General features: G+C 70.9%; 51 protein-coding genes, 5 tRNA genes and 1 pseudogene (2 of these 57 running past the window's edge). 36 read left to right on the forward strand and 21 right to left on the reverse strand.

Annotation, left to right across the window (positions count from 1 at the left end):
* Positions 1-231, reverse strand: partial view of an alkyl hydroperoxide reductase subunit F gene (gene ahpF, locus QFW80_RS17180; protein ID WP_280603326.1) — the beginning only. 1,359 nt of this gene lie to the left of the window's left edge; 231 of the gene's 1,590 nt are visible here — the first part of the coding sequence; it begins with the start codon at positions 229-231; its stop codon lies beyond the left edge, outside the window.
* Between the two features lie 166 nt (positions 232-397).
* A complete protein-coding gene (ahpC, locus tag QFW80_RS17185; RefSeq protein ID WP_280577341.1) occupies positions 398-961 on the reverse strand; it encodes an alkyl hydroperoxide reductase subunit C in 564 nt (187 codons plus the stop codon).
* A 441-nt stretch (positions 962-1,402) separates the two neighbouring features.
* On the opposite strand from ahpC, the gene prmC reads away from it, so the two are divergent.
* Both prmC and pip read left to right on the forward strand, forming a co-directional pair.
* Entirely contained in the window at positions 1,403-2,242 is an 840-nt protein-coding gene (prmC, locus tag QFW80_RS17190; RefSeq protein WP_280603328.1) for a peptide chain release factor N(5)-glutamine methyltransferase, read from the forward strand.
* A 54-nt stretch (positions 2,243-2,296) separates the two neighbouring features.
* Positions 2,297-3,238: a prolyl aminopeptidase gene (gene pip, locus QFW80_RS17195; protein WP_280603329.1), complete on the forward strand. Its 942-nt coding sequence runs from the start codon at positions 2,297-2,299 to the stop codon at positions 3,236-3,238.
* A gap of 9 nt (positions 3,239-3,247) precedes the next feature.
* Here the strand turns inward: pip and QFW80_RS17200 are convergent, their stop codons facing one another.
* From QFW80_RS17200 to QFW80_RS17220, 5 genes are all read right to left on the reverse strand, one after another.
* Positions 3,248-4,108, reverse strand: coding sequence for a transglutaminase-like domain-containing protein (locus QFW80_RS17200; RefSeq protein WP_280603331.1), 861 nt, complete (start codon positions 4,106-4,108; stop codon positions 3,248-3,250).
* A 45-nt stretch (positions 4,109-4,153) separates the two neighbouring features.
* A complete protein-coding gene (locus tag QFW80_RS17205) occupies positions 4,154-4,945 on the reverse strand; it encodes an N-formylglutamate amidohydrolase (protein ID WP_280603332.1) in 792 nt (263 codons plus the stop codon).
* The gene (locus QFW80_RS17210; RefSeq protein WP_280603334.1) at positions 4,942-5,496 is read right to left on the reverse strand and encodes an NUDIX hydrolase; all 555 of its coding nucleotides are present in this window, start codon (positions 5,494-5,496) and stop codon (positions 4,942-4,944) included. Before QFW80_RS17210 ends, QFW80_RS17205 begins: the two co-directional genes overlap by 4 nt.
* 103 nt (positions 5,497-5,599) lie before the next feature.
* Positions 5,600-6,538, reverse strand: coding sequence for a 5'-3' exonuclease (locus QFW80_RS17215; protein ID WP_280603336.1), 939 nt, complete (start codon positions 6,536-6,538; stop codon positions 5,600-5,602).
* Positions 6,535-7,128 carry a nitroreductase family protein gene (locus QFW80_RS17220; RefSeq protein WP_280603338.1) on the reverse strand — a complete coding sequence of 198 codons (594 nt, stop codon included), beginning with the start codon at positions 7,126-7,128 and terminating at the stop codon, positions 6,535-6,537. The genes QFW80_RS17215 and QFW80_RS17220 overlap by 4 nt, the downstream gene beginning before the upstream one ends.
* A gap of 135 nt (positions 7,129-7,263) precedes the next feature.
* Here QFW80_RS17220 and QFW80_RS17225 point away from each other — a divergent pair, with 135 nt between their 5' ends.
* The 3 genes from QFW80_RS17225 (at position 7,264) to QFW80_RS17235 (ending at position 12,968) form a co-directional block, all read left to right on the forward strand.
* On the forward strand, positions 7,264-9,633 hold the full coding sequence (locus tag QFW80_RS17225) for a DUF1631 family protein (protein ID WP_280603339.1): 2,370 nt from the start codon (positions 7,264-7,266) through the stop codon (positions 9,631-9,633).
* Between the two features lie 136 nt (positions 9,634-9,769).
* On the forward strand, positions 9,770-11,809 hold the full coding sequence (locus QFW80_RS17230; protein ID WP_280603340.1) for a DUF1631 family protein: 2,040 nt from the start codon (positions 9,770-9,772) through the stop codon (positions 11,807-11,809).
* Between the two features lie 64 nt (positions 11,810-11,873).
* Positions 11,874-12,968, forward strand: coding sequence for an NAD(P) transhydrogenase subunit alpha (locus QFW80_RS17235; RefSeq protein ID WP_280603341.1), 1,095 nt, complete (start codon positions 11,874-11,876; stop codon positions 12,966-12,968).
* A gap of 188 nt (positions 12,969-13,156) precedes the next feature.
* Here QFW80_RS17235 and QFW80_RS17240 read toward each other — a convergent pair whose 3' ends face one another.
* The 3 genes from QFW80_RS17240 to QFW80_RS17250 are packed head-to-tail and all read right to left on the reverse strand — an operon-like array spanning position 13,157 to position 14,550.
* Positions 13,157-13,591, reverse strand: a complete 435-nt coding sequence (locus QFW80_RS17240) for a DUF3106 domain-containing protein (RefSeq protein ID WP_280603342.1) — start codon at positions 13,589-13,591, stop codon at positions 13,157-13,159.
* A gap of 3 nt (positions 13,592-13,594) precedes the next feature.
* The gene (locus tag QFW80_RS17245) at positions 13,595-13,969 is read right to left on the reverse strand and encodes a hypothetical protein (protein ID WP_280603343.1); all 375 of its coding nucleotides are present in this window, start codon (positions 13,967-13,969) and stop codon (positions 13,595-13,597) included.
* The gene (locus tag QFW80_RS17250) at positions 13,966-14,550 is read right to left on the reverse strand and encodes an RNA polymerase sigma factor (RefSeq protein WP_280603412.1); all 585 of its coding nucleotides are present in this window, start codon (positions 14,548-14,550) and stop codon (positions 13,966-13,968) included. Before QFW80_RS17250 ends, QFW80_RS17245 begins: the two co-directional genes overlap by 4 nt.
* Before the next feature lie 174 nt (positions 14,551-14,724).
* Here QFW80_RS17250 and QFW80_RS17255 point away from each other — a divergent pair, with 174 nt between their 5' ends.
* Positions 14,725-15,039, forward strand: a complete 315-nt coding sequence (locus tag QFW80_RS17255) for an NAD(P) transhydrogenase subunit alpha part 2 (protein WP_280603414.1) — start codon at positions 14,725-14,727, stop codon at positions 15,037-15,039.
* Positions 15,036-16,436 (forward strand): NAD(P)(+) transhydrogenase (Re/Si-specific) subunit beta, encoded by a 1,401-nt coding sequence (locus QFW80_RS17260; protein ID WP_280603345.1) that lies wholly within the window; start codon positions 15,036-15,038, stop codon positions 16,434-16,436. Before QFW80_RS17255 ends, QFW80_RS17260 begins: the two co-directional genes overlap by 4 nt.
* Positions 16,437-16,511: 75 nt before the next feature.
* Here the strand turns inward: QFW80_RS17260 and QFW80_RS17265 are convergent, their stop codons facing one another.
* A complete protein-coding gene (locus tag QFW80_RS17265) occupies positions 16,512-16,922 on the reverse strand; it encodes a hypothetical protein (RefSeq protein WP_280603347.1) in 411 nt (136 codons plus the stop codon).
* Between the two features lie 98 nt (positions 16,923-17,020).
* Here QFW80_RS17265 and sufT point away from each other — a divergent pair, with 98 nt between their 5' ends.
* The 4 genes from sufT (at position 17,021) to QFW80_RS17290 (ending at position 23,258) form a co-directional block, all read left to right on the forward strand.
* Positions 17,021-17,572 carry a putative Fe-S cluster assembly protein SufT gene (sufT, locus tag QFW80_RS17270; RefSeq protein ID WP_280603349.1) on the forward strand — a complete coding sequence of 184 codons (552 nt, stop codon included), beginning with the start codon at positions 17,021-17,023 and terminating at the stop codon, positions 17,570-17,572.
* 254 nt (positions 17,573-17,826) lie between these two features.
* Entirely contained in the window at positions 17,827-20,169 is a 2,343-nt protein-coding gene (locus QFW80_RS17275; protein ID WP_425603604.1) for a S8 family serine peptidase, read from the forward strand.
* 117 nt (positions 20,170-20,286) lie between these two features.
* Positions 20,287-22,608: a proprotein convertase P-domain-containing protein gene (locus QFW80_RS17285; protein WP_280603351.1), complete on the forward strand. Its 2,322-nt coding sequence runs from the start codon at positions 20,287-20,289 to the stop codon at positions 22,606-22,608.
* A 278-nt stretch (positions 22,609-22,886) separates the two neighbouring features.
* Positions 22,887-23,258: a hypothetical protein gene (locus QFW80_RS17290; RefSeq protein ID WP_280603353.1), complete on the forward strand. Its 372-nt coding sequence runs from the start codon at positions 22,887-22,889 to the stop codon at positions 23,256-23,258.
* Between the two features lie 36 nt (positions 23,259-23,294).
* Here QFW80_RS17290 and QFW80_RS17295 read toward each other — a convergent pair whose 3' ends face one another.
* The 3 genes from QFW80_RS17295 to wrbA form a co-directional block, all read right to left on the reverse strand.
* Positions 23,295-23,786 (reverse strand): asparaginase domain-containing protein, encoded by a 492-nt coding sequence (locus tag QFW80_RS17295; protein ID WP_280603355.1) that lies wholly within the window; start codon positions 23,784-23,786, stop codon positions 23,295-23,297.
* 79 nt (positions 23,787-23,865) lie between these two features.
* On the reverse strand, positions 23,866-24,216 hold the full coding sequence (locus tag QFW80_RS17300) for a DUF2069 domain-containing protein (RefSeq protein WP_280603357.1): 351 nt from the start codon (positions 24,214-24,216) through the stop codon (positions 23,866-23,868).
* The gene (wrbA, locus tag QFW80_RS17305; RefSeq protein ID WP_280603359.1) at positions 24,213-24,803 is read right to left on the reverse strand and encodes an NAD(P)H:quinone oxidoreductase; all 591 of its coding nucleotides are present in this window, start codon (positions 24,801-24,803) and stop codon (positions 24,213-24,215) included. Before wrbA ends, QFW80_RS17300 begins: the two co-directional genes overlap by 4 nt.
* A gap of 89 nt (positions 24,804-24,892) precedes the next feature.
* Between wrbA and QFW80_RS17310 the strand changes: the two genes are divergently transcribed.
* From QFW80_RS17310 to yccX, 3 genes and pseudogenes are all read left to right on the forward strand, one after another.
* Positions 24,893-26,167 (forward strand): YihY family inner membrane protein, encoded by a 1,275-nt coding sequence (locus QFW80_RS17310; protein WP_280603361.1) that lies wholly within the window; start codon positions 24,893-24,895, stop codon positions 26,165-26,167.
* A pseudogene (locus QFW80_RS17315) lies at positions 26,164-26,745 on the forward strand (TlpA family protein disulfide reductase); the annotation flags it as partial. The gene QFW80_RS17310 and the pseudogene QFW80_RS17315, both read left to right, overlap by 4 nt.
* Positions 26,746-26,813: 68 nt before the next feature.
* Positions 26,814-27,083 carry an acylphosphatase gene (gene yccX, locus QFW80_RS17320; RefSeq protein ID WP_280603363.1) on the forward strand — a complete coding sequence of 90 codons (270 nt, stop codon included), beginning with the start codon at positions 26,814-26,816 and terminating at the stop codon, positions 27,081-27,083.
* Between the two features lie 100 nt (positions 27,084-27,183).
* On the opposite strand, the gene QFW80_RS17325 is transcribed toward yccX, so the two are convergent.
* From QFW80_RS17325 to hemA, 7 genes are all read right to left on the reverse strand, one after another.
* The gene (locus QFW80_RS17325) at positions 27,184-27,714 is read right to left on the reverse strand and encodes a hypothetical protein (protein ID WP_280603365.1); all 531 of its coding nucleotides are present in this window, start codon (positions 27,712-27,714) and stop codon (positions 27,184-27,186) included.
* The gene (gene ppk2, locus QFW80_RS17330; protein WP_280603368.1) at positions 27,711-28,487 is read right to left on the reverse strand and encodes a polyphosphate kinase 2; all 777 of its coding nucleotides are present in this window, start codon (positions 28,485-28,487) and stop codon (positions 27,711-27,713) included. The genes QFW80_RS17325 and ppk2 overlap by 4 nt, the downstream gene beginning before the upstream one ends.
* Before the next feature lie 172 nt (positions 28,488-28,659).
* Positions 28,660-29,184 carry a molybdenum cofactor biosynthesis protein B gene (moaB, locus tag QFW80_RS17335; RefSeq protein WP_280603370.1) on the reverse strand — a complete coding sequence of 175 codons (525 nt, stop codon included), beginning with the start codon at positions 29,182-29,184 and terminating at the stop codon, positions 28,660-28,662.
* 47 nt (positions 29,185-29,231) lie between these two features.
* Positions 29,232-30,932 carry an O-linked N-acetylglucosamine transferase, SPINDLY family protein gene (locus QFW80_RS17340; protein WP_280603372.1) on the reverse strand — a complete coding sequence of 567 codons (1,701 nt, stop codon included), beginning with the start codon at positions 30,930-30,932 and terminating at the stop codon, positions 29,232-29,234.
* Between the two features lie 28 nt (positions 30,933-30,960).
* Entirely contained in the window at positions 30,961-31,407 is a 447-nt protein-coding gene (locus tag QFW80_RS17345; protein WP_280603373.1) for a GNAT family N-acetyltransferase, read from the reverse strand.
* A 4-nt stretch (positions 31,408-31,411) separates the two neighbouring features.
* Complete coding sequence (prfA, locus tag QFW80_RS17350) at positions 31,412-32,497, reverse strand: peptide chain release factor 1 (RefSeq protein ID WP_280603374.1); 1,086 nt, start codon at positions 32,495-32,497, stop codon at positions 31,412-31,414.
* Positions 32,475-33,773 (reverse strand): glutamyl-tRNA reductase, encoded by a 1,299-nt coding sequence (gene hemA / locus QFW80_RS17355; protein WP_280603375.1) that lies wholly within the window; start codon positions 33,771-33,773, stop codon positions 32,475-32,477. Before hemA ends, prfA begins: the two co-directional genes overlap by 23 nt.
* A 94-nt stretch (positions 33,774-33,867) precedes the next feature.
* Between hemA and QFW80_RS17360 the strand changes: the two genes are divergently transcribed.
* The 22 genes from QFW80_RS17360 to rpsL all read left to right on the forward strand — a co-directional run.
* On the forward strand, positions 33,868-35,556 hold the full coding sequence (locus QFW80_RS17360) for a tetratricopeptide repeat protein (RefSeq protein WP_280603376.1): 1,689 nt from the start codon (positions 33,868-33,870) through the stop codon (positions 35,554-35,556).
* On the forward strand, positions 35,553-36,563 hold the full coding sequence (lolB, locus tag QFW80_RS17625) for a lipoprotein insertase outer membrane protein LolB (protein ID WP_280603377.1): 1,011 nt from the start codon (positions 35,553-35,555) through the stop codon (positions 36,561-36,563). The genes QFW80_RS17360 and lolB overlap by 4 nt, the downstream gene beginning before the upstream one ends.
* 1 nt (position 36,564) lies before the next feature.
* A complete protein-coding gene (gene ispE, locus QFW80_RS17370) occupies positions 36,565-37,464 on the forward strand; it encodes a 4-(cytidine 5'-diphospho)-2-C-methyl-D-erythritol kinase (RefSeq protein ID WP_280603379.1) in 900 nt (299 codons plus the stop codon).
* A 65-nt stretch (positions 37,465-37,529) separates the two neighbouring features.
* Positions 37,530-37,605, forward strand: a tRNA-Gln gene (locus QFW80_RS17375).
* Positions 37,606-37,713: 108 nt separating this feature from the next.
* Positions 37,714-38,673: a ribose-phosphate diphosphokinase gene (locus QFW80_RS17380; RefSeq protein WP_280603380.1), complete on the forward strand. Its 960-nt coding sequence runs from the start codon at positions 37,714-37,716 to the stop codon at positions 38,671-38,673.
* Between the two features lie 79 nt (positions 38,674-38,752).
* A complete protein-coding gene (locus QFW80_RS17385; RefSeq protein ID WP_280603382.1) occupies positions 38,753-39,397 on the forward strand; it encodes a 50S ribosomal protein L25/general stress protein Ctc in 645 nt (214 codons plus the stop codon).
* 117 nt (positions 39,398-39,514) lie between these two features.
* Complete coding sequence (gene pth, locus QFW80_RS17390; protein ID WP_280603383.1) at positions 39,515-40,096, forward strand: aminoacyl-tRNA hydrolase; 582 nt, start codon at positions 39,515-39,517, stop codon at positions 40,094-40,096.
* A gap of 84 nt (positions 40,097-40,180) precedes the next feature.
* Positions 40,181-41,272 carry a redox-regulated ATPase YchF gene (gene ychF, locus QFW80_RS17395; protein ID WP_280603384.1) on the forward strand — a complete coding sequence of 364 codons (1,092 nt, stop codon included), beginning with the start codon at positions 40,181-40,183 and terminating at the stop codon, positions 41,270-41,272.
* A gap of 134 nt (positions 41,273-41,406) precedes the next feature.
* A tRNA-Tyr gene (locus tag QFW80_RS17400) sits at positions 41,407-41,492 on the forward strand.
* Between the two features lie 32 nt (positions 41,493-41,524).
* Positions 41,525-41,598: transfer RNA gene (locus QFW80_RS17405), tRNA-Gly, on the forward strand.
* 46 nt (positions 41,599-41,644) lie between these two features.
* A tRNA-Thr gene (locus tag QFW80_RS17410) sits at positions 41,645-41,720 on the forward strand.
* Between the two features lie 91 nt (positions 41,721-41,811).
* A complete protein-coding gene (gene tuf / locus QFW80_RS17415; RefSeq protein ID WP_280603386.1) occupies positions 41,812-43,002 on the forward strand; it encodes an elongation factor Tu in 1,191 nt (396 codons plus the stop codon).
* Positions 43,003-43,219: 217 nt separating this feature from the next.
* Positions 43,220-43,295, forward strand: a tRNA-Trp gene (locus tag QFW80_RS17420).
* A gap of 19 nt (positions 43,296-43,314) precedes the next feature.
* A complete protein-coding gene (gene secE / locus QFW80_RS17425; RefSeq protein WP_280603387.1) occupies positions 43,315-43,695 on the forward strand; it encodes a preprotein translocase subunit SecE in 381 nt (126 codons plus the stop codon).
* Positions 43,696-43,712: 17 nt separating this feature from the next.
* Entirely contained in the window at positions 43,713-44,285 is a 573-nt protein-coding gene (gene nusG / locus QFW80_RS17430) for a transcription termination/antitermination protein NusG (RefSeq protein ID WP_280603388.1), read from the forward strand.
* Between the two features lie 193 nt (positions 44,286-44,478).
* Entirely contained in the window at positions 44,479-44,907 is a 429-nt protein-coding gene (rplK, locus tag QFW80_RS17435; RefSeq protein ID WP_280603390.1) for a 50S ribosomal protein L11, read from the forward strand.
* A gap of 4 nt (positions 44,908-44,911) precedes the next feature.
* Complete coding sequence (gene rplA, locus QFW80_RS17440) at positions 44,912-45,610, forward strand: 50S ribosomal protein L1 (RefSeq protein ID WP_280603392.1); 699 nt, start codon at positions 44,912-44,914, stop codon at positions 45,608-45,610.
* Positions 45,611-46,005: 395 nt separating this feature from the next.
* Complete coding sequence (rplJ, locus tag QFW80_RS17445; RefSeq protein ID WP_280603393.1) at positions 46,006-46,530, forward strand: 50S ribosomal protein L10; 525 nt, start codon at positions 46,006-46,008, stop codon at positions 46,528-46,530.
* Positions 46,531-46,606: 76 nt separating this feature from the next.
* A complete protein-coding gene (gene rplL / locus QFW80_RS17450) occupies positions 46,607-46,981 on the forward strand; it encodes a 50S ribosomal protein L7/L12 (RefSeq protein WP_280603395.1) in 375 nt (124 codons plus the stop codon).
* 392 nt (positions 46,982-47,373) lie between these two features.
* Positions 47,374-51,549, forward strand: a complete 4,176-nt coding sequence (gene rpoB, locus QFW80_RS17455) for a DNA-directed RNA polymerase subunit beta (RefSeq protein WP_280603397.1) — start codon at positions 47,374-47,376, stop codon at positions 51,547-51,549.
* Positions 51,550-51,630: 81 nt separating this feature from the next.
* Entirely contained in the window at positions 51,631-55,884 is a 4,254-nt protein-coding gene (rpoC, locus tag QFW80_RS17460; RefSeq protein ID WP_280603399.1) for a DNA-directed RNA polymerase subunit beta', read from the forward strand.
* Between the two features lie 260 nt (positions 55,885-56,144).
* Positions 56,145-56,155, forward strand: the 5' end (the start) of a protein-coding gene (gene rpsL / locus QFW80_RS17465; RefSeq protein ID WP_149104901.1) for a 30S ribosomal protein S12. Its footprint extends 364 nt past the window's final position; the window shows 11 of its 375 coding nt (coding positions 1-11); it begins with the start codon at positions 56,145-56,147; its stop codon lies off the right edge, out of view.

Here is a 56,155-nt window from a genome sequence, read left to right on the forward strand (position 1 = left end):
ACGCAGCCGGACGTCGTGGCCGGGGGAGGTGAGCGCGAAGGAAGGCGTGCGCTCGCCGTCGTCGCGACGCACTTCGACGGTCACCTTGTCCGACTGCGCGCGGATGTCCTCGAGCAGTTCGAGCAGTTCGCGCGACTTCGCGCCGTCGTCGACGGACGCGATGATCGCGACCGGACGCTGCAGGCGTTCGAGATAGCCCTTGAGCTGGGCCTTGAGGTCGTGGTCGAGCATGGAGCGGCTCCTGGGGGAGGGGCGGCGGAAGCGGACCGGAGCCGACGCGGGCCGTCGCTGGCCGGCGGCGTGGGGAGGAAGGGCGGCCGGGTGGCTGGGCCGCGCATCGGCTCCGGTCCGCTCCCGCGCCGCACGGGGCGGCACGGGGCGGGGGCGGTACGGTGGGTCAGATCTTGCCGACCAGGTCCAGCGACGGCTTCAGGGTCTTCTCGCCCTCCTGCCACTTGGCCGGGCAGACCTCGTTCGGGTGGGCGGCGACGTACTGCGCGGCCTTGAGCTTGCGCAGGGTCTCCTTGATGTCGCGGGCGATGGCGTTGTCGTGGATCTCGACGGTCTTGATCACGCCCTCGGGGTTGATCACGAAGGTGCCGCGCAGGGCCAGGCCCTCGGCATCGATGTGCACGCCGAAGGCGCGGGTCAGCTGGTGGGTCGGGTCGCCGACCAGCGGGAACTGGGCCTTGCCCACGGCGGCCGAGGTCTCGTGCCACACCTTGTGCGAGAAGTGGGTGTCGGTGGTGACGATGTAGACCTCGGCGCCCAGCTTCTGGAACTCGGCGTAATGGTCGGCGGCGTCCTCGACCTCGGTCGGGCAGTTGAAGGTGAAGGCGGCCGGCATGAACACCAGAACCGACCACTTGCCCTTCAGGCTGGCGTCGGAGACCTCGACGAACTCGCCGTTCTGGAACGCGGTGGCCTTGAACGGCTGGACCTGGGTATTGATGAGGGACATTCGGACCTCTTTGGGGGTGGTGGAAGGGAAACGTGCTTCGATCAAGCGACTGCCGAATCGACCGGGAGATGATAGAAGGCCTCTATTAATAAGTGAAATCGAAGGATTTGATATTTATGATAGATAAGAACAATCAGTATCCGGCCGATCAGGTGGTTTTCGGCGCCCGGTTGTGCTTGCAAACGTTTTTGCGCTGCAGCATAGTCGACCCATGCGCTGCAGTCCGGTGCGACGGTCGCAAGGCCGCGGAGCCGGGGCAGGGCAGGGTTTCGGACCACGCGCCTGGCGCGGTGTCCAACCGAGTTCCGTATCCGTTTCCTCCCTCCCACACGTGGTACGGAATCTTTGAAGGCGGCTTCGGCCGCCTTCATTTTGTCCATCGGTTTCGCCGCCCCGGCCCGCGAGGGCGACAGGTCCCGGTGCGGCGCCTACGATGCGTCGATGTCCCCGCCCGAACCGATGACCGTCCGCCGCCTGCTGGCCGACGCCCGCGCCAGTGTGGACGCGGTCGACGCCGAGGCACTGCTGGCCCATGCGCTCGGCCGCGACCGTGGCTGGCTGTTCGCACATGCCGACGACCCCGTGGCGCAGGACCGTCACGATCGTTTCGCCTCGCTGCTGGCGCGCCGCGAGACCGGGGAGCCGGTCGCCTACCTGTGCGGCCGTCGCGGCTTCTGGACCCTCGACCTGGCGGTCACGCCCGAGACCCTGATCCCGCGACCCGAAACCGAGCTGCTGGTGGAACTGGCCCTGGCCCGGCTGCCCGCCGGACGCGCGCAGCGCGTGGCGGACCTGGGCACCGGCAGCGGAGCGATCGCCCTGGCGCTGGCGGCCGAACGTCCGCAGGCGCGGGTGGACGCGGTGGACGCCAGCCCCGGGGCGCTGGAGGTGGCACGGCGCAACGCTCGCGAGGCGGGGCTCCCGAACGTCGCCTTCCACCTCGGCGACTGGTTCGCGGCACTCCCCGACCTGCGGTTCGACCTGGTCGCCAGCAACCCGCCCTATATCGCTGAGGGCGATCCGCACCTGCTGCGTGGCGACCTGCGCCACGAGCCGGCGATAGCGCTGTCGTCCGGCCGCGACGGGCTCGACGCCATCCGCGCGATCGTGCGCGACGCACCGGCGCACCTGCATCCCGGCGGCTGGCTGCTGCTCGAACACGGCCACGACCAGGGCGAACCGGTGCGCGCGCTGCTGCAGGCGGCCGGCTTCGTCGAGGTCGCCACCCATCGCGACCTCGAAGGGCGCGACCGCGTCGGACTCGGCCGCCTGCCGCCCTGAGGCCGCGGCGCGCAGTCGTTAGACTGTGGCCAACTCCATCGCACAGGGCGAGCCATGCGCACGCTGTATCCCGAGATCGAGCCCTACGACAGCGGCACCCTGCAGGTCGACGACCGCCACGCGCTGTACTACGAGCAGTGCGGCAACCCGAAGGGCAAGCCGGTGGTGCTGCTGCATGGCGGCCCCGGCGGCGGCTGCAACGCGAAGATGCGACGCTTCCACGATCCGGCGAAATACCGCATCGTCCTGTTCGACCAGCGCGGCGCCGGGCGCTCCACGCCGCACGCCGACCTCGTCGACAACACCACCTGGCACCTGGTCGCCGACATCGAGCAGCTGCGCGAGCACCTGGGCATCGATCGCTGGCAGGTGTTCGGCGGCTCCTGGGGCTCGACGCTGGCGCTGGCCTACGCCCAGTCGCATCCGCTGCGCGTGACCGCGCTGGTGCTGCGCGGCATCTTCATGCTGCGGCAGTGGGAGCTGCGCTGGTTCTACCAGGAAGGCGCCTCGCGCCTGTTCCCCGAGGCGTGGGAGCACTATGTCGCCGCGATTCCGGAGGAGGAGCGCGGCGATCTCATCGCGGCGTTCCACAGCAGGCTCACCTCCGACGACGAGGCCACGCGCCTGGCCGCGGCGCGGGCGTGGAGCGTGTGGGAAGGGGCCACCTCGTTCCTGCACGTCGATCCGGACTTCGTCAGCGGGCACGAGGACGCGCGCTTCGCGCTGGCCTTCGCCCGGATCGAGAACCACTACTTCGTCAACAAGGGCTTCTTCGAGGTCGACGACCAGCTGCTGCGCGATGCCTATCGCATCGCCGGCATCCCGGGCGTGATCGTGCACGGGCGCTACGACGTGGTCTGCCCGGTGCAGAACGCGTGGGACCTGCACCAGGTCTGGCCGAAGGCCGAACTGGTGATCACCCCGGCGTCGGGGCACTCGGCGTTCGAGCAGGAGAACGTCGACGCGCTGGTGCGCGCGACCGACGGTCTCGCCTGAGGCCCGCGCTCAGACCGCGAGCGCGAGCGGTGGCGGCGGCGCCGGGCGCGGCGAGAGGGTCGGATCGTCGGTCTCGTCGCTCCAGACCTCGAAGCCCAGCAGCTGGTTCGGGCCGAAGGTGTTGCTGATCGCCACGTCCGCGGCGTCGCGGCCGCGCGCGATCAGCACCCGGCCGATGCGCGGGGTGTTGTGGCGCGCATCGAACGTGTACCAGCGCCCGCCGAGGTAGGCCTCGAACCAGGCCGAGAAGTCCATCGGCGCGTCCACCGGCGGGATGCCGATGTCGCCGAGGTAGCCGGTGCAGTAGCGCGCCGGAATGTTCATGCAGCGGCACAGGGCGACCGCGGAATGGGCGAAGTCGCGGCACACGCCGCGGCCCGCCTCCAGCGCCTGGGCCGCGGTGCGGGTGGCATCGGCATGCGGATAGCCGAACTCGATCCGCTGGTGCACGTGGTCGCAGATCGCCTGCACCCGGGCCCAGCCAGGCGGCGTGGATCCGAACAGGTCCCAGGCCATCTGCGAGAGCCGGTCGGTCTCGCAGTAGCGGCTGCCGAGCAGGAACAACAGCACCTCGTCGGGCAGGTGCTCGACCGGCACCTCGGGCGCCTCCGGCGCCACGGCGTCGGGCAGCCCGCTGTCGCGCACGACCGCATCGGCCCGGATGGTGAGCGTGCCGGCCGGCGCGACCAGGCGCGCGCAGACGTTGCCGTAGGCATCGCGATAGCGCTGGATCGGCACGTCGGGCGTGGCGCGCGAGGGCGCCGAGACCACGATATCGCTGCGACGGGACTCGTGGAGGTCGAGCGTGAGCACCATCGGCGTCGGCTGCGGCAGGCCGAAGGTGATCGCATGGCCCAGGCGGATCAGCATGGCCGGAAAGTCCTGACGCGGCGGCACAGGGTACGGGCGCCGCGCTCAAGGGGCCGTGACGAACTCCGGCTCCAGCCGTGCGAACAGGCGCGCGAGGCGCTCGGCCCAGGCCGCCTGGCCGTCCGCGTCGGCAATCAGGTCCTGGCGGATCTCGAGCTCGACGTGCACCAGGCCCCGGCGTTCGCCGTGCACCGGGATCGCGTAGTCGGTGGCATCGCTCACCGAATACGGTTCGTTGTCGCCGACCTCCAGGTCGCCCTCGGCCCGCAGCAAGGCCAGCAGCGCGTGCGCCAGGCGCGGGTCGCGCTGGTACAGCACGCCGGCATGCCACGGCCGGGCGCTGCCGCCCATCGCCGGGGTGAAGCTGTGCATCGCCACCAGGATCGTCGGTCTCGCCTGCGTGTCGCGCCGGTCCAGTTCGTCGGCGATGCGGGCGTGGTAGGGGGCGAAGATCCCGTCGACGCGCCGCGCGCGTTGCGCATCGTCGAGCCGGGCATTGCCCGGGATGGCGGTGCCGTCGCTGACCGCGGCGATGGAGCCGGGCGCCTCGAGCGGACGGTTGCAGTCGATCACCAGCCGCGAGTACGTCTGCAGGATCGCGCAGGCGTGCAGCCGGTCGGCCAGGCGCGCCGTGACCCCGGCGATGCCGATGTCCCAGCCGATGTGGCGGTCGAGTTCGGCCTGCGGCAGGCCCAGGTTGCCCAGGGCGGCGGGCACGGCCTGGCCGGCGTGGTCGGCGAGCAGCAGCCACGGCGAACGGCCCTCGGGATGCAGCACGGTGACTGCGGGCGGATCGCCGGGCGCGAGCAGCGGAGCCGCCGGGGTCGTCGGGCTCATGCGCGCGGCGAGCCGTCGGGCTCGTGGTCGATCATCCACAGCCCGGCCCAGAGCTTGAGGTCGAGCTCGTAGCCCTCGCGGTACTTCCGCATCAGCCACGCCGGCGCCTGCGCGCGCGGCACGGCGTGGACCACGATGTCCTCGTCGTCGACCCCGCCGCCGTCGCCCACCCGCCTGAGGTCGAGCGCGCGGGCGAAGGCGATGCGTTCGTTGCTCATTCCCGAGGACGTCGGCCCGACCAGCAGCACGTCCACGCGGCCGGCTTCCCAACCGGTCTCCTCGATCAGTTCGCGCCGCGCCGCGGCCTCGAGCGTATCGCTGCTGTCGTCGTCGCCGACCAGGCCGGCCGGCATCTCGATCGTGCGCGCGCCCAGCGGCACGCGGTACTGGTCGACGAACAGCACCTCGTCGTCCGGCGTCACCGCGATCACCAGCACCGCCAGGCCGTCGCGGCCATGGGTGCGCTCGCAGGACTCCCACTTGCCGCGCCTGACCAGCCGCAGCCATTCGCCTTCGTACAGCAGTGCCGCGTCTTCGGGTGGTGTGTTCATGCGCGGATGGTAACCCCGCGATGCGGCGCGCGATGCGACCGGCGCGACGGCGGCGCTGCCGCGATCGCGCCGCGCGTGCGATCGGGTCCGCCAGCGCCGGCGGCTAGCCCGCCGGTGCGTACTCCAGCCCCGCGGCCGCATACATCCGCCGCCGGGTCAGCGGGCCGAAGCGCAGCCGTTCGCACAGGTCGGCCAGCATTGCCGCGTCGACCGCTGCGCGAGCGAACGACGGTGCCGCCGCCCCGAGCGGTGCGTCGCGCGCGATCGTCGACAGCTGCCGGCACAGCAGCGCCTGCGCCCGGTGCAGGCGCAGGCGCGCCGCTGCCTGCGCCGCGCCACGGAAGCGCAGGAAGCCGACCTCGTCGACGCGGGCCAGCAGCGCGTCCAGGCTGCCGAAGTGGGCCAGCAGCACCGCGGCGGTCTTCGCGCCGATGCCCGGCACGCCGGGGATGTTGTCGATCGCGTCGCCGCACAGGGCGAGGTAGTCCGCGATCTGGTGCGCTTCGACGCCGTGCCGCGCGCGCACCCCGGCCGCGCCCCAGCGCTGGTCGCGGGCGAAGTCCCATTGCTCGTCGGGGCCGTCGAGCAGCTGCGACAGGTCCTTGTCGGCCGAGACGATCACGCCGCGGTGGCCGTGCGCACGCGCCTGGTGCAGGGCGCTGCCGATCAGGTCGTCGGCCTCGTATTCGCCGTGCGCCAGCACGTTCAGTCCCAGCGCCGCCGCCAGCGCCTTGCAGTGCACGAACTGGCGTCGCAACTCGTCCGGCGCCGGCGGCCGGTTGGCCTTGTAGGCCGGGTACAGGGCGTTGCGGAAACAGCTGTCCAGGGCTTCGTCGAACGCCACCGCGATATGCCGCGGGCGCTCGCGTTCCAGCAGTTCGAGCAGGAAGCGCGCGAAGCCGTGCACGGCGTTGGTCGGGTGGCCGTCGGCGTCGCGGAACTCGTCGGGCATCGAGTGCCAGGCCCGGAACACGTACAGGCTGGCGTCGACCAGGTACAGCGGCGCGCCCGCGGCCGGCGCCGGCGTGGGGCCGGCGCTCACAGGTCGAGGTCGGACAGCAGGGCGCGCGGATCGGGGCGTTCGCGCTCGGGGGCCTCCAGGCGCGGCGTGCCGATATGGATGAAGCCGGCCACGGTCTCGTGCGCGCCGAGGCCGAGCAACCCGTGGACGTCCCGGTCGTAGGCCGGCCAGCCGGTCAGCCAGCAGGCGCCGAATCCGAACGACTGCGCCGCCTGCAGCAGCGCGAAGCACACGCTGCCCGCGGTGAGCAGGCGTTCCTGGTCCGGAATCTGCGGGTCGTCGGGATCGAGCACCGCCACCACGGCCACCACCACGGGTGCATGGGTGAAGCGCTGGCGGTCCTTGTCGAGCGCGGCGTCGCCGGCGTCGGGGTCGCGGCGCAGGGTGATCCCGGCCAGCGCCTCGCCCAGCCGCGCGCGTGCGGACCCGGCGATGCGCACGAACCGGAACGGCACCCGCTTGCCGTGGTCGGGCACGCGCACGGCCGAACGCAGCAGCCGCAGCAGGGTGGCCTGGTCCGGACCGGGCTCGCCCAGCTGGCGGGCAGGCACCGAGCGGCGGGCGTCGAGCGGGATCGGGTTGGGGTCGGAAGTATTTGCGGATGCAGTCACAGACGCGCGGACCGGTTAAGCTGAATGATGTCGAGGCGATTCGACCTTGCGCATTGTCCCCCCAAAATGTCCCTCCGTGCCGTGCCGACAGGATTTCCGCCGGGCCGCGCAGGCTCCCTGCACGCGCCCGCACGCGTGCTTGAAGCGCTCCGCCACGAGGCGGTGACCGAACTCGGCGGCGTGCTGTCGGGGTTCTGGAGCGGGATCGAGGAGCAGGTCCGGCTGGCCGCGCTGGCCGGGCACGATTATGTCGCCGTGCAGGAGGACCGGGTCGCGGTGATGGCGCTCAGCCATCGTGCGCTGGAGCTGGCCACCCGCTTCCGCGAATCGATCGAGAAGGAATTCGCGCGCTGGGAACAGGCGTCGGATTCGCCGCAGCGCGAGCGTTCGCTGACCCTGATGTCCGAGTCCGAGCTCGAGATCCACCTCGCCGGGCAGCAGATCACGGAGCTGCTCGACCACCAGTTCCTGCACCCGCTGGCCCAGCTCGACGAGCGCCTGCGCCAGCTGTCCGAGGCCCTCGGCGTGGCCCGCAAGCGGCCGAGCCCGCTGCGCCCGGAAGTCCCGGTGAATGCGTTCGTGGCCCTGTTCGGGCCGGACGACCTGACCGTCGGCCTGCGGGCCATGGTGTTCCAGCAGTTCGACAAGCGCCTGCCCAAGGTGCTGGGCGAGCTGTACGAGAAGGCCAACGCGATCCTCGATGCCGCCTCGTTCTCCGGTTCGCCGGAACGCGAGTCCGGCCGCAATGCCCGCGGCCGTGCCCCGGCACCGCGCAGTGAGGCGGCCGAGGGCGAATGGGTCCCGGATGGAGGCACGGTCCCGCACCTGGGCGGCGCCGACGATGGCGCGGGATCGCGCCGCGCCGATGCGGACGCCGCCCGCGGCGGCCCGGGTGCGGCTGGCGGTGGCGGAGCGTCACGCGCCGATGCGGGCCCTGCGCGCGCCGGCGAAGCGGCCGCCACCGGCCGGGTGCGCGAACAGGTGCTGGCCGAGGCCCTGGCCACCGGCCGGCCGCTGCGCTACCGCGATCTGGTCCGCGACCAGCTGCGTGCCTGGCGCGCGCGCGCGCCGGACGACAGCGCCGTGGGCGCGTCCCTGGACCCCGCCCGCGACGGACTCGCCGCCGAGGATCTCGCCACCGGTGGCCACGTGCTGGACACCGCCGAACTGCTGAACCTGGCTTCCCTGCTGCAGGGGGACGACCCGGAGCCCTTCGAGAAGGTGCTGGCGGGCGAGGACGGGCGGCCGCTGGCCGACGTCATCCGCCACGCCCTGCTCAGCGGCGTGCGCCAGATCGGCTTCGATCCGGCCCACACCCACTTCAGCAGCGACGAGGAGGACGCGATCGACCTGGTCGGCATCCTGTTCCAGTCGCTGTTCGACGCCAACGACCTGGTCGGCGACGCGCGACAGCTGTACGGCAAGCTGGTCGTGCCCTACCTCAAGGTCGCGCTGACCGACGATTCGCTGTTCAACCGCCGCAGCCATCCCGCGCGCCGCCTGCTGGACGCGGTGACCGAGGCCTGCGACGGCAACGAGGGCAAGACCCCGCAGGACCAGGAAACCCTCAACCAGGCCGGCCACGCGGTGGACCGGGTGGTGGGCGAGTTCGGCGACGACCAGGCGATCTTCGAACTGGCCGCCTCCGAACTGCGCGACCATCTGGACCAGCAGCGGCGGCGCGCCGAACTGACCGAAAAGCGTGCCGCCGAGGCCATCCATGGCCGCGAACGCCTGCAGCAGGCGCGCCGCAGCGCCGCCGACCTGGTGGGCTCGCGCCTGTCGGGACGGTCGATGACCGCGGCGGTCGCGCATTTCCTCGACCGTCACTGGCGCCACTACCTCACCCAGACCTGGCTGCGCGACGGCGCCGATTCCCAGCGCCACCTCGCCGCGATCAACCTGGGCGATGCGATGGTCCAGGTCGACGCCGACGCGGCCGAGGTGCGTGGCGCCGTGGTCGCCCGGCAACTGCTGGCGCTGCAGGTGCCGCTGGGCGAGTGCTACGCCAGCTGCGGCATGGAGGCCACCGCCGCACGCGACGCGATGGCGCGCATCATCTCGGCCCTGGCCCTGCCCGACACGCCGCGGACCGTGCACCAGCCGCAGCACGACGATTTGGCCGAGGCCGGCGACGGGGCCGACGACGGCGTGCTGCGCGTTGCCGGCGGCAGCGCCCAGCTCGCGTTCGATCCGGCGATCGCCGCGCGCATGCGCCGCCTGCGCGTCGGCCAGGGCCTGCGGCTGATCGACGAGGAAGGCCATGAGAGCGCCGGCCGGATCGCCTGGATCAGCCCGCTCACCGGGCGGTTCCTGATCGTGAACCGGCGCGGTGTGCGCAAGATGGTGGTCTCGCCCGAGGAGCTGGCGGTGATGGTCGCCGAAGGCCGGGCCCAGGTGCGTTCGGTCGATGCGCCCTTCGACGAGGCGATGAAGCAGCTCTGGCAGCGGATCAACGCCACCGCCGAGGGCGGCACCGGGCCGCAGGTTCGCGCGGTCTCCTGACCTACGCCGGCCGGGTGCCGGCGCCAGTGCCTCCTGCCGCCGCGGGCGCCGCGGGGCGGGTTCGTGAACGACGCGTTTGGGAGCCGGTCGGCGCGCCGCTCTATCCTAGTGCCTCTGTCAGATCAGCGGGGGGCGGGTGAACGGACGTCAGGGCGCGGCGGGCGCACAGGCGCCGGGCGAGATCCTCGCCGGGCTGCGCGCAGGGATGGTCGCGCGGGTGGTGCCGTGGATGCGCGATGCGCTCGCGGCCGCCCTGCAGGATCTCGATGCGCGGGCGGAAGCCAATCCGCCGTCGCCGCCGCTGATCGAGGATCGCGCCGATGTCTCGCTGCTGCTGCGCGAAGTGCTGGTCTACGAGACCCGCTGGCAGCAGCAGATCGACGTCCTGCTCGAGGGCTGGCCGCGCATGAAGGCGATCGGCGGCGGCCAGCTGACGCTGATGGCGGAGGACGACCTGCGCGCGCAGCTGGTCGGTGCGCCGGTGATCGACGCGCTGGAACATCGCTTCCGCGACATCGTCGACCTGGTCGACCGGCGCCTGTACACCCTCGCCGCGCGCATGGGCGGCGAATCGCATCCCCGCAATCCCTTTGCTCCGCGCGCGCTGGCCGAGACCTTCCTGCGCGCGTTCACCGCGCTGGATTCCAGCGTGCGCGTGCACGCCCTGGTGCTGCGGCATTTCGCGAAGCTGGCGTCGGACCGACTGGCCGCGGTCTACCAGTGGAGCAACGGCTACCTGGCCGATGCGGGCTGCGAGCTGTCGACCGGGCACGAAGGCGCCTTCCTGAGCGGCCTGCCGCCGGCGGCCAATGCCGGCGCCGGCACCGGCAGTCCGGACGAGGGCGCGGCGCAGGATCGGCTGCGCAGCCGCCTCGCCGGACGCCGCAGGGCCGAGCCTCAACCCGAGTCGGTGCCCCGACGCATCCGCGACCAGGAGATGGACTCGCTGCTCTCGCTGCTGCAGTCGGAACGGGGCGTGGGACTGGACGCGGCGCCGGGAGACGCGCAGCCGACGTCGGCGCGACTGCGCGCCGGCCTCGACCGCATCGGCGTCGGGATCGGCATCGGCCTGGGCAGCGCGGTGCGCACGCCCTGGCAGGAGGCGTCGATCGAGGTGGTCGGGCGGCTGGTGGACACGCTCGCCGCGCATGCGGCGCTGTCGGACGCACAGGCGCGGGCACTGCAGCGCCTCGCGCTGCCGCTGCTGCGGTTCGCGCTGGAGGATCCGGGGCTGTTCGATCCGCCTCTGCGTCCGGTGCTGCGCGTGCTGTCGTCGATCGTGCGTGCGTGGGACGGGAACCCCGCACGCGGACCGGTCGAGCGCGCAATGCAGCGGATCGGGGACGAGGCCGCGGCGGCGTTGATGCTCGACCAGACCTCGCGCGCTGGCCAGCTCGAGGCGCTGGCGGCCCGGATCGACGCCGAGGCCGAGCCGCATCGCCGGCGTGCCGACGCGGTGGCGACCCGGCTGTGGCAGTCGATGCAGGGACGCGAGCGGCTGGAGGCGGCGCGTGCCGACGCGGACGAGGCACTCGCGCAACTGCGCACGCAGGCGCGGCTGCCTGCGACGCTTGCCGGTTTCCTGGCCCAGCACTGGCGCCAGTGGCTGGTCCAGATCTGGCTGCGCGACGGGAGCGGTTCGGCGCGCTATCGCGATGCGCTGGCGATCGGCGAGGCGCTGGTCGCGCTCGATGCCGAATCGGACGGCCACGCGATCGCCGGCCGGCTGCTGCAGCTGGAGCCGGGACTGCGCGAATGCCTGGCGATTGGCGGCCTGCACGACGATGCCGCCACCCTGGAGCTGTCCAGGCTGGTGGCCGAATTCGCCGATCCGGATGCGCCGAAGGGATCGGATCCGCCGGAACCGCTCGCGGCCGCGGCCGGGTCGTCGGCGTCGCATGCGATGGAGATCGAAGGCATCGCCGTCGGCGACCGCTTCGCGCGCACGCTCGACGACGGCACGCGGCAGGCGCTCACGCTGGCGTGGCTGAGCCCGCTCAGCGGCATCGCGCTGCTGGTCGATGCGCAGGGCGCGCGCCAGTCGGTGCTCGACGCCGCCTCGATGCAGCGGGCCATCGAGGGCGGTGAGCTGCGGCGACTGGTCGCGGGCGATCCGGTCGAGCACGCCCTGGGCGTGATCGCCGCGGCCGTGGAGGCGGGCGAACCGGGCGGTTGACCTGCGTCGCGCCCCGGTGGCCGATTCGCTAGGATGGCGTCGACAGTCGCGGGGAGCGCAATGCATGGCGGTGACCATCGGGGTGGCGTGCGAGCACGCGGCGGGCGAACGGCGCGTGGCACTGACGCCGGAGACGGCGAAGAAGCTGGTGGCGGCCGGGGCCCGCGTGCGTGTCGAGCAGGGGCTTGGGCGGTTCGCGCGCTTCACCGACCAGGCCTACGTGGAGGCCGGCGCCGAGGTGGTGCAGGGCGATGCGCTAGTCGATGCCGACGTGGTGCTGTGCGTGCAGCCGCCGCCCGCCACCTCGATCGCCGCGATGAAGGCCGGCACGGTGCTGGTGGGTGCGCTGCAGCCGCAGGCCGACGAGGCGCGCGGAGCCGCGATCCGCGAGGCCGGCGTCGTCGCCTTCCCGCTCGAACGCCTGCCGCGGACCACCCGCGCACAGGCGATGGACATCCTCAGTTCGCAGGCCGGCATGGCCGGCTACAAGGCGGTGCTGATCGCCGCGCAGCTGGCGCCGCGCTTCTTCCCGATGCTGACCACCGCGGCCGGGACCATCCGGCCGACCAAGGTGCTGATCGTCGGCGCGGGCGTGGCCGGGCTGCAGGCCGTGGCCACGGCGCGCCGCCTGGGCGCGCAGGTGGAATGTTTCGACGTGCGCCCGGAAACGCGCGAACAGATCGAATCGCTGGGCGGCAGGTTCCTCGACCTCGGCGTCAGCGCAGCGGGCGAGGGCGGCTATGCGCGCCAGCTCACCGACGAGGAGCGGGCGCTGCAGCAGCAGCGCCTGGCCGAGCATCTGAAGGGCATCGACGTGATCGTCTGCACCGCGGCCGTGCCGGGGCGACCGGCGCCGAAGATCATCAGCGCGGCAATGGTGGCGGGCATGAAGCCCGGCAGCGTGGTGGTCGACCTGGCCGCCGAGACCGGCGGCAACTGCGAGCTGACCGAACGCGGGCAGACCATCGAGACCGGCAATGGCGTGGTCGTGGCCGGGCCGGTCGACCTCGCCAGCCAGGGCGCGCTGCACGCGAGCGAGATGTTCGCCCGCAACCTCTACAACTTCGTTTCGCTGCTGCTGCGCGACGGCACGCTCGCGTTCGACTGGGACGACGAACTGCTCGCGAAGACGGTGTGGCCGGAGCGCGCGACCGGCTGAGCGCGGCGAGCCGGCGGGACATCGGTTGCGGCGCCGCGCCTATCCGCGGGCCGAGGTGACACCGGGCGGACGATGGTGTCCGCAGGCGACTGCCGGCTGCGCGTGACTCCCCCAGGGAACCGCGTCCCCGGGGCTCGTGCCTGTCGGCGGTCGCGGGGTGCGCCGCGTGACCACGCAGCGGTGACCGGTCAGGGATCTCCAGCGCGATCGCGCGGCGGATGCGCGTCGACCCAGGCCTTGCGTTCGTCCGGCCCCATCGCCTTCCAGCGCTGCACCATCGCCTTGCGCTCGGCCTCGGGCAGCGTCTGCAGGTGTTCGAACAGGGCCCGTGCCTGCTCGCGCTTCTCGGGCGGCATGTCGCGCCAGCGCTTCATGCCGTGGCGGGCGTGCTTGCGCTGCTCGGGCGTCATGGCCTGCCAGCGCTGCGCGTGGTCGAGCATGTGCTGGCGTTTGGCGGGCGGGCTGTTGTTCCAGCGCTCGCGTACCGGCGCCAGCAGCAGGTCCCGCTGCTGGGGCGTGAGCTGGTCCCACGCCGGCAGCGCGTCGGCCGCGGTCGATTGCGCGAACGCGGCGAGCGGCGCGAGCGCCAGGCACAGGACGATCAGGCGGGTTCGCAGCGGCATGGGTCACTCCATCGCGAGCAGGTCGGCATCGCCCGAGGCGAGCCAGATATAGAAGTCGGGATTCTGGTCGAGGTCGTCGAGCACGCCCTCGATCCCGGGGTCGGTGGTCACCGCGAGCGGCGGCGCGGCCTGCGGTGCGGGGCCGTCGCCCGACGAGCGCAGTCCGATGCCGAGTCCGGCGGCGACCACCAGCAGCGACGCGAACGCGGCCGCGGGCAGGCGCCAGCGCGTGGGGCGCGCGGACGCCGTGTCCAGCGCCGCGTGGCGGCGGCGATGCAGCTGCGCGAGCGTCGCGGCGGACACGTGCGCCACCGCGTTGGCGTGCGCGGCGCGCATCGCCTGGTCGAAGCGGGCGTGGCCGCGGTCTTCGGGGATCATCGGAATTCCTCCAGTTGCTTCTGCAGGGCGTCGCGCGCGCGGAACAGGTGGGTCTTCACCGATCCCTCGCTGCAGCCCATGATCTTCGCGGTCGTCTCGACATCCATCTCCTCGAGCACGCGCAGGGTGAAGGCTTCGCGCTGGCGCGCGGGCAGGCCGCGCAGCGCCTGCGCCAGCCGGCTCCAGGCCTCGCGGCCATCGTGCGCGCGCGCGGGGTCGGGCGTGGTCTCGTCGGCCCAGTCGATCTCGCCGCCGTCGGCATCGCGCGCATCGCTGAGCCATGTCAGCCGGAACGTGCGCCTGCGCTGCACGTCGATGATCCGGCTCCGCAGCACCGACCAGAACAGCGGCGTCCACTCGGCCGGCGGGCGGTCGCGGTAGCCGAGCATCTTCGCCATCGCGTCCTGCACCGCGTCGAGCGCATCGTCGCGGTGGCGCAGCCCCAGTTCGGCGAAGCGGAACGCGCGCGCCGACACGCCGGACAGGAACTGTTCGAGCGTCGCCGGCAACGCGGCGACCGGGGCGGGGGCGGCGTCGGGAATGTCCACGGACGCCAGCGTACCCGCGCGGGCATCCGGCATCGGCGTCGGGCCGCCGTGGCTCATGTCGAATCCACCGTCCATCGGTCTGGTTGCACTCGAAACTCCGCAGGTCCGTGTGGGGAACGCCTGCGGGTGGTGCGGGTTGACCGCAGCCGGCGCGGTTCAGCCCCGGTTATGATGCCGGGCATCCGCAGCGCAGCCGGGGAGTGGGGGATGATCGACGGGTTCGTGGCCTTGTACATCTTCATGCTGGCGGCGATCGCCGGGCACGTGATCATTTCGCGGGTGCCGGTGATCCTGCACACGCCGCTCATGTCGGGCAGCAACTTCATCCACGGCATCGTGCTGATCGGCGCGATGGTGGTGCTGGGGCACGCGGACACCACGCTGGAAAAGGCAATCGGCTTCGTGGCGGTGCTGATGGGGGCGGGCAATGCGGCCGGCGGCTATGTCGTGACCGAGCGGATGCTGGAGATGTTCAAGTCTTCGAAGCCGGCCGCATCGAAGGGCGCCGGGGGCGGGACGTGAGCGGCGCCGGCCTGGTCGACCTGCTGGTCAAGTCCAGCTATCTGGTGGCGGCGACGCTGTTCCTGCTCGGCCTGCAGCGCATGGCCTCGCCCAAGACCGCGCGCAGCGGCATCCGCTGGGCCGGGCTGGGCATGGTGATCGCCACCGTCGCCACGTTCTTCCTGCCGGACCTGCACAACGTGCCGCTGATCCTGGCCGCGATCGCGATCGGCACCGCGCTGGCGTGGGTTTCGGGCAAGAAGGTCGCCATCACCGACATGCCGCAGATGGTGGCGCTGTACAACGGCCTCGGCGGCGGCTCGGCGGCGGCGATCGGCGGCGTCGAGCTGCTGCGCTGGTCGGCGGCGGGGCAGGCGAGCGGCACGGTGCCGCTGGTGCTCGCGGTGCTGGGCGGGTTGATCGGTTCGGTGGCGCTGTCGGGCTCGGTGATCGCCTGGGCCAAGCTCGACGGGCGCATGGACAAGCGCTACGCCTTCCCCGGCATGCAGGTGTTCAATTTCCTGGTGTTCGCCGCCGCCATCGTGCTCGGCGGGCTGGTGGTGTGGTCGCTGGGAGTGCACTGGATCGTCGCGTTCTTCCTGGTGGCGCTGGCGCTGGGCGTGCTGATGACCCTGCCGATCGGCGGCGCCGACATGCCGGTGGTGATCTCGCTGTACAACGCGCTGACCGGCCTGGCGGTGGCGTTCGAGGGCTACGTGCTCGGCAACGAGGCGCTGATCATCGCCGGCATGATGGTGGGCGCGGCGGGCATCCTGCTCACGCGGTTGATGGCCAAGGCGATGAACCGCTCGATCCGGAGCGTGCTGTTCTCCAACTTCGGCGGCGGCGGCGCGGCGGCGGCGGAGATCAGCGGCACCCAGAAGCCGATCGAGGCCGCCGACGTCGCGGCGATGATGGCCTTCGCCGAGCGCGTGGTGATCGTGCCCGGCTACGGCATGGCCGTGGCCCAGGCGCAGCACAAGATCTGGGAACTGACCCAGCGCCTGATCGAGCGCGGGGTGAAGGTGAAGTTCGCGATCCACCCCGTGGCCGGGCGCATGCCCGGGCACATGAACGTGCTGCTGGCCGAGGCCGGCGTGCCCTACGACCTGATCGCCGACATGGACGACATCAACCCCGAGTTCGCCAACACCGACGTCTCGCTGGTGATCGGCGCCAACGACGTGGTCAACCCGGTCGCGAAGACCGACCCGGCCAGCCCGATCTACGGCATGCCGATCCTGGACGTGGTCAATTCGAAGAACACGATCGTCATCAAGCGCGGCAAGGGCACCGGGTTCGCGGGCATCGAGAACGCCCTGTTCTACGCCGACAACACGCGCATGCTCTACGGCGACGGCAGCGAGATGGCGAACGCGCTGGTGAGCGAGCTCAAGGCGCTCGACGGCGGCCACTAGGCGCGCGCGCGGTCTGCGCCGGCCAGCGAACGCGGCACCCCGCGTGGCGATCGGTTCGCGGATCGGCCTCGCGCGTCAGCGCGACGCGACCGCGGCCGCGACCAGCGCCAACAGGATCCAGGCCATGTCCGCCGGGCTGTTGGACAGCTGCACCAGCAGCCAGGCGAAGCCGCTGCCGAGCTTGAGCATCGATTCCCACGGCAGCAGGCCCATGTAGCCGCCGAGCCAGGCGGCGACGATGCCCCAGTTCGCCGCGACCACCGCCAGCAGCGTCGAGGCCAGCCCGAGCGCCGCCCGGGCGAGCCCCGGGCGCAGCCGCACCAGGCGCACGATCAGGGCCGCGTCGGCCGCGGCCACCAGCGCCATCCAGCTGCTCTGCGCGTCCAGCGCCATGGCCACCAGCACCCAGGCCGCGGCGGCGCCGAGGCTGCCCAGCAGCAGCCAGCCGAGGGCGAAGGCGGATGACGCGGGGCGCGCTGGCGGCATGCGGAAGGCTGCGTTGCAGGAAGGCCGCTCAGGATAGCCGGGCCGCGGCGATACAATGACCGGCTTGCACGACGGGCCTTCGCCCCCATCCAGCCTCCATGTATTCCCGCAGCAGCGAACCGGTGCGCTTCGAGCGCGACAGCGAGGCCGTCCTGGTCCCCCAGGGCGAGGCCGTGACCCTGCCCGCGGGCAGCGTCGGCTACATCACCCAGGCGCTGGGCGGAAGCTGGACGGTGTTCGTGGAAGGCAACCTGTTCCGGATCGCCGGCAAGGACGCCGATGCGATCGGCAAGGAACCGCCCGAGCCGCTGGCGCTGCCTGACGGCGCCGACGACGCCGCGGTCGAGCAGCTGGTGTGGAAGCAGCTGCGCACCTGCTTCGACCCGGAGATCCCGATCAACGTGGTCGACCTCGGCCTCGTCTACGAGGCGGTGGTCCGCCCATTGCCCGCAGGCGAGCGCGCGGTGGACGTGAAGATGACCCTGACCGCGCCGGGCTGCGGCATGGGCGACGTGCTGGTCGAGGACGTGCGCAGCAAGCTCGAACTGATCCCCACCGTGGCCGAGGCCGACGTCGAACTGGTGTTCGACCCGCCGTGGAACCGGACCATGATGTCCGAGGCAGCGCGCCTCGAGACCGGGATGCTGTAGGGCAGCAGACAGCGCTCGACATCGCGGAATCGTGACTTGTGTCTCGATTTCACATGCAACTGATTCCCAAGTGCCCGTTGCGGCACGGTTCAGCTGTCGTGTAGCGTCAGTTTGCGGACGGTTATGTCAGTCCGCATTCACGTCGAATGACGCGAGACACAGGGATGTTCCACGCTCGACCACCCTCAGGTCCCGTGCCGGCCGGCCCGATCGCCGCCCCAGGCGGCTCTTTCGTTTCCGGGGGTCACCAGTCCATGTCCAGCCAGTCCAACCGCCGCATGCGCCTGCATGCCCTCGCGGCCGCCACCGCGCTCGCCCTCACCGCCGCCATCGCGTCGCCCGCGATGGCCGGCCGGGTCGAGCTGAGCGGGCTGCAGTCCGATACCGCGTTCGACCAGTTCATCGTCAAGTACCGGTCCGATGCGCCGGCCGCCACCGATGCCGCCGCACGCAAGCGCGGGCTGGACGCCGCCGCGGCCGCGGTCGTGAGTGGCTCGCAGGCGCTGCGCGGGCTGCCGCGCGGCACTGCGCTGGGCCTGGCGCACCAGCGCCGGATGGCAGTCGGCGCCGACGTGCTCAAGGCCAGCCGCAAGCTCGACCGGGTCGATGCAGAGACCCTGATGCGCGCGCTCGCCGCGCACCCGGACGTCGAGTACGTCGAGGTCGACAAGATCAACCGGCCGGTGTTCACCCCGAACGATCCGCAGTTCGGCCAGCAATACGGCTTCGGCACCGGCGCCGGTGGTATCCGCGCCACCGAGGCCTGGGACGTCACCAGCGGCGCCGGCGCGGTGGTCGCCGTGCTCGACACCGGCATCACCAGCCACCCCGACCTCAACGCCAACGTGCTGCCGGGCTACGACTTCATCATCGACACCGCGGTCGCCGGCGACGGCAACGGCCGCGACGCTGATCCCAGCGACCCGGGCGACTACTACGGCGGCGACCCGTCCAGCTGGCATGGCACCCATGTGGCCGGAACGGTCGCGGCGGTGACCAACAACGGGGTCGGCGTCGCCGGCACCGCCTACAGCGCCAAGGTGGTGCCGGTGCGCGTGCTCGGCCGCGGCGGCGGTTACGACTCGGACATCGCCGACGCGGTGATCTGGGCCTCCGGCGGCAGCGTCAGCGGCGTGCCGGCCAACGCCAATCCGGCCGAGGCGATCAACCTCAGCCTGGGCGGCAGCGGCAGTTGCGGCAGCGCCATGCAGAGCGCGATCAACGGCGCGGTGAGCCGCGGCTCGACCGTGGTCATCGCCGCCGGCAACAGCAACGCGAACGTCTCCGGCTTCTCGCCGGCCAACTGCAACAACGTCATCGCCGTCGGGTCCAACACCAGCACCGGTGCGCGCTCCAGCTTCTCCAACTACGGCGCTCTGGTGGACATCTCGGCGCCTGGCTCGAGCATCGTCTCGACCCTCAACAGCGGCAGCGCGGGACCGGGTTCGCCGAACTACGCCAGCTACAGCGGCACCTCGATGGCGGCGCCGCACGTGGCCGGCGTGGTCGCGCTGATGCAGTCGGTGGCGTCCACGCCGCTCACCCCGGCGCAGGTGGAGGCCACGATCAAGAGCACCGCGCGCGCATTCCCCTCCACGCCCTCGCAGCCGATCGGCGCCGGCATCGTCAATGCCCGCGCAGCGGTCGATGCGGTCGGCGGCGGCAGCGGAGGCAACACCCCGCCCAGCGCGAACTTCAGCGCCTCGCCCAGCGGCCTGACGGTGCAGTTCACCGACACTTCCAGCGACAGCGACGGCTCGATCGCATCGCGCAGCTGGAACTTCGGCGACGGCACCACCTCGACCGCCGCCAACCCGTCCAAGACCTACGCCGCCGCGGGCACCTACAGCGTGTCGCTCACCGTGACCGACGACGACGGCGCGACCAACACCCGGACCCAGTCGGTCACGGTCAGCACCAGCGGCGGCGGCAGCGTGCTGCAGAACGGCGTTCCCGTCACGGGCGTGTCCGGCGCCGCCAACAGTGCGCAGTACTGGACCATCGACGTCCCGGCCGACGCCAGCAACCTGGTCATCGCCACCTCGGGCGGCAGCGGCGATGCCGACCTGTACGTGCGCCGCGGCAGCGCGCCGACCACGTCCGCCTACGACTGCCGCCCGTACCGCAGCGGCAATGCCGAGTCCTGCTCGTTCGCCTCGCCGCAGTCGGGCACCTGGCACGTGATGGTGCGCGGCTATTCGGCCTATTCCGGCGTGACCCTGAGCGGGTCTTACACTGCCGGCAGCGGGGGCGGAGCCCAGACCTACAGCAACACGACCGACTACGCCATCGCCGACAACGCCACGGTCGAAAGCCCGATCCCGGTCTCCGGCCGCAGCGGCAACGCGCCTAGCGGCACGCCGGTGGCGGTCGACATCCGCCACACCTACCGCGGCGACCTGAAAGTGGACCTGGTCGCGCCCGACGGCAGTGTCTACGTGCTGCACAACCGCGCCGGCGGCAGCGCCGACAACGTGATCGGCACCTACACACTCAACCTGTCCAGCGAGCCGCTCAACGGCACCTGGCGGCTGCGCGTGAACGACAACTACGCCGGCGACACCGGCTACATCAACAGCTGGAGCATCACGTTCTGATGCAACGGCCTGTGGACATCGCGAGGAGATGACGTGGAAGGGGCGGCACCCGGGCGACCGGCGTGCCGCTTTGCTTTTCCTATGGCGCAAGCCGATCACGAGAGGAGTCGAACGGGAATGAAACGGATTACCGGTTGGATCATCGCGGGCATGCTGTCCGCCGCCGCGGCCCACGCCGCGGCCAGCGACGTGAGGCCAGCGGCCTTCACCGACAGGCTGCCCGCCGAGCACACGGTCGAGGTGCGCAGCATGCCGGGCGTGGATGTCGCCCGCCTGCGGGCCGAGGACGCCAGACGCTCGGCCAAACTGACCAATGCACCGGTTCGCTTCGCCGCCCCGCTCGCGGTCGACATCACCCCGGCCACCGCCGGCGACTGGGACGCAGCGGGAGACCGCCTGGTCTGGCGCCTGCGGGTGCAGTCCAAGGACGCGCTGTCGCTGAACTTCGGCTTCAGCGAATACCACATGCCCGAAGGCGGACACATGCTGGTCTATCCGGCCGGCCTCGGGCGCAACGCGAGCCAGGAACTGATCCGCAGCTTCACCAGCGCCGACAACAAGCCGCACGGCAAGCTGTGGACGCCGGTGGTGCAGGGCGACCACGCCGTGATCGAGGTGGTCGTGCCCAAGGCGCGCGCCGGTGAGCTGCGGCTGCGCCTGACCAGCGTCAACCACGACTACGTCGGTTTCGACGGGCTCGCGCGCAGCGGCCTGGTGCAGCCGTCGGGCGTGTCCGGCAGCTGCAACATCGACGTGGTGTGCCCGGCCGGCGACGGCTGGCGCGACCAGATCCGCTCGGTCGGCGCGTACTCGCGCTTCGGCACGTTCTACTGCACCGGCTCGCTGGTGAACAACACCGCCAACGACCAGTCGATGTACTTCCTGACCGCGAACCACTGCGGCATGGGCACCGCCGACGCGGCGGCCTCGATCGTCGTGTACTGGAACTACCAGAACTCGACCTGCCGCACCCCGGGCAGCGCCGAGAGCGGCGCCAACGGCGACGGCAGCCTGGCGCAGAACCAGACCGGCGCGACCCCGCTGGCCAGCTACGCGACGTCCGACTTCACCCTGCTCGAGCTCGACGCGGCGGCGAATCCCGACTTCGATCTGTACTGGTCGGGCTGGGACCGTCGGGACACGATCTTCCCGGGCGCCACGGGCATCCACCACCCGCGCGTGGCCGAGAAGCGCATCACGCACTCGTCCAATCCGCTCGAGATCAGCGGCTACTTCGCCACCGGCAGCAGCCACCTGCACGTGTTCTGGGACCAGCCCGGCACCACGGAGGGCGGCTCGTCGGGTTCGCCGCTGTACAGCCCGGACGGTCGCGTGATCGGCCAGCTGCACGGTGGCCTGGCGTCCTGCACCACCACCGGCGCGGACCACAGCGATTACTACGGCCGCGTGTTCGTGTCCTGGACCGGCGGCGGCACCAATGCCTCGCGCCTGAGCAACTGGCTGGATCCCGCGGGCACCGGCGCCGAGTTCATCGACGGCCTGGACTCCACCCCGACCGATCCGACGCTCCCGGTCGCGGGCTTCACCTTCACCGCCGAAGAACTGACGGTGACCTTCACCGACACCTCGACCGATGATGACGCCGACACCCTGTCCTGGGCCTGGGACTTCGGCGACGGCAACACCTCCACCGACCAGAATCCGGTCCACACCTACGCCGCCGATGGCAGCTACACCGTCTCTCTGACGGTGACCGACGCCGACGGCAACACGGACACGCACACGGCCACCGTGGACGTGGCGGCGACGCCGGACGCGACCGATCTGGTGAACGGTGAACTGGTGACCGGACTGTCGGGCGCGGCGGGCAGCGACACGCTCTACCGCCTGGTGGTGCCGGAGAATGCCACCGGTCCGCTGACGTTCCGCAGCTACACCGGCAGCGGCAACATCTCGCTGTACGTGAGCCTGGACGAGGTGCCGACCACCGCGGCGTACGACTGGCGTTCGATGCGCCCGGGCAACAACGAGTCGATCGTGATCGCCGACCCCGAGCCGGGCACGTACTACGTGCTGGTGCGCGGGGAAAGCGCCTACGCCGGCGTGCGGATGGTGGCCACCCACGGCCTGAGCGAAACCTACGCCAACGACACGCCGTTCCCGATCCCGGACAACACCCCGGCCGGCATCGAGAGCCCGATCACCGTGTCCGGTGCCAGCGGCAACGCCGCCTCCGAGACCGAGGTGTACGTGAACATCACCCACACCTGGATCGGCGACCTGATCGTGACCCTGGTCGCGCCGGACGGTAGCGAGTACGTGCTGCACAACCGCACCGGCGGCAGCGCCGACAACATCGACGCCACCTACACCGTCGACCTGTCGGGCGAGCCGAAGAACGGCACCTGGCTCTTGCGGGTGTCGGACAACGCCGGCGCCGACACCGGCACGCTCAACCGCTGGAGCATCACGTTCTGATCGGCACTGCACAGGACGTGCAGCGACGCGCGCGGCCCCGGGGGAAATCCCGGGGCCGCTTTCGCATGGGCGCCGACCCGGTGCCCCTGGAGCATTCATCGGCTGCCCACCTACGCCCGGGCAGCATGCATGGCGTCGCCGCACACGCGGCGTACCCCCGTTTTCCCCGAGGAGCCGCCATGCCGCACCTTGAGCCCCCATCGCGCCGGACCGCGGCGTGCGCCTTGCTGACCGCGTGCGTGATCGCCGGATGCGCGGCCGCGACCGGAGACCCACGCATGAACGAACATCCCGCATCCGATCCCCCGACCGCGCATGCGCCTGGCGTGGAGGTCGAGCTGCCGGGCGAAGGCCCGTTCCAGCGCTTCATCGTCCGCTACCGCGCGGACAGCCCCGCGGGACGCGAGTCCGCGAACGTGCCGGAGAAGCTGCGCCAGGCCGCCGCGGCCCTGGATCCGGCCCCCGTGCTGTCGTGGCAGCGGCGCCTGGCGGTCGGCGGCGACGTGTTCACGGTCGACCGGCCGCTGGACAGGGAGCAGGCGCGCCAGCTGATGCAGGCCTTCGCCGCCGATCCCCAGGTGCAGTCGATCGAGGTCGATCGCCGGCTCGGGATCGATCCGCCGCGCCAGATGCGCACGCGCGGGGATTGAGCGCCGGGGCGATCCGCCCGCAGCCGCCCGCCCGGTTCAGTCGTCCAGCGCCTCGAACCGGTTGGCCTCGACGTTCTTGCGCACCCGCGCCGGATCCCAGATGCGGCCGTTCATGGCGATGTACACGCCCGGCGGCAGCGACTGCACCGCGCCCACCGCGGTGCCGATGTTGAACTCGGCATCCGAACCGCGGAAGCGCGCGGGACTGAGCGCGCCGGTGAGCACGATGGTCTTGCCGGGGACGGTGGCCAGGACCTTCGCCGTCTCCACCATCGAATCGGTGCCATGGGTGACGAGCACGTGGCGCGCCTCCTGGGCGGCGATCGTGGCCCGCACCAGCTCGCGGTCGGCATCGTCCAGATGCAGCGAATCCTTGCGCAGGATCGGGATCACGCGGAAGCGGAACGCCACGCCGAGTTCGCCGAGCATGCGGCCGATCTGCGGATCCCCGATCTGGTAGTCCGACTTGTCGTCGAAGTAGATCTTGTCGATCGTGCCGCCGGTGGTGACGATCAGCAGGTCTTCCATCGGGAACCTCCCATCGGCGCGCTCGCGCGCCCGGTAGCGAAAGCGAGGTCGCGCAGGCGCGACGCAGGAATGCGGGAATTCATGTGCTGCGCCTGCCGAAGCGGGCCCGCAGGCCCGGCCAGCTCGACGCGAATACGAGCAGCACCGACAGCGCGGTGGCCGCCAGCGCGAAGCCGCGTTCGCCCGGCTCCGACCACGCCGTCATCACCGCGTGGCAGAACAGCAGCAGGCCGAGCACGCCGGCCCAGAACGCGGCACGCGCGCTGCGCAGCAGGACGCCGAGCAGCAGCACGACCAGCGGCAGCACGAACACCAGCAGCGCCGCCAGCATGTGCCGGTCGCCGGCGAACCACGCCGCGTACAGCGCGGCCAGCGCGGCCAGCGCCGCGGCCAGGCCGGGACGCCTGCGACGCACCGCGCCCTCGATCACTGCAGCCGTCCGGCCAGCGTGGCGATGCGGCGGCCGAGCGCCCGCGCGAGAGTGGACTCGTCCTCGCTGGGCACCGGATCGTCGGCCTGGCCGGCGACGTGGCTGGCGCCATAGGGCGTGCCGCCGGTGCGCGTGCTCGTCAGCTGCGGCTCGGTGTAGGGAATGCCGGCGATCACGCAGCCGTGGTGCAGCAGCGGCATCAGCATCGTCAGCAGGGTGGATTCCTGGCCGCCATGCATCGACGCGGTGGAGGTGAACACGCCCGCGGGCTTGCCGACCAGGGTGCCGCTGGCCCATTCGGCGCTCAGCCCGTCGAGGAAATGCTTCAGCGGCGCGGCCATGTTGCCGAAGCGGGTGGGACTGCCCAGCAGCAGGCCGGCGCATTCGTCCAGGTCGGCCCGTTCGACATAGGGCGCGCCGGAGTCGGGCACCGGTGGCGCGGCCACCTGCGTCACCGGCGCCACCGGCGGCACGGTGCGCAGCCGCGCCGACATGCCCGGTACCTCGCCGATCCCGCGCCCGACCTGACGCGCCAACTGCGCCACCGAGCCGTTGCGGCTGTAGTAGAGCACCAGGATGTCGGGCATGCGCGTCTCCAGCGGTCGGGGCGACATTCTGACAGGCTTTGCCGCGGCCCTCACGGCGCCCGGTGCGCGCGCTTTGCTACGCTTCGCCGATGCAGCCGCTGGCGACGTTCAACCTGTGGATGGACCGCGTGCGGGATCGCGAGCGCGCCGGGACGTTCGCCCGCTTCCTCGCCAGCCGTTTCCTCGACGATCGCCTGTTCCAGGCCGCGGCCGCGCTGGCCTACACCACCATCTTCGCCCTGGTGCCGCTGGCGATCGTGGTGCTGGGCGTGCTCTCGGCGTTCCCGATGTTCGGCGAATGGCGCGACCAGCTGACCGAATACGTGTTCTCCAACTTCGTGCCCAGCGCGGCCAGCACGGTGAAGGAGACCCTGCTGCGGCTGGTGGGCGACGCCACCACGATCACGGTCGCCGGCGCCATCGGCCTGATCGTCTCGCTGCTGATCACGCTCAACAGCATCGAGGCCACGTTCAACCAGATCTGGCGGGTGCCGTCCTCGCGGCCCCAGCTCGGGCGCTTTCTGGTGTACTGGACGGTGCTCACGCTCGGCGCGCTGCTGTCGGCGGCGTCGCTGGCGATGTCGGCGTGGGTGTTCGCGCTGCCGGTGTTCGCCACCAGCGAGGGCCGGCTGCTGTCCGGGCTGGCGCTGCGGGTGGCGCCGGTGCTGATCGAACTGCTGGTGATCACGGCGCTGTACCGGGTGGTGCCGCACCGTTCGGTGGCGCTGCGGCACGCGTTCGCCGGCGCGCTGCTGGCCACCGTGCTGCTGGAACTGGTGAAGTGGGGCCTGGGCATCTACCTCGGCACGTTCACCACCTACCAGCGCATCTACGGCGCGCTGGCGGCGCTGCCGATCCTGATGATCTGGATCTACCTGGGCTGGATCTCGATCCTGCTGGGCGCCTCGTTCGCCTCGGCGGTATCCGCATTCCGTTACCAGCCGGCCTCGATGCGATTGCCCGAAGGCTACGAGCTGTACGGCCTGCTGCGCCTGCTGGGGCGTTTCGCCGAGGCGCGGCGGCGCGGGCGCGGCCTGCACACCGACGACATGCTCGAGCTCGAACCGATGCTCACCGACAGCCAGCTCAAGCAGTTCCTCGCCCAGCTGGCCGGGATCGACCTGCTCAAGCGCGCCGAGAGCGGCGAATGGCTGCTCGCGCGCGACCTCGACACGCTCACGCTCGCCGACCTGTACGAAGCCTGCCAGCTGCGGGTGCCGGTCTCCGAAGCCTGGCTGCCATGCCGCGACGACGCGCTCGGCGCCGCCGCGATCGCCGCACTCGACGAACTCCGACTGCCGCTGCGCGGGCTGCTCAAGCGCAACGTCGCCCACATCCATCCGCCCACAGGTGAAACCGCATGAAACCGCAGGCCCCCGGCGTCTTCCTCCTCGCCCTGTTGCTGGCGGCCTGCCAGCCCGCCACCGGGCCGGCGGCCGATCCCGCCCCGGCGCCGGGAGACGACCCCGCCGCCGCAAATACCGACGCCGAGTCGTCCGATCCCGAACCGGCCGACGCCGGTGGCGACGCCGCGCCGCGTCCCGACGAGCCCGGGCTGAAGGTCGCGACCATCGACGGCAGCGAGTACGACATCGCCGACCACCGCGGCAAGTGGGTCGTCGTGAACTTCTGGGCCACGTGGTGCTCGCCGTGCCTGAAGGAGATGCCCGAGCTGTCGGCACTGCACACCATGCGCGAACACATCAGCGTCGTCGGCCTGGCCTACGAGGAAATCGACGTGCCGTCGATGCAGTCCTTCCTCGCCGAGCATCCGGTGGCGTATCCGATCGCGATCATCGACGTGTACGCGCCGCCCGCGGACTTCGAGACCCCGCGTGGGCTGCCGATGACCTACCTGATCGCGCCCGACGGCAAGGTGGCGCGCCAGTTCCTCGGGCCGGTCACGGCGAAGGAGATCGAGACCGCGATCGAGGGCAGCGGCGGGCCGGCGCTGGAGTCGCTCCCGGGCGCAGCGGCGGATGCGGAGGCGGCCGCGGAGGAGGGCGCCTGATGCCCGCGGCCCGCTTCCGGGTGGATGGCCGGGTGCAGGGCGTCGGCTTCCGCGCCGCGACGCGAATGCAGGCACGCGCGCTCGGACTGCGCGGCCACGCGCGCAACCTGGACGACGGCAGCGTCGAGGTGGTGGCCGAGGGCGAGGCCCAGGCACTGGAAGCGCTGGCGCAGTGGCTGGAGGACGGCCCACCGGCGGCGCGGGTGGCCCACGTGCAGCGTGATCCCTACCCGGGTCCGGTGCCTGCGGACGGGTTCGTGATCGGCTGAGGCTGCAGTCGACTGGACCCGCCGCGGCGACCTCGGCAGCAGCGTCCAGCGCGACCCGCGCGCACACTGCCCGCCGCCGTGCCGGGAGGACCGTCCGCCCTCAGCGCGGGCGAGGTGCGGCCACGTCCGGATCGGCGCCACGCTCGGCCTCGGCAGGCATCCGCCCGTTCGCGTCCGTCGTGTCGGCGGCCGGCGCAGAAGTCGAAGCCGCAGATGCGACGACGGGAACGTCGCCTGCGGCCTGGATCCGCATCGCCCGGTCACGCTGGTCGGCGTCCAGCGGCGGAGGCCGCGCCTGTGCGCCGATGGCCTGGTGCTTCCACCCGGGCAGCTTGCGGATGCCGTGACCGGCCAGTTCCAGCCCCTTGTTGATGCCCATCTGCACCAGCCCGCCGCGCAGGCCGATCTCTTCCAGCCCCGGCGGCTCGTCCCAGTCGCGCGAGAACACCGTCTCCTCGACCGCCACCGGGTTGCGGAATGCGAACGGATCGGCGGGCGGCCGCCGGCCGGTGACGCGCACCGCCTCGAGCTCGCGCACCGTGTCGGGCGCGACATCGGAGGCGTCCTGTGCAACGGCCGCCGTTGCCGTAGCGGCCAGCGCGACGGCCAGCAGCGTCCCCGCCGCGGTCACGTCCGGAACGCTGGCAGCGGACGCAGGACGCCGTAGCGTTCGCGGCGCGGGCGGCCGGCCAGCGGTGGCAGGTCGAGGTCGGGCGGCGGCACGTGGGTATCCGGCAGGCGGTCGAGCAGGTCGCGGATCAGGGTCAGCCGGCCGCGCTTCTGGTCGTTGAAATCCACCAGCGTCCACGGCGCATGCCGGGTGTGGGTGGCCGCGAGCATCGTTTCGCGGGCGCGGGTGTAGTCGTCGTAGCGCACCCGCGCCTCGATGTCGACCGGCGAGAGTTTCCAGCGCTTGAGCGGATCGCACAGCCGCTCCTGGAAGCGCTCCTCCTGGCGCACCTGGTCGCAGCACAGCCAGTACTTGAACAGCAGGATGCCGTCGTCCACCAGCTGCCGCTCGAACACCGGCGCCTGCCGCAGGAACGCCTTGACCTGCGCCGGCGTGGCGAAACCCATCACCTGTTCGACGCCGGCGCGGTTGTACCAGCTGCGGTCGAACAGCGCGATCTCGCCCGCAGCCGGCAGGTGCGGCACGTAGCGCTGGAAATACCACTGGCCGGACTCGCGGTCGTTCGGCTTCGGCAGCGCCACCACGTGGCACTGGCGCGGATTGAGCTGGTCGGCGATGGCGCCGATCGCGCCGCCCTTGCCGGCGGTGTCGCGGCCTTCGAACAGCACCAGCAGGCGCTTGCCGGCGTGCTGCAGCCAGCGCGAGAGCGCCACCAGCTCGACCTGCATCGGCGCCAACGCCGCTTCGTATTCCTTGCGCTTGAGTTCCTTCATCGCGGGGCTCCCTGCATGCGGATGCGAATGCGGTGTGCGCCGGCGCCGGGGCGCGCGGCTGCCTGGGACGCGTCGCCACGTGCGCGGCACGACCGCGGGCCTCCCGGCGCGCATGGCGGGTGGTCGGCCAGGCCGGCGAGCGGAACGCGGCGGGCCGGGGCGCCGCCGGCGCTCAGGACGGCTCCGACAGCCGCGGCCGCAGCGTGGCCAGGTTGCAGGGCCGCGTGCGCGCATCGAGCTGGTCGCGCAGGATCCGGGTCCATGCCGTGCGGCAGGCCGAGGTCGAACCCGGCAACGCGAACAGGAAGGTGCCGTTGGCCAGCCCGGCGAAGGCGCGCGACTGCAGCGCCGAGGTGCCGATCTCCTCGAACGAGATCGCGCGGAACAGTTCGCCGAAGCCCGGCATCTGCTTGTCCAGCAGCGGCAGCAGCGCCTCGGGCGTGGAATCGCGACCGGTGAACCCGGTGCCGCCGGTGACCAGGATGCCGTCGACGGCGGGATCGGCGATCCACTGCGAGACCAGCGCGCGCAGCGCGTAGCGGTCGTCGGGCAGCAGCGCGCGCGCGTGCAGGCGGTGGCCCGCGCCGGCGAGCGCGTCGGCCAGGTAGTCGCCCGACGCGTCCTCGGCCAGCGTGCGCGAATCGGACACCGTGAGCACGCACAGCGCCAGGGGGATCGTCTCGTCGGTCGCGGTCATGGCCGCAGCCTACCGCAGAGACCGCGCGCGCGGCAGTTGCGCGAGCCTCAGACGGGCCGCGGGGGTGCGATCCGCGCCAGCTCGTGGGCCAGCGCGGCGAAGTCGCGGGCGAACGCCGTCATGTCGAACAGCCCGGACGACAGGCGCGCCTCCGCCAGCCGCCGGCGCAGGGCGCCGCGCGCATCGGCATCGCACGCCAGTGCGATCGCGGTGGAGATGAAGGCCTCGTCGCTGTCGACGTTCATCGCGTCCAGGCCCAGGTGATGGTTGAGGCTGCCGGCCACGCGCGCGGCGAACGTCTCGCCGGGGCGGGTGAGGACCGGGCAGCCGGCCCACAGCGCATCCGAGGCGGTGGTGTGGGCGTTGTAGGGATGCGTGTCGAGGAACAGGTCGGCCAGCTGCAGCCGGGCCAGGTAGGCCGGGTGCGGCTGCTTGGCCATGAACACGAGGCGGGCCGGATCGACGCCCGCGGCCCGCGCGGCCTCGCGCAGGCGCGCGTCCGCCCGGCCCGGACCGGACAGCAGCCACAGCACGCTGCCGGGCGCGCCGCGCAGCACCGCGAGCAGGCGCGCGAACGTGGCGGGGTTGAGCTTGTAGCTGTTGTTGAAGCAGCACAGCACCGTCGATCCCTCCGGCAGGCCGCACTCGGCACGCGAGGGCGGGGCGGGCAACGCGCGCGACGTGTCGGAGGGCTGGAAGCAGCGCGGCAGCCACGCCACCCGTTCGGAGAAGTGCGGGGCCAGCGCCTCGGGCAGGACGAACCGGTCGGCGACGACATGGTCGATCCACGGCGCGCCGCTGGTGCCGGGATACGCCAGCCAGTTCACCTGCACCGGCGCCGGCCGCATCGCCAGCACCTCCGGGCGGCCACCGCCGCCCCAGCCGCGCAGGTCGAACAGCACGTCGATGCCGGCGGCGCGGATCTGCAGCGCGGCGTCGACGTGGCGGGTGCCGGCGAGATCATGCCAGCGGGCGGCGCCGCGCAGGCGCTGCGCGATCGCGCTGGCGTCGTCGGGGGCGAGCGCGAACAGGTGCGATTCGACGCCGACCTCCGCGCGCAGCGCTTCGAAGAACGCGACCGTCAGCAACCCGGTCGGATGCGCACCGAAGCCGTTGGACATGAATCCCAGCCGCAGCGGCCCGGCCGCGCGGGGCGGCGCCGGCGGCAGCGGCCGCACCGCGCGGGCCAGGGCCGCGGCGCGCAGCCGCGCGCAGCGCAGCTGTTCGGCTGGCGAGGCGTCCTCGCTCAGGAAGGCGAACGGCTCGATCGCCGGCTCGCCTGCGGCCACCGCGTCGCGCACCTGTGCCGACAGCGCGTCCAGCCCGCGCCAGTCGCAGACCTTGCGGCGCCACGCCAGCAGGTAGGCCGCGATCCCCGCCGACCCGGGCATCAGCGCGTGCGCGCGGGCATACGCCTCGTTCGCCGCTTCCGGCTCGCCGGCGTCCTCCAGCACGTGCGCCAGCCAGACGGCGATGCCCGGATGTTCCGGCGCACCACGCGCCGCCGCGCCGAGGCTCGCGGCGGCGTCGGCATGGCGTCGGAGCATCCACTGCGCGCGTCCCAGGCGCGCCAGCGCCTCCGGATGCCCCGGCGCAAGCTGCAGCGCGCGCTGCGCGGCGGCGATGCAGGCCCGCGCGTCGCCGGCCTCGACCTCGGCATCGGCGAGCAGGATCCAGGCGAAGGCGTTGCCCGGTTCGCGCTGTACGGCGGCGCGGGCCTGCGCGCGCGGATCGCCCGCGGGGGTCACCGGCGCGGGGCCCGGCGCGGGACGGCACTCAGGACAGCGACAGCGAGTACCACTGGGTCGCGTCCTCGTGCCAGCCGGCGTCGCGGTAGGTGGCGCGGGCGGCGGCGTTGTCGCGCGCGGTCTCGAGCTGGATCGATGCGGCGCCATCGGCTCGCGCGAAGGCCGCGGCCGCGTCCAGCAGCGCGCGGGCCACGCCCTGGCGGCGCGTGGCCGGCAGCACGAACAGGTCGTTGAGGACCCAGGTGCGCGCCATGCGCACCGACGAGAACATCGGGTAGAGCTGCGCGAACCCCACCGCCGTGCTCCCCTGGCGCGCCACCAGCACCTTCGATTCGCCGAAGCGCAGGCGGCTGCGCAGCCATTCGCGCGCTGCGGGCACGTCGGAGGGTTGGCCGTAGAACTGGCGGTACGCGTCGAACAGCGCGGCGAGCGCGTCGAGGTCGGCGGGCTGAGCGTGGCTGACGGTGGCGGTCATCGGGTCAGGGTCCTTCGGTCAGCTGCGCCAGGGCGTCGGCCTGGTGCTCGCGCGAGAGGCGCTCGACCAGCGCGTCGAGCTGGCCTTCGAGCACGTTGGGCAGGTCGTACAGGGTCAGGCCGTCGACGCGGTGATCGGTGATCCGGCCCTGCGGAAAGTTGTAGGTGCGGATGCGCTGGCTGCGGTCGCCGCTGCCCACCTGCAGCTTGCGGCTGGCGGCGGTGGCGGCGGCGCGGCGCTCGGCTTCGGCCTCGGCCAGGGTGGCGCGCAGGCGCTTCATCGCCTTGTCGCGGTTGGCGTGCTGGCTGCGCTCGGTCTGCGATTCGACCACGATGCCGCTGGGCAGGTGGGTGATGCGGATCGCCGAATCGGTCTTGTTGACGTGCTGGCCGCCGGCGCCGGAGGAACGGAAGGTGTCGACCCGCAGGTCGGCGGGATTGATCTCGACCGGCTCGCCGTCCTCTTCCACCGGGATGATGGCCACGGTCGCGGCCGAGGTGTGGATGCGTCCCTGCGACTCGGTCTCGGGCACGCGCTGCACCCGGTGGGTCCCGGATTCGAATTTCAGCCGCGCGTAGGCGCCTTCGCCCTCGACCCGCGCGATCACCTCGCGGAAGCCGCCGTGTTCGCCGGGGTTGGCCGATTCGACCTCCACCCGCCAGCCCTGGCGTTCGGCGTAGCGGGTGTACATGCGCAGCAGGTCGCCGGCGAAGATCGCGGCCTCGTCGCCGCCGGTGCCGGCGCGGATCTCCAGGTACAGGCCGCCGTCGTCGCGGGCGTCGCGCGGCACCAGCTGCGCCATCAGCGCCGCGTCCAGATCGGCCAGGCGGGCGGTGGCCGCGGCGATCTCCTCTTCGGCCAGTTCGCGCAGTTCCGAATCGCCGCGCATCGCCTCGGCCGCCGCGAGGTCCGCCTGGGCCTGGCGCTCGTCCGCCAGCGCCGATGCCAGCGGCTCGAGCCGGGCGAACTCGCGCGACAGGGCGCGGAAGCGCGTCTGGTCGCCGGCGACTCCCGGGTCGGCGAGCAGGCGTTCGAGTTCGTCGCGGCGTTCGGCCAGCGCGTCCAGCTTACGGCGCAGGGTCGGCAGCATCGGATTCGCGCGGTTCGGGGGGCAGCAGCTCGTCGAACGAGCGCAGGAAATCGAGGTTGCCGCTGGCCACCGCCTCGCGCATCGCGGCGGTCGGTGCGTGCAGCAGGCGGTTGGTGAGCGCGTGCGCGAGCTGGTCCATCACCACGTGCGGATCCTGGCCGCCGGCCAGCTGCTGGCGGGCGCGCGCCACGAGCTCGGCGCGGGTCGCCTCGCCGTGCGCGCGCAGGCGCTTGAGCGGCGCGTTGCGGGCGCCGAAGGCCAGCGCCTCGGCGTAGCGCGAAACCTGCAGGTCGATGATCGCCTCGGCATCCTGCGCCGCCTCGCTGCGGCTGCGGCGGTTGTGCTCGACCACGCGGTCGAGGTCGTCGACGGTGTAGACGAAGGCGTCGTCGAGTTCGGCCACGTCGGCGGCGATGTCGCGCGGCACCGCCAGGTCCATCAGCAGCATCGGCCGGCGCTTGCGCAGCGACAGCGCGTGCGCGATCTGCGGCCGGGTCAGGATCGGCGCCTGGCTGGCGGTGGCGGAGAACACGATGTCGGCCAGGAACAGGTGGCGCTCCAGCTCGTCCAGCGGCAGCGCCACCGCGCCGTAGCGCGCCGCCAGTTCCTGCGCGTGCGAGAAGGTGCGGTTGGCGACCAGCAGGCGCTTGACCCGGGCCTGGGCCAGGTGCCGCGCGGTGAGTTCGATGGTCTCGCCGGCGCCGACCAGCAGCACCACCGAATCGGCCGGCCGCGCGAACGATTCCTGCGCCAGCCGCACCGCGAGCGAGGCGACCGACACCGGACTGTTGCCGATCCGGGTCTCGGTACGCGCACGCTTGGCGGTGACGAAGGCGTGCTGGAACAGGCGGTCGAGCTCGCCGCCCAGGGTGCCGGCGCTGCGCGCCATCGCCCAGGCCTGCTTCACCTGGCCGAGGATCTGCGGTTCGCCCAGCACCAGCGAGTCCAGCCCGCAGGCGACCCGGAACAGGTGGCGCACCGCGTCGTCGCCGGCGTGGCGGTAGAGGTAGGCGTGCAGATCCCAGGCGGCGTGGCCTTCGTCGCCGCGGTCGCGCGGGTGGGTGGCCAGCCAGTCGGCGAGCCGGCGGCCGTCGCCATCGACCAGCGCGTAGAGTTCGGTGCGATTGCAGGTCGACAGCAGCGCCACCTCGCGTACGCCCGGCAGCTCGCGCAGCTCCGCCAGCGCCGCCGGGACGGCGGCGTCGCCGAAGGCCACGCGCTCGCGCAGCGCGACCGGGGCGGTCTGGTGGTTGATGCCGAGGGCGTAGAGGGTCATGCGTGGCTGGCGGGCCCGGCGGCGTGGCCGTTCAGGCGCTTGCGATAAGCTTTCGGAATTCAGACGCCCTCATTTTAAGGCCCGGCCGACGTCGATGCCCGCTTTTCAGAACTCCGTCCGCCGGATCGTGCTGGGTGCCGGCCTGCTGGCCTGCCTGATTCCCCTCCATGCGGGCGCGGCGCCGGCGCGCGACCCGCTGCGCGAGGACGTGCTCGGCGCCACCCTGGCCGGCGAGTACGCGCTCCAGGCCGGGCGCCTGGACGAGGCCGCCGGCTGGTACCTCGACGCCGCCCGGGCCGCCGGCGACGACGACGCGGGCCTGGCCGAGCGCGCCACCCGGATCGCGCTGCTGGGCCAGGACGACCGTGCCGCCGAGCAGGCCCTGGCGCTGTGGCAGGCGCGCGCGCCGAAGTCGCTGGCGATGCGCGCGGCGGAGGCCACGCTGGCGCTGCGGATGGGCCGCACCCGGGTGGCGCAGCGTCAGTTGCGGGCCCTGATGGCCGACCCCGATCCCGCCGGCTGGCGCCACGCCCTCGCCGTGATCGCGACCGGTCCACGCGAACAGGCGACCTCGGCCGAGGTGATGCGCCGCCTGTTCGACGACGGCGCCGTGCCCGAGACGCTCCCGGCCTGGCTCGCCTTCGGCGACCTCGCCCAGCGCCTCGACGAGGAGGAACTCACCCGGCGCGTGATCGCGCGCATCGTCGAGCGTTTCCCCGGCGAACCGCGGGTGGCGCTGCTGCGCGCCTCGCAGCTGCGCGAGGCGGGCGATCTCGAGGGCGCCCGCGCCGCGTTGGGCGAAGCGGCGGACACCGCCGCGCGGGTGCCGGAACTGCGCCTGGCGATGGCGGCCGAATACGATGCGCTGGGCGATCCCGCCGCTGCCGAGCAGTTGCTCGCCCGGGGCCCGCAGGACCGCCGCATCCAGGCCCTGCGCGCGTCGCTGCTGGCCAAGGCCGAGGACAAGGCCTCGCTGGCGCGCCTGTACGAGGAACTGCGCCGCGACGCCACCAATCCCGAGCCCGGCCATCGCCTGCTGCTGGGCCAGGTGGCCGAGTTCCTCGACCGCCACGCCGAGGCGCTGGAGTGGTACGAGAGCGTTCCCGGCGGCGAGGCGCGGCTGCAGGCGCGCCTGCAGGCGACCCATGTGCTGCACGACCTCGGCCGGCGCGACGAGGCCTACGCCGCCCTGCGCCGGCTGCAGGTGGACGGTTCGATCAACGAGGACGCCCGCCGCGCCGCTTACCTGGTCGAAGGCGAGCTGCGCGCGCGCGACGAGGACGTGGAGGCGGAGAACGCCGCGTATGCGCGCGCCCTGGCCGACTGGCCGGACGAGCCCTCGCTGCTCTACGCGCGCGCGCTGATGTGGGAGCGGCGGGACGACATCCCGCGGGCGGAGGCCGACCTGCGCAAGATCCTGGTCGCCGATCCGGACAACGTCGCCGCCCTCAACGCCCTCGGCTATACCCTGGCCGACCGCACCGACCGCTACGCCGAGGCGCTGGAGCTGATCGACCGCGCGCGCGTGGCCGAGCCGGGCAACGCCGCGATCATCGACAGCTACGGCTGGGTGCTCTACCGCCTCGGCCGCAACGAGGAGGCGCTGGTGGAACTGCGCCGCGCCTACACCCTGCAGAAGGACGCCGAGATCGCCGCCCACATCGCCGAGGTGCTGTGGGTGCTGGGCCGCCGCGACGAGGCGCAGCGCTACTTCGACGACGCGCGCCGGCTCGATCCGGACAACCGCTCGCTGCAGCGCGCGCTCGAGAAGACCGGCGCATGAGCCCGGGCATCGCACGCGCCGCCGCCCTGGCGGGCATCCTGCTGCTGGGTGGCTGCGTTTCGGCCCCGCCGCGCCCGGCCGTGCCGGTCGACGCGGTGGCCGCGCGCGAGGCGGACGCGCGGCGGGCCGCGCTGGTGGACTGGTCGCTCGAAGGGCGGGTCGCGATCTCCAACGCGCGCCAGGGCGGCAGCGGCCGGCTCGACTGGACCCAGCGCGGCGAACGCTACGACCTCACGCTGTCCGCCCCGGTCACCCGCCAGGGCTGGCGCCTGAGCGGCGACGCGTCTTCGGCGCGGCTCGATGGCGTCGAAGGGGGGCCGCGCGAAGGCGCCGACGTGGAGGCGCTGCTGTTCGGGGCCACCGGCTGGGAGATACCCGTGCGCGCCCTGGTCGACTGGGTGCGCGGCGTCGCCGCCGCCGAGGACGTGCACGGCCCGGCGCGCATGGAGCACGGCGCCGGCAACCTGCCGGCACGCCTGGAGCAGGCCGGCTGGGCGATCGAATACCGCGACTGGTTCGAGGCCGGTCCCGGCCAGCCCGCGCTGCCGCGCCGGATGGAGGCCAGCCGTGACCAGGCGCGGGTGCGGCTGGTGGTCGACGGCTGGACCGTGGTGCCCGGCGCGGTCGCCACGGCGCCGGAACCGGACTCGCCGCCGGCAACCGAGGCAACGGTCGCCCCGGACCCGGACGCATCGCCCGAGGCGCAACTGGCCGCGAGCCTGCAGGCGCTGCGGCTCGACGATCCCGCCGCCGACATGCGGGCGCATGCGGAGAGCGGCGACCTGCGTCCGGTCGGCGTGTGCGGCTTCGCCTGCCTCGCGCCCGGCTACGGCACCGGCGGCGGCGCGGCCCATGGCGTGCCGATGCGGATCCTGGACGGCACCGGCGACGTCGTCTCCGGCGAGGCGCATCTGGCGCTCAAGCATCGGGCGGAGGCCTACGCACGGGCCTACAACGCCGCGCTCGGCGACTGGCTGCGGACCCATCCGCACGCCGCCGCCGACTGAAATGGCGGCGTGCGATCCCGCGGACGGCTGGAGCGCCTGGCCGGCCCCGGCCAAGCTGAACCTGTTCCTGCGCATCCCGCGCCGACGCGCGGACGGGTATCACGAGCTGCAGACCGTGTTCCGCCTGCTGGACTGGGGCGACACCATCCACCTGCGGCTGCGTGACGACGGCGCGATCCGCCGCATCGGCGCCTCGGCGGCGGGGGTGGCGGAAGCCGAGGATCTGGTCGTCCGGGCGGCGCACCTGCTGCAAAAGGAAGTTAAAGTCGCCCAAGGCGTCGACATCTCCGTCGAAAAACGCATTCCATCGGGCGCCGGATTCGGCGGCGGCTCGTCCGACGCGGCCACCGTGCTGCGCGCGCTGGACCGCCTGTGGGGGGTGAGCCTCGGGGTCGAGCGGCTGGCTGCGCTGGGCCTCGAGCTCGGGGCGGACGTCCCGGTCTTCGTCCACGGCCACAACGCCTGGGCCGAAGGCGTGGGCGAGCGCCTGACGCCCCTGTCGCTGCCGCCGGCCTGGTACGTGCTGGTCGATCCCGGCGTCCACGCCGCCACCGCGGCGCTTTTCCAAGCCCCTGAATTGACGCGAAATGCGCCACCCGCGACAATATCCGACTTCGTTTCGGGAGCTGGGCTCGGCAATGCGTTCGAGCCGGTGCTGCGCCGCCGCGAACCCGCCGTCGAGGCGGCGTTCGTGGCCCTGGCGCGGATCGGCACGCCGCGGTTGACCGGGTCGGGCAGTGGCTGCTTCGTCGAATTCGCGACCCGCGAAGACGCCGGGGCCGCGCTGGCGGACCTGCCGTCCGGCCTGCGGGCCTGGGTCGCGGCGGGCGCGTCGCGCTCGCCGCTGCTGGATGCGCTCGAAGCAGCCGTGATTGGCGGTGCGTGGGTCGGTGATGGGTGAGCGAGGGGCCCCTGCGGCCGCCGCCCCGGTCATCGATCACGACCCGCGGATCGCGTCCCACCCACAGGGGCGTCGCCAAGTGGTTAAGGCACCGGGTTTTGATCCCGGCATGCGTAGGTTCGAATCCTTCCGCCCCTGCCAGACATGCGTGGGGAGCGGGAATCCCGAGGCGGGCAGTCGCGACAGCGGCTTGCGCGCCAAGGGCTCCCCGCTCCCGATTTCCTCCTCTCCAACACCGGCAGTCAGACCATGAAGGAAGATCGCAACCTGTTGATCTTCTCAGGCAACGCGAACCGCCCGCTGGCCAAAGCGGTGTGTCGCGAACTGGGGGTGCGGCCGGGCAAGGCGCTGGTGTCCACGTTCTCCGACGGCGAGGCCCAGGTCGAGATCGAGGAGAACGTCCGCCGCCAGGACGTGTTCGTGATCCAGCCGACCAACGCGCCCTCGGCCGAGCACCTGATGGAGCTGCTGGCGCTGATCGACGCGCTCAAGCGCGCATCGGCCGCCTCGGTGACCGCGGTGGTGCCGTACTTCGGCTATGCCCGCCAGGACCGCCGCATGCGCTCCTCGCGCGTGCCGATCACGGCCAAGCTGGTCGCGAAGATGTTCTCCGCCGCCGGCGCCGACGGCGTGCTGACCGTCGACCTGCACGCCGACCAGATCCAGGGCTTCTTCGACATCCCGGTCGACAACGTCTACGCCTCGCCGCTGCTGCTGGCCGACATCTGGCGCGCGCACGGCACCGACAACCTGATCGTGGTCTCGCCCGACGTGGGCGGCGTGGTCCGCGCCCGCGCCATCGCCAAGCGCCTGGACGACGCGGACCTGGCGATCATCGACAAGCGCCGCCCGAAGGCGAACGTGGCCACGGTGATGAACATCATCGGTGACGTCGAGGGCAAGACCTGCGTGCTGGTCGACGACATCGTCGACACCGCCGGCACCCTGTGCGCCGCCGCCGGCGCGCTCAAGGCCGACGGCGCGAACAAGGTCGTCGCCTACTGCACCCACCCGGTGCTGTCGGGCGCGGCGATCGACAACATCACCCGTTCACAGCTCGACGAACTGGTGGTCACCGACACCATCCCGCTGTCGGACGCGGCCCGCGCCTGCGGCCGCATCCGCCAGCTCAGCGTCGCCGAGATGCTGGCCGAGACGATCCGCCGGGTCGCCTTCGGAGAATCCGTCAGTTCGCTCTACCTGGACTGACACCGCCGCTCACCTGGTCGCGGGTGAGCGTTTCCAACCGCCGCGAGGCGGTCTATCACGCAACAGAAGAGAAGCACACATGGCAACGACACACGAAATCAAGGTCGAGCGCCGCGAGGACGAAGGGAAGGGTGCGAGCCGCCGCCTTCGCCGCGCGGGCAAGATCCCGGCCATCGTCTACGGTGGCGACCTGAAGCCGGTCAACATCCAGCTCGACCACGAGCCGGTGTGGCTGGCCAGCCAGAACGAGTGGTTCTACTCGTCGATCCTGGACCTGAGCCTGGGTGGCGACGTCCAGAAGGTGCTGCTGCGCGACATGCAGCGCCATCCGTACAAGCAACTGATCATGCACCTGGACTTCCAGCGCGTGACCGAAGGCGAGACGCTGCGCACCGCGGTGCCGCTGCACTTCATCGGTGAGGACACCTCGCCGGCCGGCAAGTCGGCCGAGGTGGTGGTGACGCACGAGCTCAACGAAGTCGTCGTCGAGTGCCTGCCCCAGGACCTGCCGGAGCACATCGAGGTCGACCTGTCGGCCCTGGAGCTCGGAACGACCGTGCACCTGTCCGACCTCAAGCTGCCGTCGGGCGTCGAGATCCCCGAGCTGAAGCTGGGCAAGGAACACGACGTCGCGGTCGTGGTGGCGCGCCACGGGCGGGTCGAGACCGAGTCGTCCGAGGACGGCGCGGTGGGCGAAGGCGGCGCGGCGGACGAGGAGAAGTAAGCCGGTGCCCGCCGGCCGGTCCCGCGGGACCGGCCGGTCGCGGGCGGTCCCGTGGCACGCGGCGGCGGCATCGCCGGGTGCCGACGGTGCGCTGCTGCGCGAGGGCGTCGTGTTCCGATGGATGGCCTGAAGCTCATCGTCGGCCTGGGCAACCCCGGCCGGGAGTACGAGCGGACCCGGCACAACGCCGGGTTCCGCTTCGTCGATGCGCTCGCGGCCCGGGCCGGGGCGCGTTTCGGCGTGGAGTCGAAGCTGTTCGGCGAGACGGCGAAGGTCGAGGTGGCGGGGTGTGCGCTGTGGCTGCTCAAGCCGGCGACGTTCATGAACCTCAGCGGCAAGTCGGTGACCGCGGCGCTGCGCTACTGGAAGATCGAGCCGGAACAGGCGCTGCTGGCGCACGACGAGCTCGACCTGCCGCCGGGCGCGGCGCGACTGAAGTTCGATGGCGGGCATGGGGGCCAGAACGGCCTGCGCGACACCATGAAGCTGCTCGGGCACGGGCGCTTCCACCGTTTGCGGATCGGGATCGGTCATCCCGGGCACAAGGACCGCGTGACCGGCTGGGTGCTGGGGCGGGCGGGCAGCGAGGACGAGATCCTGATCGACCGCGCCATCGATGCGGCGCTGGACGTGCTGCCGCTGGCGGTCAAGGGCGATTTCAACGAGGCGATGAAGCGGCTGCACACCGTGAAACCGTAATTCTTGATTGGTGACTGGCGATTCGGGGACGCGGCTGCCGCCGTCCTGAATCGCCAGTCACGAATCACCAATCACGGACACCCGATGGGCATCCAATGCGGCATCGTCGGCCTGCCGAACGTCGGCAAGTCGACCCTCTTCAACGCGCTGACCAAGGCCGGGATCGCGGCCGCGAACTTCCCGTTCTGCACCATCGAGCCGAACGTGGGCGTGGTGCCGGTGCCGGACCCGCGCTTGGGCGCGCTGGCGGAGATCGTCAGGCCCGAGAAGGTGGTGCCGACGGCGGTCGAGTTCGTCGACATCGCCGGCCTGGTCGCGGGCGCGGCCAGCGGCGAGGGCCTGGGCAACAAGTTCCTGGCCCACATCCGCGAGGTCGATGCGATCGCGCACGTGGTGCGCTGCTTCGAGCACGCCGACGTGATCCACGTCGCCAACCGGGTCGATCCGATCGCCGACATCGAGACCATCGACACCGAGCTGGCGCTGGCCGACCTGGACAGCGTGGACAAGTCGATCGCGCGCTACGAGCGCGTGGCCAAGAGCGGCGACAAGGATGCCAAGGCCCGGATCGAGGTCCTGGGCAAGCTGCGCGCGGCGCTGGACCAGGGCCGCCCGGCCCGTTCGGTCGCGCTGGCGGAGGAGGAGCGGCCGCTGGTGCGCGAACTGTTCCTGCTGACCATGAAGCCGGTGCTGTACATCGCCAACGTGCTCGAGGACGGGTTCGAGGCCAATCCGCACCTGGAGGCCGTCCGCGCCCGGGCGGCGGGCGAGGGGGCCGAGGTCGTCCCGGTCTCGGCCGCGATCGAGGAAGAACTGAGCCAGCTCGACGACGCCGACCGCGACGAGATGCTCTCCAGCTACGGCCTCGAGGAGCCGGGCCTGAACCGGGTCATCCGCGCCGCCTACCGGCTGCTCGGCCTGCAGACCTACTTCACCGCCGGGGTGAAGGAAGTCCGCGCCTGGACGGTGAAGGCCGGCTCCACCGCGCCGCAGGCCGCCGCGGTCATCCATACCGATTTCGAGAAGGGCTTCATCCGCGCCGAGACCATCGCCTACGACGACTTCATCCGCTACCGCGGCGAAGCCGGCGCGCGCGAGGCCGGGCGGCTGCGCCTGGAAGGCAAGGAATACCGGGTGCAGGAAGGCGACGTGCTGCATTTCCGCTTCAACGTCTGAGGCCGACCGCCCGGCCGGCGGGCAGCCGTGCGGGCCGTTGCCGGGCCTGCATCGCACGGGCCGTACGCGCGCGTTGACAGGGCCGTGACGCATGGTCAAAATAACGGGCTGTTTCACGGGTTTGCGCGACGACCGGAGGGATACCCAAGCGGCCAACGGGGGCAGACTGTAAATCTGCTGGCTTACGCCTTCGGTGGTTCGAATCCACCTCCCTCCACCAGTCCCGTCAAAGCAGGCTCGAGTTTGTGCGGCGCGGGAGTAGTTCAATGGTAGAACCTCAGCCTTCCAAGCTGATGGTGCGGGTTCGATCCCCGTCTCCCGCTCCATTGTCCTGCCGCCGGCACGACCCGCGAGAAGGTTCCAACACAATCCGCTCACGTAGCTCAGTCGGTAGAGCACCTCCTTGGTAAGGAGGAGGTCGATGGTTCGATTCCATTCGTGAGCACCATCCGCAGCGGGGTTCGCCCCCGCGACAGCCCGGCCGGCGCGGCCGGGCGACACACCAGCAGTCACACCAACCGTCAGCGAGAGTCACAGTCATGGCAAAGGGTAAGTTCGAGCGCACCAAGCCCCACGTGAACGTGGGCACGATTGGCCACGTGGACCACGGCAAGACGACGCTGACGGCGGCGCTGACGAAGATCGGTGCGGAGCGTTTCGGCGGCGAGTTCAAGGCGTACGACGCGATCGACGCGGCGCCCGAGGAGAAGGCGCGCGGGATCACGATCTCGACCGCGCACGTGGAATACGAGAGCCCGACGCGCCACTACGCGCACGTCGACTGCCCGGGCCACGCGGACTACGTGAAGAACATGATCACCGGCGCGGCGCAGATGGACGGCGCGATCCTGGTGTGCTCGGCCGCCGACGGCCCGATGCCGCAGACGCGCGAGCACATCCTGCTGGCGCGGCAGGTGGGCGTGCCGTACATCGTGGTCTTCCTGAACAAGGCGGACATGGTGGACGACGCCGAGCTGCTGGAGCTGGTGGAGATGGAAGTGCGCGAGCTTCTGTCGAAGTACGAGTTCCCGGGCGACGACACCCCGATCATCCACGGTTCGGCGCTGAAGGCGCTGGAAGGCGACCAGTCGGACATCGGCGTGCCGGCGATCATCAAGCTGGTCGAGGCGCTGGACAGCTGGATCCCGGAGCCGGAGCGCGACATCGACCGTCCGTTCCTGATGCCGGTGGAAGACGTGTTCTCGATCTCGGGCCGCGGCACGGTGGTGACGGGTCGTATCGAGCGCGGCGTGATCAAGGTGGGCGAGGAAATCGAGATCGTCGGTATCCGTCCGACCCAGAAGACCACGGTCACGGGCGTGGAGATGTTCCGCAAGCTGCTGGACCAGGGCCAGGCGGGCGACAACGCGGGCCTGCTGCTGCGCGGCACCAAGCGTGACGACGTGGAGCGCGGCCAGGTGCTGTGCAAGCCGGGTTCGATCGCGCCGCACACCGAGTTCGAGGCCGAGGTGTACGTGCTGTCGAAGGACGAGGGCGGCCGGCACACGCCGTTCTTCAAGGGCTACCGCCCGCAGTTCTACTTCCGCACGACCGACATCACCGGCGCGGTGACGCTGCCGGAGGGCACGGAGATGGTGATGCCGGGCGACAACGTGAAGATGGTGGTGTCGCTGATCAACCCGGTGGCGATGGACGAGGGCCTGCGCTTCGCGATCCGCGAGGGCGGCCGCACGGTCGGCGCCGGCGTGGTGGCGAAGATCCTCAAGTAATGCCCTGGCCCGGGCGCGCACCGCGCGCCCGGCTGCCAGGTCGTCGTCCCGGCGAAGCCGGGATCCAGTGACTCCGGCTCCCTGGTCCGCCAGGCAGCAGACAATCAAGGTCCCTGGATGCCCGCCTGCGCGGGAATGACGATCCAAAGGGCGGGCCGGAACCCCGGTCCGCCTTCGCCGTCTCAGGAAACCCCGGGTCGGCGGATGTTCCATCCTTACGCCAGTAGCTCAATTGGCAGAGCAGCGGTCTCCAAAACCGCAGGTTGGGGGTTCGAGTCCCTCCTGGCGTGCCATCGTAGAGTAGCGAGTCGAGTGAACAGCAGAGTCGAGCAACCCGGGTCCGCCTCCGCGGGCGACATGGTCAAGTACGCGCTGGCGCTGCTGCTGGTCGCGGCAGGGGTGTTCGCGTTCTACTGGTTCGAGGGCCAGTGGCCCGGCGCGGCGCGGGTCGCCGTGGTGGTGGTGGGCGTGCTGGCCGGCATCGCGGTGTTCATGACCAGCGGCAAGGGCCACCAGACCCGCGAGTTCCTGTCCGAGTCGCGCTTCGAGCTGCGCAAAGTGGTCTGGCCCACGCGCCAGGAAGCCATGCGCATGACCTGGGTGGTGATCGTCGTGGTCATCCTGATCGCGCTGATGCTGGCCGGGTTCGACACGGTCATCCAGTGGCTGGTGAAGCTGTTCCTGGCCCAATGACGGAGAGTAGTGACCTGATGGAAGCGCAAGGCGACAAGCGTTGGTATGTGGTGCACGCCTATTCCGGCTTCGAGAAGTCGGTGGCGCAGGCGCTGCGCGACCGCATCGCCCGCGCGGAGATGCAGGAGAAGTTCGGCGACGTGCTGGTGCCGACCGAGGAAGTGGTGGAGATGCGCTCCGGCCAGAAGCGCCGTTCCGAGCGCAAGTTCTTCCCGGGCTACGTGCTGGTGCAGATCGCCACCCACGACGAGGGCGGCATCCCGCGGATGGACAGCGAGAGCTGGCACCTGGTCAAGGAGACCCCGAAGGTGATGGGCTTCATCGGCGGCACCGCCGACCGCCCGCTGCCGATCCGGGACGAAGAGGCGGCCGCGATCCTGGACCGGGTCCAGGAGGGCGTCGAGAAGCCCCGTCCCAAGGTGCTGTTCGAGCCGGGCCAGATGGTCCGCGTGGTCGACGGCCCGTTCAACGACTTCAACGGCGTGGTCGAGGAAGTCAACTACGAGAAGAGCCGCCTGCGCGTGGCGGTGCTGATCTTCGGCCGCTCGACCCCGGTCGAGCTCGAATTCGGGCAGGTCGAGAAAGCCTGACGCCGGGGGGCTGACTTTCGGCCCTCACACCCGCTATACTAGCCGGCTCCCCGCCCCGGGAAGCCGGGCGATCCCGCTGGCCGCCGCATGCGCGGCTTTTCGCGTGGAAGGGGGCAACGCGATGCCGGGACGCGTGATTCTCCCGGCCCGATGGGGAGCCTGAACGGCGCTTGCACCCGGAGAGTCCACAGCAATGGCAAAGAAAGTCGTCGGTTACATCAAGCTGCAGGTGAAGGCCGGGCAGGCCAACCCCTCGCCGCCCGTCGGTCCCGCACTGGGCCAGCGCGGCCTGAACATCATGGAGTTCTGCAAGGCGTTCAACGCCGCGACCTCCAAGCTCGAGCCCGGTCTGCCGACCCCGGTGATCATCACCGCGTACTCGGACCGTACCTTCACCTTCGTCACCAAGAGCACGCCGGCCACGGTGCTGCTGAAGAAGGCCGCCGGCGTCGGCTCCGGCTCCAAGCGTCCGAACACCGAGAAGGTGGGCAAGGTCACCCGCGCGCAGCTCGAGGAGATCGCCAAGGCGAAGGAACCCGACCTGACGGCGGCCGACCTGGACGCGGCGGTTCGCACCATCGCGGGCTCCGCCCGTTCGATGGGCCTGACGGTGGAGGGCTGAGACCATGGCACTGAACAAGCGACAGAAGAGCAGCCAGGCCGCGGTCCAGCCGGGCAAGGCCTACGCCATCGACGAGGCGCTGAAGATCGTCAAGGACCACAGCAAGGCCAAGTTCGTCGAGGCCGTGGACGTCGCCGTCCGCCTCGGCGTGGACGCCAAGAAGTCCGACCAGCAGGTGCGCGGTTCGACCGTGCTGCCGCAGGGCACGGGCAAGTCGGTGCGCGTGGCGGTGTTCGCCCCGGCCGGCGCCAAGGCGGACGAGGCCCTGGCCGCGGGTGCCGATGCCGTCGGCATGGACGACCTGGCCGAGCGCATGCAGGGCGGTGAGCTGAACTACGACGTGGTCATCGCCACGCCGGACGCGATGCGCGTGGTCGGCAAGCTCGGCACCGTGCTCGGGCCGCGCGGCCTGATGCCGAACCCGAAGGTCGGCACCGTGTCCCCGAACCCGGGCGAAGCGGTGAAGAACGCCAAGGGCGGCCAGGTGCGCTACCGCACCGACAAGGCCGGCATCATCCACTGCACGATCGGCAAGGCCGACTTCGACTCCGAGCGCCTGAAGGAGAACCTGACCGCGCTGCTGGCCGACCTGGTGAAGGCTAAGCCGGCGACCTCGAAGGGCCAGTACCTGCAGAAGATCTCGGTCAGCTCGACGATGGGCCCCGGCGTCACCGTCGACCAGTCGTCGCTGAGCCTGAAGTGATGGATCGCCGCGCGCACGCGCGCGGCTGAGGAATCGGTGCCGCCTCGACGGCGGCACCGCGCAAGCATTTGAGGGCATCGCCGAGGCCATCCGCCGGAGCGAGCCGTCAAAGACCGCAGGCGCGGTCGACGCCGCAACGGCGACGGGCACGGAAGCTCGGCACGGCACGGAATCGCCGTCGTTGTGGACCAGACCGCTTAATCCCGGCGTGCCCCGGCACGGCAGGGCCTGCGCAGATGGTCGCCGCCCCTCCAGAGATTGGTTCGATCGGTTTTTGGAAACGGCCGCCAAACGGAACGCCGCGAGGCGTTCCCCGCATCGAAGGACCGGTGCGGCCCATGGCCTGTCCCCGCGTAGATGCGAGGGGATGGAATTGAAGCAAGAGAGGAAGCGCAATGGCTCTGAATCTGAACCAGAAGAAGGAAGTCGTTGCCGAACTGGCCGAGGTCGCCGGCAAGGCGCACTCGCTGGTCGCCGCGGAGTACGCGGGTCTCACGGTCCAGCAACTGACCGACTTGCGCAAGAAGGCCCGCCAGACGGGCGTGTTCCTGAAAGTAGCCAAGAACACGCTGGTCTCGCGCGCAGTGGAGGGGACCGATTACGCCGTCATCCAGGACGAGCTGACCGGCCCGCTGCTGTACGCCTTCTCGCAGGAAGACCCCGGCGCCGCCGGCCGCCTCATCAAGGACTTCGCCAAGACCGCCGACAAGCTGAAGCCGCGCCTGGTTTCGCTGGGTGGGCAGAAGTACCCGGGCTCCCACGTGGATGTCCTGGCGTCTCTGCCGACCCGCGAGCAGGCACTGGCCATGCTGGTGGGCCTGATCGCACAGCCGGCCACCATGCTGGCCCGCGTGCTGTCGGAGCCCGCCGTGCAGACCGGCCGCGTGATCAACGCGGTCGGCCAGCAGAAGGCGGCCTGAAGTCCCGAGTGAGCGCAGTTCGCGACGAACGCGATCCAACGACACGTTTCGAATCAATCAATCAAGGTAAACCACAATGTCCCTTTCCAACGAAGAAATCCTGGAAGCCATCGGCAGCAAGACCCTCGTCGAGGTGATGGAGCTGGTCAAGGCGTTCGAAGAGAAGTTCGGCGTCTCCGCCGCCGCCCCGGTCGCCGTGGCCGCCGGCCCGGCTGCCGCTGCCGCCGCTCCGGCCGAAGAGCAGACCGAGTTCACCGTCGTGCTGAAGTCGGCCGGCGAGAAGAAGGTCGAGGTCATCAAGGTGGTCCGCGCGATCACCGGCCTGGGCCTGAAGGAAGCCAAGGACCTCACCGAAGCCGGTGGCACGGTCAAGGAAGGCGCCTCGAAGGACGACGCCGCCAAGTTCAAGAAGGACCTGGAAGCGGCTGGCGCGACCGTCGAGGTCAAGTGATGTCGCGGCCCGCGCGCGCCGGCCGGCGCGCGCGGACGCCGTTGTTCGAGAGGTAGAGGTATCACCGAGAGTGTTCTTTGACGCATGAAGACACTGGATCCCCGCTCCGGCGGGGATGACGGTTGAAGCCGAGGCTGGGGGCACGCGCCCCCGGCCTTCGGCCGTTGTACGGCGGCGGTCCGCCGCCGGCGAGGAGGGTTCGGGAACGGGCATGTGGCCCGCCCCGTGATCACCGCTCGCCGGCCCGTGGATCGCGGCTGCAGACAGTTGTCAGTGGTCAGTAGCGGGAGAGGGCGTGCTGGTGCCGGCAATACCAGCGACTGTCCAGTGACAACTTTTCGTTTTCCAGGCCCCGCGTGCGCGCGGCGCCAAGACCGAGGCATCAGCTCCCCATGACGACGTCCCAACACCAGTCGAACTACTCGTTCACCGAGAAGAAGCGCATCCGCAAGAACTTCGGAAAGCGCCGCTCGATCCTCGAGGTGCCGTTCCTGCTCGCGATCCAGGTCGACTCCTACCGCGAGTTCCTGCAGGCCGACAAGGACCAGAACAAGCGCGACGACAAGGGCCTGCACGCCGCCCTGAAGTCGGTGTTCCCGATCGTCAGCTACAACGGCTACGCCGCCCTCGAATACGTCGGCTACAAGCTGGGCGAGCCGGTGTTCGACGAGCGCGAGTGCCGCCAGCGCGGCATGAGCTACGGCGCGCCACTGCGCGTGACCGTGCGCCTGGTGATCTACGACCGCGAGTCGTCGAACAAGGCGATCAAGTACGTGAAGGAGCAGGAGGTCTACATGGGCGAGATTCCGCTCATGACCGACAACGGCACCTTCATCGTCAACGGCACCGAGCGCGTCATCGTCTCCCAGCTGCACCGTTCGCCGGGCGTGTTCTTCGACCACGACCGCGGCAAGACCCACAGCTCGGGCAAGCTGCTGTTCTCCGCGCGCGTGATCCCGTACCGCGGCTCCTGGCTGGACTTCGAGTTCGACCCGAAGGACGCGCTGTACACCCGTATCGACCGCCGCCGCAAGCTGCCGGTCAGCGTGCTGCTGCGCGCGCTGGGCTACTCCAACGAGGAGATGCTCAACGAGTTCTTCGAGATCAACACCTTCCACATCCTGCCCGAGGGCGAGGGCGTGCAGCTGGAGCTGATCCCCGAGCGCCTGCGCGGCGAGACCCTGAACTTCGACCTGGCCGACGGCGAGAAGGTGATCGTCGAGGCCGGCAAGCGCATCACCGCGCGCCACGTCAAGCAGCTCGAGGCCGCCGGCGTCGCCGCGCTGGCCGTGCCCGACGAGTACCTGGTCGGGCGCGTGCTGTCGCACGACGTGGTCGACGGCTCGACCGGCGAGCTGATCGCCTCGGCCAACGACGAGATCAACGAGGACACGCTCGAGGCCCTGCGCAAGGCCGGGATCGACGCCATCGGCACGATCTGGACCAACGACCTGGACCGTGGCCCGTACCTGTCCAACACCCTGCGCGTGGACGCGACCAAGACCCAGCTCGATGCGCTGGTCGAGATCTACCGCATGATGCGTCCCGGCGAGCCGCCGACCAAGGACGCCGCGCAGAACCTGTTCCACAACCTGTTCTTCGCCTTCGAGCGCTACGACCTGTCGGCCGTGGGCCGGATGAAGTTCAACCGCCGCATCGGCCGCCGCGAGGTGACCGGCGCCCCGGTGCTGTACGACGCCAAGTACTTCGCCGAGCGCAAGGACGAGGAGTCGGTGCGCATGCGCGAGCAGTTCGGCGCCATGTCCGACATCCTGGACGTGATCAAGGTGCTGACCGAGATCCGCAACGGCCGCGGAGTGGTCGACGACATCGACCACCTCGGCAACCGCCGCGTGCGTTCGGTGGGCGAGATGGCCGAGAACGTGTTCCGCGTGGGCCTGGTGCGCGTGGAGCGCGCCGTGCGCGAGCGCCTGACCATGGCCGAGGCCGATGGCCTGACCCCGCAGGAACTGATCAACGCCAAGCCGGTCGCGGCCGCGGTGAAGGAGTTCTTCGGCTCCTCGCAGCTGTCGCAGTTCATGGACCAGAACAACCCGCTGTCGGAAGTCACCCACAAGCGCCGCGTCTCCGCGCTCGGCCCGGGCGGCCTGACCCGCGAGCGCGCCGGCTTCGAAGTGCGCGACGTGCACCCGACCCACTACGGCCGCGTCTGCACCATCGAGACGCCTGAAGGCCCGAACATCGGCCTGATCAACTCGCTCGCCGTGTTCGCGCGGACCAACCGCTACGGCTTCCTCGAGACGCCGTACCGCAAGGTCGTGGACAGCAAGGTCACCGACGAGATCGAGTTCCTCTCGGCGATCGAGGAGAACGAGTACGTCATCGCCCAGGCGAACGCGGCCACCGACGACAAGGGCGCGCTGACCGCGCAGTTCGTCGCCTGCCGCTTCCAGGGCGAGAACCTGCTCAAGCCGCCGGCCGAGATCCATTACATGGACGTCTCGCCGATGCAGACCGTGTCGGTGGCCGCGGCGCTGGTGCCGTTCCTCGAGCACGACGACGCCAACCGCGCGCTGATGGGCGCCAACATGCAGCGCCAGGCCGTGCCGACGCTGCGTGCGCAGAAGCCGCTGGTCGGCACCGGCATCGAGCGCGCCGTGGCGCGCGACTCGGGCGTGACGGTGAATGCCCGCCGCGGCGGCGTGATCGAGCAGATCGACGCCGGCCGCGTCGTGGTCAAGGTCAACGAGTCGGAGATCTCCGGTGAGCACGATGCCGGCGTCGACATCTACAACCTGATCAAGTACACGCGCTCCAACCAGAACACCTGCATCAACCAGACCCCGCTGGTGAACGTGGGCGACGTCGTCGCGCGCGGCGACGTGCTCGCCGACGGCCCGTCCACCGACATCGGCGAGCTGGCCCTGGGCCAGAACATGCTGGTCGCGTTCATGCCTTGGAACGGCTACAACTTCGAGGACTCGATCCTGCTCTCCGAGCGCGTGGTCGAGGAGGATCGCTACACCACGATCCACATCGAGGAGCTGACCTGCGTCGCGCGCGACACCAAGCTGGGCCCGGAGGAGATCTCGGCCGACATCCCGAACGTCTCCGAGCAGGCGCTCAACCGCCTCGACGAGTCGGGCGTGGTGTACATCGGCGCCGAGGTGCGTGCCGGCGACATCCTGGTCGGCAAGGTCACGCCCAAGGGCGAGAGCCAGCTCACGCCGGAAGAGAAGCTGCTGCGCGCGATCTTCGGCGAGAAGGCCTCGGACGTGAAGGACAGCTCGCTGCGCGTGCCGCCGGGCATGGACGGCACCGTCATCGACGTGCAGGTCTTCACCCGCGACGGGATCGAGAAGGACAAGCGCGCGCGCCAGATCGAGGAGTCCGAGATCAAGCGCGTCAAGAAGGACTTCGACGACCAGTTCCGGATCCTCGAGTCGGCGATCTACGCGCGCCTGCGCTCGCAGATCCAGGGCAAGGTCGCCAACGGCGGCCCCGGCCTGAAGAAGGGCGACACCGTCACCTCACTGGTGCTCGACGGGCTGAAGAAGTCCGACTGGTTCCAGCTGCGGATGAAGGACGACGACGCCGCCGAGGCGATCGAGCGCGCGCAGAAGCAGATCGAGGCGCACGAGAAGGAGTTCGAGAAGCGCTTCGCCGACAAGCGCGGCAAGATCACCCAGGGCGACGACCTCGCCCCGGGCGTGCTGAAGATGGTCAAGGTCTACCTGGCCGTGAAGCGCCGCATCCAGCCGGGCGACAAGATGGCCGGCCGCCACGGCAACAAGGGCGTCGTGTCGACGATCGTGCCGGTCGAGGACATGCCCTACATGGCCAACGGCGAGACGGTCGACATCGTGCTCAACCCGCTGGGCGTGCCGAGCCGAATGAACATCGGCCAGATCCTCGAAACCCACCTGGGGTGGGCGGCGAAGGGCCTGGGGCGGAAGATCGACCAGATGCTGCAGGCCCAGGCGCGGCTTGCCGACCTGCGCGCGTTCCTCGACCAGATCTACAACCACGACAAGGACATGCAGGCCCAGCGCGTGGACCTGACCCAGTTCAGCGACGAGGAGCTGCTGTCCCTGGCGAAGAACCTGGTCGACGGCGTGCCGATGGCCACCCCGGTGTTCGACGGCGCCGCCGAGAGCGAGATCAAGAAGATGCTCGAGCTCGCCGACCTGCCGACCAGCGGCCAGACCCAGCTGTTCGACGGCCGCACCGGCGATGCGTTCGAGCGCAAGGTCACGGTGGGCTACATGCACATGCTCAAGCTCAACCACTTGGTCGACGACAAGATGCACGCACGTTCCACCGGCCCGTACTCGCTGGTCACCCAGCAGCCGCTGGGCGGCAAGGCGCAGTTCGGCGGACAGCGTTTCGGCGAGATGGAAATGTGGGCGCTGGAGGCCTACGGCGCGGCCTACACCATGCAGGAAATGCTGACGGTGAAGTCCGACGACGTGCAGGGCCGCAACCAGATGTACAAGAACATCGTCGACGGCGAGTACGAGATGGTCGCCGGCATGCCGGAGTCCTTCAACGTGCTGGTGAAGGAAATCCGCTCGCTGGCCATCAACATGGAGCTCGAGGAGCACTGAGGCGCATGACGCGCGGGCAGGGCACGCCCCTGCCCGCCGCGCAGCGCGCCGAATCGTGATTCCTCAATCCTGGAGACAGACATGAAAGATTTGCTCAACCTCTTCAACCAGCAGCGTCCCGCGCTCGACTTCGACGCGATCAAGATCGCGCTGGCCTCGCCCGACCTGATCCGCTCGTGGTCGTTCGGCGAAGTGAAGAAGCCCGAAACGATCAACTACCGCACCTTCAAGCCCGAGCGCGACGGCCTGTTCTGCGCCGCCATCTTCGGGCCGATCAAGGACTACGAGTGCCTGTGCGGCAAGTACAAGCGCATGAAGCACCGTGGCGTGGTCTGCGAGAAGTGCGGCACGGAAGTGACGCTGGCCAAGGTGCGCCGCGAGCGCATGGGCCACATCGACCTGGCCTCGCCGGTCGCGCACATCTGGTTCCTCAAGTCGCTGCCCTCGCGCATCGGCCTGATGCTGGACATGACCCTGCGCGACATCGAACGCATCCTGTACTTCGAGGCGTTCGTGGTCACCGAGCCGGGCCTGACCCCGATGGAGCGCGGCCAGCTGCTGACCGAAGAGCAGTACATGCAGGCGCGCCAGGAGCACGGCGACGACTTCGACGCCGCGATGGGCGCCGAGGCCGTCTACGACCTGCTGCGCACGATCGACCTGCAGGCCGAGACGCTGAAGCTGAAGGAAGAGATCGCCGCCACGGGCTCGGAGACCAAGCTCAAGCGCCTGACCAAGCGCATCAAGCTGATCGAGGCGTTCGTCGAGTCGGGCAACCGTCCCGAGTGGATGGTCATGACCGTGCTGCCGGTGCTGCCGCCGGACCTGCGTCCGCTGGTGCCGCTGGACGGCGGCCGCTTCGCGACCTCCGACCTCAACGACCTGTACCGCCGCGTCATCAACCGCAACAACCGCCTGCGCCGCCTGCTCGAACTCAACGCGCCCGACATCATCGTGCGCAACGAAAAGCGCATGCTGCAGGAGTCGGTGGACGCGCTGATGGACAACGGCCGCCGCGGCCGCGCCATCACCGGCACCAACAAGCGCCCGCTCAAGTCGCTGGCCGACATGATCAAGGGCAAGCAGGGCCGCTTCCGCCAGAACCTGCTCGGCAAGCGCGTCGACTATTCGGGCCGTTCGGTCATCGTGGTCGGCCCGACGCTGCGCCTGCACGAGTGCGGCCTGCCGAAGAAGATGGCGCTGGAGCTGTTCAAGCCCTTCATCTTCGCCAAGCTGCAGCGCCGTGGCCTGGCCACGACGATCAAGGCCGCCAAGAAGCTGGTCGAGCGCGAAGAGGCCGAGGTGTGGGACATCCTCGAAGAGGTGATCCGCGAGCACCCGGTGCTGCTCAACCGCGCGCCGACGCTGCACCGCCTGGGCATCCAGGCGTTCGAGCCGGTGCTCATCGAAGGCAAGGCGATCCAGCTGCACCCGCTGGTCTGCACCGCGTTCAACGCCGACTTCGACGGTGACCAGATGGCCGTGCACGTCCCGCTGAGCCTCGAGGCCCAGCTGGAAGCGCGCGCGCTGATGATGTCGACGAACAACATCCTCTCGCCGGCGAACGGCGAGCCGATCATCGTGCCGTCGCAGGACGTCGTGCTCGGCCTGTACTACATGACCCGCGCGCTGGAGAACACCCCGGGCGAGGGCATGGCGTTCGCCAACATCGCCGAGGTCAAGCGCGCGTACGACAACAAGGTCGCCCGCCTGCACGCCAAGGTGAAGGTGCGCATCACCGAAACGGTGATCGACGAGGACGGCAAGCGCGAGAAGAAGACCTCGATCGTCGACACGACCATCGGGCGCGCGCTGCTGGCCGAGATCCTGCCCGACGGCCTGCCGTTCGCGCTGGCCAACACCGAGCTGACCAAGAAGAACATCTCGCGCCTGATCAACAGCTGCTACCGCCAGCTGGGCCTGAAGGACACGGTGGTGTTCGCCGACAAGCTGATGTACACCGGCTTCGCGTTCGCGACCCGGGCCGGCGTGTCGATCGGCATCGACGACATGCTGATCCCGCCGGAGAAGAAGGGCATCCTCGGCGAGGCCGAGGCCGAGGTGCTGGAGATCCAGCAGCAGTACCAGTCGGGCCTGGTCACCGCCGGCGAGCGCTACAACAAGGTGGTCGACATCTGGTCGCGCACCAACGAGCGCGTCGCCAAGGCGATGATGGACGCCATCGGCACCGAGACCGTGACCAACGCCAAGGGCGAGCAGGTCGCGCAGAAGTCGATGAACTCGATCTACATCATGGCCGACTCCGGCGCCCGTGGTTCGCAGGCGCAGATCCGCCAGCTGGCCGGCATGCGCGGCCTGATGGCCAAGCCGGACGGCTCGATCATCGAGACGCCGATCACCTCGAACTTCCGCGAGGGCCTGAACGTCCAGCAGTACTTCATCTCGACCCACGGCGCCCGAAAGGGCCTCGCGGACACCGCGCTGAAGACCGCGAACTCCGGTTACCTGACCCGTCGCCTGGTCGACGTGGCCCAGGACGTGGTGATCACCGAAACCGACTGCGGAACGCTCGCCGGCCTCACCATGACCCCGATCGTCGAAGGCGGCGACGTGGTCGAGCCGCTGCGCGACCGCGTGCTGGGCCGCGTGGTGGCCGAGGACGTGTTCCTGCCGGGCAACGACGAGGATCCGATCGTCACCCGCAACACCCTGCTCGACGAGGCCTGGGTGCAGAAGCTCGAAGACGCCAGCGTGCAGTCGATCAAGGTGCGCTCCACGATCACCTGCGCCAGCAGCTTCGGCGTGTGCGCGCACTGCTACGGCCGCGACCTCGGCCGTGGCCACCTGGTCAACCATGGCGAAGCCGTGGGCGTGGTCGCCGCGCAGTCGATCGGCGAGCCGGGCACCCAGCTGACGATGCGCACGTTCCACATCGGCGGCGCGGCCTCGCGTGCGGCGGCGATCGACAACGTGACCGTCAAGACCACCGGTTCGATCAAGTTCAACAACCTCAAGACGGTGCAGCACGCCAGCGGCAACCTGACCGTGGTCTCGCGTTCGGGCGAGCTCTCGGTGCTCGACGGCCACGGCCGCGAGCGCGAGCGCTACAAGCTGCCCTACGGCGCGACCATCACGGTCAAGGACGGCGCGGAGATCAAGGCGGGCCAGACCGTGGCGAACTGGGATCCGCACAACCACCCAATCGTCTCGGAAGTGGCCGGCTCGATCCGTTTCGTGGACTTCGTCGACGGCGTCACCGTCATCGAGAAGACCGACGAACTGACCGGCCTGGCCTCGCGCGAGATCAGCGATCCCAAGCGTCGCGGCTCGCAGGGCAAGGACCTGCGCCCGATCGTGCGGATCATCGACAAGGACGGCAACGACCTCAACATCCCGGGCACCGACCTGCCGGCGCAGTACCTGCTGCCGCCGCGCTCGATCGTCAACCTGCAGGACGGCGCGCCGGTGGGCGTGGGCGACGTGGTCGCCAAGATCCCGCAGGAAGCGTCGAAGACCCGCGACATCACCGGTGGTCTGCCGCGCGTGGCCGACCTGTTCGAGGCGCGCAAGCCGAAGGACCCGGCGATCCTGGCCGAGAAGTCGGGCGTGGTCAGCTTCGGCAAGGACACCAAGGGCAAGCAGCGCCTGATCATCAAGGGTCCGGATGGCGAGGAGCACGAGGAGCTGATCCCCAAGTACCGCCAGATCATCGTGTTCGAGGGCGAGCACGTGGAGAAGGGCGAGACCGTGGTCGACGGCGAGCCGAGCCCGCAGGACATCCTGCGCCTGCTGGGCGTGGAGCCGCTGGCCTCGTACCTGACCAAGGAGATCCAGGACGTCTACCGCCTGCAGGGCGTGAAGATCAACGACAAGCACATCGAGGTGATCATTCGCCAGATGCTGCGCAAGGTCGAGATCGCCGACCCGGGCGACAGCCGTTATCTGGCGGGCGAGCAGGCCGAGCGCCAGCGCGTGATCGAGGAGAACCAGAAGCTCGAATCACGCAACGAACTGCCGATCAAGGTCGAGCCGGTGCTGCTGGGCATCACCAAGGCGTCGCTGGCGACCGAGTCGTTCCTGTCGGCGGCCTCGTTCCAGGAGACCACCCGCGTGCTGACCGAGGCCGCCGTCCGCGGCACCCGCGACAGCCTGCGCGGCCTGAAGGAGAACGTGATCGTCGGCCGCCTGATCCCGGCGGGCACCGGCCTGGCATACCACACCAAGCGCCGGACCCAGGCCAGCGGCCTGACCGAGTCCGAGTTCGAGGCCCTGAGCGGCGGCCCGGCCGCGGCCCCGGTGGTCGCGGATGCGTCGGCGGTCATGCTCGAGGACGCCCCGGCCGAAGCGCCGGGCGAGGAGTCCGGCGGCAACTGATGCGGTATCCCCGGCGGGCCCCCGTGGCCCGCCCAGATTCCGGAATGAGGCGCAGGGAGCGCCTCGTGTCCGGCCCAGGATGGGCGGGAGCAGTCTGAAGGTCCGGCCGCGGGCGACCGCGGTGGCGGGACCGGAGCATGGCTTGCGTTGACGGTTTCCGTCCGCGCGGGCTATACTTTTTCGTCTCGGCAGGCAGGGTTTACCCGCCTGCCGTCGTTTTCACGAGGGCGTACGCCCCGAAACCAAGAACCTTCGACACGATGGCAACAAT

This window comes from Luteimonas rhizosphaericola (genome assembly GCF_029888045.1).
GTDB lineage: Bacteria > Pseudomonadota > Gammaproteobacteria > Xanthomonadales > Xanthomonadaceae > Luteimonas > Luteimonas rhizosphaericola.

What these genes read in the sequence shown, in the direction of transcription:
- QFW80_RS17360 (WP_280603376.1), top strand. Translation starts at nt 33,868, where the DNA reads ATGCCCGCTTTTCAGAACTCCGTCCGCCGGATCGTGCTGGGTGCCGGC.
- QFW80_RS17255 (WP_280603414.1), top strand. Translation starts at nt 14,725, where the DNA reads ATGATCGACGGGTTCGTGGCCTTGTACATCTTCATGCTGGCGGCGATC.
- tuf (WP_280603386.1), top strand. Translation starts at nt 41,812, where the DNA reads ATGGCAAAGGGTAAGTTCGAGCGCACCAAGCCCCACGTGAACGTGGGC.
- QFW80_RS17210 (WP_280603334.1), bottom strand. Translation starts at nt 5,496, where the DNA reads ATGAACACACCACCCGAAGACGCGGCACTGCTGTACGAAGGCGAATGG.
- QFW80_RS17380 (WP_280603380.1), top strand. Translation starts at nt 37,714, where the DNA reads ATGAAGGAAGATCGCAACCTGTTGATCTTCTCAGGCAACGCGAACCGC.
- rplK (WP_280603390.1), top strand. Translation starts at nt 44,479, where the DNA reads ATGGCAAAGAAAGTCGTCGGTTACATCAAGCTGCAGGTGAAGGCCGGG.
- rplJ (WP_280603393.1), top strand. Translation starts at nt 46,006, where the DNA reads ATGGCTCTGAATCTGAACCAGAAGAAGGAAGTCGTTGCCGAACTGGCC.
- QFW80_RS17240 (WP_280603342.1), bottom strand. Translation starts at nt 13,591, where the DNA reads ATGCCGCTGCGAACCCGCCTGATCGTCCTGTGCCTGGCGCTCGCGCCG.
- hemA (WP_280603375.1), bottom strand. Translation starts at nt 33,773, where the DNA reads ATGACCCTCTACGCCCTCGGCATCAACCACCAGACCGCCCCGGTCGCG.
- ahpC (WP_280577341.1), bottom strand. Translation starts at nt 961, where the DNA reads ATGTCCCTCATCAATACCCAGGTCCAGCCGTTCAAGGCCACCGCGTTC.
- rplL (WP_280603395.1), top strand. Translation starts at nt 46,607, where the DNA reads ATGTCCCTTTCCAACGAAGAAATCCTGGAAGCCATCGGCAGCAAGACC.
- ychF (WP_280603384.1), top strand. Translation starts at nt 40,181, where the DNA reads ATGGGCATCCAATGCGGCATCGTCGGCCTGCCGAACGTCGGCAAGTCG.
- moaB (WP_280603370.1), bottom strand. Translation starts at nt 29,184, where the DNA reads ATGACCGCGACCGACGAGACGATCCCCCTGGCGCTGTGCGTGCTCACG.
- wrbA (WP_280603359.1), bottom strand. Translation starts at nt 24,803, where the DNA reads ATGCCCGACATCCTGGTGCTCTACTACAGCCGCAACGGCTCGGTGGCG.
- QFW80_RS17265 (WP_280603347.1), bottom strand. Translation starts at nt 16,922, where the DNA reads ATGCCGCCAGCGCGCCCCGCGTCATCCGCCTTCGCCCTCGGCTGGCTG.
- QFW80_RS17250 (WP_280603412.1), bottom strand. Translation starts at nt 14,550, where the DNA reads ATGCCGGATGCCCGCGCGGGTACGCTGGCGTCCGTGGACATTCCCGAC.
- lolB (WP_280603377.1), top strand. Translation starts at nt 35,553, where the DNA reads ATGAGCCCGGGCATCGCACGCGCCGCCGCCCTGGCGGGCATCCTGCTG.
- nusG (WP_280603388.1), top strand. Translation starts at nt 43,713, where the DNA reads ATGGAAGCGCAAGGCGACAAGCGTTGGTATGTGGTGCACGCCTATTCC.
- pip (WP_280603329.1), top strand. Translation starts at nt 2,297, where the DNA reads ATGCGCACGCTGTATCCCGAGATCGAGCCCTACGACAGCGGCACCCTG.
- QFW80_RS17295 (WP_280603355.1), bottom strand. Translation starts at nt 23,786, where the DNA reads ATGGAAGACCTGCTGATCGTCACCACCGGCGGCACGATCGACAAGATC.
- prmC (WP_280603328.1), top strand. Translation starts at nt 1,403, where the DNA reads ATGTCCCCGCCCGAACCGATGACCGTCCGCCGCCTGCTGGCCGACGCC.
- QFW80_RS17290 (WP_280603353.1), top strand. Translation starts at nt 22,887, where the DNA reads ATGAACGAACATCCCGCATCCGATCCCCCGACCGCGCATGCGCCTGGC.
- QFW80_RS17205 (WP_280603332.1), bottom strand. Translation starts at nt 4,945, where the DNA reads ATGAGCCCGACGACCCCGGCGGCTCCGCTGCTCGCGCCCGGCGATCCG.
- pth (WP_280603383.1), top strand. Translation starts at nt 39,515, where the DNA reads ATGGATGGCCTGAAGCTCATCGTCGGCCTGGGCAACCCCGGCCGGGAG.
- ppk2 (WP_280603368.1), bottom strand. Translation starts at nt 28,487, where the DNA reads ATGAAGGAACTCAAGCGCAAGGAATACGAAGCGGCGTTGGCGCCGATG.
- sufT (WP_280603349.1), top strand. Translation starts at nt 17,021, where the DNA reads ATGTATTCCCGCAGCAGCGAACCGGTGCGCTTCGAGCGCGACAGCGAG.
- rpoB (WP_280603397.1), top strand. Translation starts at nt 47,374, where the DNA reads ATGACGACGTCCCAACACCAGTCGAACTACTCGTTCACCGAGAAGAAG.
- rplA (WP_280603392.1), top strand. Translation starts at nt 44,912, where the DNA reads ATGGCACTGAACAAGCGACAGAAGAGCAGCCAGGCCGCGGTCCAGCCG.
- QFW80_RS17385 (WP_280603382.1), top strand. Translation starts at nt 38,753, where the DNA reads ATGGCAACGACACACGAAATCAAGGTCGAGCGCCGCGAGGACGAAGGG.
- ispE (WP_280603379.1), top strand. Translation starts at nt 36,565, where the DNA reads ATGGCGGCGTGCGATCCCGCGGACGGCTGGAGCGCCTGGCCGGCCCCG.
- QFW80_RS17285 (WP_280603351.1), top strand. Translation starts at nt 20,287, where the DNA reads ATGAAACGGATTACCGGTTGGATCATCGCGGGCATGCTGTCCGCCGCC.
- QFW80_RS17310 (WP_280603361.1), top strand. Translation starts at nt 24,893, where the DNA reads ATGCAGCCGCTGGCGACGTTCAACCTGTGGATGGACCGCGTGCGGGAT.
- yccX (WP_280603363.1), top strand. Translation starts at nt 26,814, where the DNA reads ATGCCCGCGGCCCGCTTCCGGGTGGATGGCCGGGTGCAGGGCGTCGGC.
- QFW80_RS17245 (WP_280603343.1), bottom strand. Translation starts at nt 13,969, where the DNA reads ATGATCCCCGAAGACCGCGGCCACGCCCGCTTCGACCAGGCGATGCGC.
- QFW80_RS17200 (WP_280603331.1), bottom strand. Translation starts at nt 4,108, where the DNA reads ATGCTGATCCGCCTGGGCCATGCGATCACCTTCGGCCTGCCGCAGCCG.
- prfA (WP_280603374.1), bottom strand. Translation starts at nt 32,497, where the DNA reads ATGCTGCCGACCCTGCGCCGTAAGCTGGACGCGCTGGCCGAACGCCGC.
- rpoC (WP_280603399.1), top strand. Translation starts at nt 51,631, where the DNA reads ATGAAAGATTTGCTCAACCTCTTCAACCAGCAGCGTCCCGCGCTCGAC.
- QFW80_RS17275 (WP_425603604.1), top strand. Translation starts at nt 17,827, where the DNA reads ATGTCCAGCCAGTCCAACCGCCGCATGCGCCTGCATGCCCTCGCGGCC.
- QFW80_RS17345 (WP_280603373.1), bottom strand. Translation starts at nt 31,407, where the DNA reads ATGACCGCCACCGTCAGCCACGCTCAGCCCGCCGACCTCGACGCGCTC.
- QFW80_RS17235 (WP_280603341.1), top strand. Translation starts at nt 11,874, where the DNA reads ATGGCGGTGACCATCGGGGTGGCGTGCGAGCACGCGGCGGGCGAACGG.